Source organism: Burkholderia sp. 9777_1386, from assembly GCF_015712265.1.
Taxonomy (GTDB): domain Bacteria; phylum Pseudomonadota; class Gammaproteobacteria; order Burkholderiales; family Burkholderiaceae; genus Burkholderia; species Burkholderia cenocepacia.
Window position 1 is genome coordinate 1 of the sequence record NZ_JACCQB010000048.1, and the last position, 49,160, is coordinate 49,160.

46 protein-coding genes are annotated in these 49,160 nt (G+C 67.7%); 28 read left to right on the plus strand and 18 right to left on the minus strand.

The window, feature by feature from the left end; genetic code table 11:
* Positions 1-237: 237 nt before the first annotated feature.
* The gene (locus H0X91_RS27330; protein WP_006492970.1) at positions 238-1,245 is read left to right on the plus strand and encodes a hypothetical protein; all 1,008 of its coding nucleotides are present in this window, start codon (positions 238-240) and stop codon (positions 1,243-1,245) included.
* Between the two features lie 199 nt (positions 1,246-1,444).
* Here H0X91_RS27330 and H0X91_RS27335 read toward each other — a convergent pair whose 3' ends face one another.
* Positions 1,445-2,461 (minus strand): 1-aminocyclopropane-1-carboxylate deaminase, encoded by a 1,017-nt coding sequence (locus H0X91_RS27335; RefSeq protein ID WP_006485468.1) that lies wholly within the window; start codon positions 2,459-2,461, stop codon positions 1,445-1,447.
* 195 nt (positions 2,462-2,656) lie between these two features.
* On the opposite strand from H0X91_RS27335, the gene H0X91_RS27340 reads away from it, so the two are divergent.
* The 6 genes from H0X91_RS27340 to H0X91_RS27365 all read left to right on the plus strand — a co-directional run bounded on the left by H0X91_RS27340 (position 2,657) and on the right by H0X91_RS27365 (position 9,854).
* Complete coding sequence (locus tag H0X91_RS27340) at positions 2,657-3,157, plus strand: Lrp/AsnC family transcriptional regulator (RefSeq protein WP_058902658.1); 501 nt, start codon at positions 2,657-2,659, stop codon at positions 3,155-3,157.
* A 146-nt stretch (positions 3,158-3,303) separates the two neighbouring features.
* On the plus strand, positions 3,304-5,025 hold the full coding sequence (poxB, locus tag H0X91_RS27345) for a ubiquinone-dependent pyruvate dehydrogenase (protein WP_034178655.1): 1,722 nt from the start codon (positions 3,304-3,306) through the stop codon (positions 5,023-5,025).
* Positions 5,026-5,492: 467 nt separating this feature from the next.
* Positions 5,493-6,083 carry a class I SAM-dependent methyltransferase gene (locus H0X91_RS27350; RefSeq protein ID WP_034202873.1) on the plus strand — a complete coding sequence of 197 codons (591 nt, stop codon included), beginning with the start codon at positions 5,493-5,495 and terminating at the stop codon, positions 6,081-6,083.
* A gap of 153 nt (positions 6,084-6,236) precedes the next feature.
* Complete coding sequence (locus tag H0X91_RS27355) at positions 6,237-7,670, plus strand: alkaline phosphatase (RefSeq protein WP_058902659.1); 1,434 nt, start codon at positions 6,237-6,239, stop codon at positions 7,668-7,670.
* 32 nt (positions 7,671-7,702) lie between these two features.
* Entirely contained in the window at positions 7,703-9,094 is a 1,392-nt protein-coding gene (locus tag H0X91_RS27360; protein WP_006485488.1) for an alkaline phosphatase, read from the plus strand.
* A 16-nt stretch (positions 9,095-9,110) separates the two neighbouring features.
* The gene (locus tag H0X91_RS27365; RefSeq protein ID WP_062910111.1) at positions 9,111-9,854 is read left to right on the plus strand and encodes a hypothetical protein; all 744 of its coding nucleotides are present in this window, start codon (positions 9,111-9,113) and stop codon (positions 9,852-9,854) included.
* A 105-nt stretch (positions 9,855-9,959) separates the two neighbouring features.
* On the opposite strand, the gene H0X91_RS27370 is transcribed toward H0X91_RS27365, so the two are convergent.
* Together H0X91_RS27370 and blaOXA are read right to left on the minus strand one after the other, a co-directional pair.
* Positions 9,960-11,099, minus strand: coding sequence for an acyltransferase family protein (locus tag H0X91_RS27370; RefSeq protein WP_062910110.1), 1,140 nt, complete (start codon positions 11,097-11,099; stop codon positions 9,960-9,962).
* Positions 11,096-11,902 (minus strand): OXA-1043 family class D beta-lactamase, encoded by an 807-nt coding sequence (gene blaOXA / locus H0X91_RS27375; RefSeq protein ID WP_062910109.1) that lies wholly within the window; start codon positions 11,900-11,902, stop codon positions 11,096-11,098. Before blaOXA ends, H0X91_RS27370 begins: the two co-directional genes overlap by 4 nt.
* 327 nt (positions 11,903-12,229) lie before the next feature.
* On the opposite strand from blaOXA, the gene H0X91_RS27380 reads away from it, so the two are divergent.
* Positions 12,230-12,580 carry a hypothetical protein gene (locus H0X91_RS27380; protein ID WP_006495846.1) on the plus strand — a complete coding sequence of 117 codons (351 nt, stop codon included), beginning with the start codon at positions 12,230-12,232 and terminating at the stop codon, positions 12,578-12,580.
* A gap of 128 nt (positions 12,581-12,708) precedes the next feature.
* On the plus strand, positions 12,709-13,275 hold the full coding sequence (locus tag H0X91_RS27385) for a hypothetical protein (protein ID WP_006492966.1): 567 nt from the start codon (positions 12,709-12,711) through the stop codon (positions 13,273-13,275).
* Positions 13,276-13,302: 27 nt separating this feature from the next.
* Here H0X91_RS27385 and H0X91_RS27390 read toward each other — a convergent pair whose 3' ends face one another.
* A complete protein-coding gene (locus H0X91_RS27390; protein WP_006485479.1) occupies positions 13,303-14,178 on the minus strand; it encodes a LysR family transcriptional regulator in 876 nt (291 codons plus the stop codon).
* 161 nt (positions 14,179-14,339) lie between these two features.
* Here H0X91_RS27390 and H0X91_RS27395 point away from each other — a divergent pair, with 161 nt between their 5' ends.
* Entirely contained in the window at positions 14,340-15,659 is a 1,320-nt protein-coding gene (locus H0X91_RS27395) for a DUF3422 family protein (RefSeq protein ID WP_196433522.1), read from the plus strand.
* Positions 15,660-15,698: 39 nt separating this feature from the next.
* Entirely contained in the window at positions 15,699-15,899 is a 201-nt protein-coding gene (locus tag H0X91_RS27400) for a hypothetical protein (protein ID WP_058902663.1), read from the plus strand.
* A gap of 106 nt (positions 15,900-16,005) precedes the next feature.
* Here H0X91_RS27400 and cynR read toward each other — a convergent pair whose 3' ends face one another.
* Complete coding sequence (gene cynR, locus H0X91_RS27405) at positions 16,006-16,935, minus strand: transcriptional regulator CynR (RefSeq protein ID WP_006495842.1); 930 nt, start codon at positions 16,933-16,935, stop codon at positions 16,006-16,008.
* 113 nt (positions 16,936-17,048) lie between these two features.
* On the opposite strand from cynR, the gene H0X91_RS27410 reads away from it, so the two are divergent.
* From H0X91_RS27410 to H0X91_RS27425, 4 genes are all read left to right on the plus strand, one after another.
* Entirely contained in the window at positions 17,049-17,708 is a 660-nt protein-coding gene (locus H0X91_RS27410) for a carbonic anhydrase (RefSeq protein WP_006485475.1), read from the plus strand.
* A gap of 30 nt (positions 17,709-17,738) precedes the next feature.
* A complete protein-coding gene (gene cynS, locus H0X91_RS27415) occupies positions 17,739-18,209 on the plus strand; it encodes a cyanase (RefSeq protein WP_006495841.1) in 471 nt (156 codons plus the stop codon).
* 97 nt (positions 18,210-18,306) lie between these two features.
* Positions 18,307-18,774 (plus strand): nucleoside deaminase, encoded by a 468-nt coding sequence (locus H0X91_RS27420; RefSeq protein WP_006485478.1) that lies wholly within the window; start codon positions 18,307-18,309, stop codon positions 18,772-18,774.
* A 163-nt stretch (positions 18,775-18,937) separates the two neighbouring features.
* Positions 18,938-19,372 (plus strand): GNAT family N-acetyltransferase, encoded by a 435-nt coding sequence (locus tag H0X91_RS27425; RefSeq protein WP_006485489.1) that lies wholly within the window; start codon positions 18,938-18,940, stop codon positions 19,370-19,372.
* Between the two features lie 61 nt (positions 19,373-19,433).
* Here H0X91_RS27425 and H0X91_RS27430 read toward each other — a convergent pair whose 3' ends face one another.
* Positions 19,434-20,330 (minus strand): LysR family transcriptional regulator, encoded by an 897-nt coding sequence (locus tag H0X91_RS27430; protein WP_006485476.1) that lies wholly within the window; start codon positions 20,328-20,330, stop codon positions 19,434-19,436.
* Between the two features lie 138 nt (positions 20,331-20,468).
* On the opposite strand from H0X91_RS27430, the gene tam reads away from it, so the two are divergent.
* A complete protein-coding gene (gene tam, locus H0X91_RS27435; protein ID WP_006495838.1) occupies positions 20,469-21,254 on the plus strand; it encodes a trans-aconitate 2-methyltransferase in 786 nt (261 codons plus the stop codon).
* A 30-nt stretch (positions 21,255-21,284) separates the two neighbouring features.
* Here the strand turns inward: tam and H0X91_RS27440 are convergent, their stop codons facing one another.
* On the minus strand, positions 21,285-21,875 hold the full coding sequence (locus tag H0X91_RS27440) for a GNAT family N-acetyltransferase (protein ID WP_196433523.1): 591 nt from the start codon (positions 21,873-21,875) through the stop codon (positions 21,285-21,287).
* 745 nt (positions 21,876-22,620) lie between these two features.
* On the opposite strand from H0X91_RS27440, the gene H0X91_RS27445 reads away from it, so the two are divergent.
* Entirely contained in the window at positions 22,621-23,784 is a 1,164-nt protein-coding gene (locus H0X91_RS27445; protein WP_062910107.1) for a porin, read from the plus strand.
* A gap of 69 nt (positions 23,785-23,853) precedes the next feature.
* Here the strand turns inward: H0X91_RS27445 and H0X91_RS27450 are convergent, their stop codons facing one another.
* From H0X91_RS27450 to H0X91_RS27465, 4 genes are all read right to left on the minus strand, one after another.
* Positions 23,854-26,301, minus strand: coding sequence for a phosphocholine-specific phospholipase C (locus H0X91_RS27450; protein WP_062910106.1), 2,448 nt, complete (start codon positions 26,299-26,301; stop codon positions 23,854-23,856).
* Between the two features lie 41 nt (positions 26,302-26,342).
* A complete protein-coding gene (locus tag H0X91_RS35045) occupies positions 26,343-26,480 on the minus strand; it encodes a hypothetical protein (protein WP_230391024.1) in 138 nt (45 codons plus the stop codon).
* Positions 26,481-26,648: 168 nt separating this feature from the next.
* Positions 26,649-27,326, minus strand: a complete 678-nt coding sequence (locus H0X91_RS27460; protein ID WP_196433524.1) for an HAD family hydrolase — start codon at positions 27,324-27,326, stop codon at positions 26,649-26,651.
* Between the two features lie 23 nt (positions 27,327-27,349).
* Positions 27,350-28,294, minus strand: coding sequence for a choline ABC transporter substrate-binding protein (locus tag H0X91_RS27465; RefSeq protein WP_052106028.1), 945 nt, complete (start codon positions 28,292-28,294; stop codon positions 27,350-27,352).
* Between the two features lie 264 nt (positions 28,295-28,558).
* Here H0X91_RS27465 and H0X91_RS27470 point away from each other — a divergent pair, with 264 nt between their 5' ends.
* The 3 genes from H0X91_RS27470 (at position 28,559) to H0X91_RS27480 (ending at position 30,535) form a co-directional block, all read left to right on the plus strand.
* A complete protein-coding gene (locus H0X91_RS27470) occupies positions 28,559-29,239 on the plus strand; it encodes an MgtC/SapB family protein (RefSeq protein ID WP_058902668.1) in 681 nt (226 codons plus the stop codon).
* A gap of 44 nt (positions 29,240-29,283) precedes the next feature.
* The gene (locus H0X91_RS27475) at positions 29,284-30,051 is read left to right on the plus strand and encodes a DeoR/GlpR family DNA-binding transcription regulator (RefSeq protein ID WP_006482225.1); all 768 of its coding nucleotides are present in this window, start codon (positions 29,284-29,286) and stop codon (positions 30,049-30,051) included.
* 160 nt (positions 30,052-30,211) lie between these two features.
* Positions 30,212-30,535, plus strand: a complete 324-nt coding sequence (locus tag H0X91_RS27480; protein WP_006495828.1) for a winged helix-turn-helix domain-containing protein — start codon at positions 30,212-30,214, stop codon at positions 30,533-30,535.
* 30 nt (positions 30,536-30,565) lie between these two features.
* Here the strand turns inward: H0X91_RS27480 and H0X91_RS27485 are convergent, their stop codons facing one another.
* The 5 genes from H0X91_RS27485 to H0X91_RS27505 form a co-directional block, all read right to left on the minus strand.
* Entirely contained in the window at positions 30,566-31,915 is a 1,350-nt protein-coding gene (locus H0X91_RS27485; RefSeq protein WP_062910104.1) for a DUF2325 domain-containing protein, read from the minus strand.
* 119 nt (positions 31,916-32,034) lie between these two features.
* Entirely contained in the window at positions 32,035-32,583 is a 549-nt protein-coding gene (locus H0X91_RS27490) for a hypothetical protein (protein ID WP_196433526.1), read from the minus strand.
* 119 nt (positions 32,584-32,702) lie between these two features.
* Positions 32,703-34,184, minus strand: a complete 1,482-nt coding sequence (locus tag H0X91_RS27495; RefSeq protein ID WP_062911380.1) for an aldehyde dehydrogenase family protein — start codon at positions 34,182-34,184, stop codon at positions 32,703-32,705.
* A gap of 22 nt (positions 34,185-34,206) precedes the next feature.
* A complete protein-coding gene (speB, locus tag H0X91_RS27500) occupies positions 34,207-35,157 on the minus strand; it encodes an agmatinase (protein ID WP_006495824.1) in 951 nt (316 codons plus the stop codon).
* 154 nt (positions 35,158-35,311) lie between these two features.
* The gene (locus H0X91_RS27505; protein WP_034202856.1) at positions 35,312-36,196 is read right to left on the minus strand and encodes a helix-turn-helix transcriptional regulator; all 885 of its coding nucleotides are present in this window, start codon (positions 36,194-36,196) and stop codon (positions 35,312-35,314) included.
* 205 nt (positions 36,197-36,401) lie between these two features.
* Between H0X91_RS27505 and H0X91_RS27510 the strand changes: the two genes are divergently transcribed.
* The 4 genes from H0X91_RS27510 to H0X91_RS27525 all read left to right on the plus strand — a co-directional run bounded on the left by H0X91_RS27510 (position 36,402) and on the right by H0X91_RS27525 (position 40,614).
* Positions 36,402-36,746 carry a cupin domain-containing protein gene (locus tag H0X91_RS27510; protein WP_006484551.1) on the plus strand — a complete coding sequence of 115 codons (345 nt, stop codon included), beginning with the start codon at positions 36,402-36,404 and terminating at the stop codon, positions 36,744-36,746.
* Between the two features lie 85 nt (positions 36,747-36,831).
* Entirely contained in the window at positions 36,832-38,292 is a 1,461-nt protein-coding gene (locus H0X91_RS27515; protein WP_062910102.1) for an NAD(P)/FAD-dependent oxidoreductase, read from the plus strand.
* An 87-nt stretch (positions 38,293-38,379) separates the two neighbouring features.
* Positions 38,380-39,570, plus strand: coding sequence for an MFS transporter (locus tag H0X91_RS27520; protein ID WP_059722277.1), 1,191 nt, complete (start codon positions 38,380-38,382; stop codon positions 39,568-39,570).
* A gap of 123 nt (positions 39,571-39,693) precedes the next feature.
* On the plus strand, positions 39,694-40,614 hold the full coding sequence (locus H0X91_RS27525) for a LysR family transcriptional regulator (protein WP_012493096.1): 921 nt from the start codon (positions 39,694-39,696) through the stop codon (positions 40,612-40,614).
* A gap of 15 nt (positions 40,615-40,629) precedes the next feature.
* Here H0X91_RS27525 and H0X91_RS27530 read toward each other — a convergent pair whose 3' ends face one another.
* Positions 40,630-41,460 (minus strand): helix-turn-helix transcriptional regulator, encoded by an 831-nt coding sequence (locus H0X91_RS27530; RefSeq protein ID WP_062910100.1) that lies wholly within the window; start codon positions 41,458-41,460, stop codon positions 40,630-40,632.
* Positions 41,461-41,700: 240 nt separating this feature from the next.
* Between H0X91_RS27530 and H0X91_RS27535 the strand changes: the two genes are divergently transcribed.
* The 4 genes from H0X91_RS27535 (at position 41,701) to H0X91_RS27550 (ending at position 47,573) form a co-directional block, all read left to right on the plus strand.
* Positions 41,701-43,425, plus strand: a complete 1,725-nt coding sequence (locus H0X91_RS27535) for an amidohydrolase (RefSeq protein WP_058902674.1) — start codon at positions 41,701-41,703, stop codon at positions 43,423-43,425.
* 172 nt (positions 43,426-43,597) lie between these two features.
* Entirely contained in the window at positions 43,598-44,713 is a 1,116-nt protein-coding gene (locus H0X91_RS27540; protein ID WP_012493097.1) for a polyamine ABC transporter substrate-binding protein, read from the plus strand.
* A gap of 88 nt (positions 44,714-44,801) precedes the next feature.
* Positions 44,802-46,400, plus strand: coding sequence for a DUF3138 family protein (locus H0X91_RS27545; protein ID WP_077056676.1), 1,599 nt, complete (start codon positions 44,802-44,804; stop codon positions 46,398-46,400).
* A gap of 96 nt (positions 46,401-46,496) precedes the next feature.
* Positions 46,497-47,573, plus strand: a complete 1,077-nt coding sequence (locus tag H0X91_RS27550) for a C45 family autoproteolytic acyltransferase/hydolase (RefSeq protein ID WP_058903569.1) — start codon at positions 46,497-46,499, stop codon at positions 47,571-47,573.
* A 64-nt stretch (positions 47,574-47,637) separates the two neighbouring features.
* On the opposite strand, the gene H0X91_RS27555 is transcribed toward H0X91_RS27550, so the two are convergent.
* On the minus strand, positions 47,638-49,029 hold the full coding sequence (locus H0X91_RS27555; RefSeq protein ID WP_196433525.1) for an MFS transporter: 1,392 nt from the start codon (positions 49,027-49,029) through the stop codon (positions 47,638-47,640).
* Between the last annotated feature and the right edge of the window lie 131 nt (positions 49,030-49,160).

Here is a 49,160-nt window from a genome sequence, read left to right on the forward strand (position 1 = left end):
CGCGTTCATCGATGCGTACAACAAGATGGTCGTCGCGCTGCGCAGCTACAAGGCGCAGGACGTCAAGGGCGGGCTGGGCCGCGGTGGCCAGCTGCAGGTCAACTGACGTCGCCGGGCCGGCGAGGGCCGCCGGCCGATTGCCTTGATTCCTGGTGTCCGATTCGTGAGGGTCGGTGCGTGCGGCACGATGCGCGCGTACCGGCTGCGTTCGTCCTGTTCGTTCGGAGGGTGATCCCGATGAAAGCCGTTGCACTGATTGCATTGACCTGTCTGGCGCTGACCGCTTGCGGCGGTGGCGACGACAATTCCTCGCCCGCGGCGTCCGGCGGGTCGGGCACGACCAACAACGGCGGCAGCGGCGGCACGGGCGGCACGGGTTCCGGCGGCAGCGGCGGTTCGGGTGGCTCGGGCGGCGTCACGCTGACGTGGCGCTACGAGGCGCAGCCTGTCGCGGCCGACAAGGCGAGCTTCCTGACGCTGATCAACAACGAAGGCGCGAAGGGCTATCGCTATCTGGGTGACTACTTCTACACTGCGGGCAATGGCGGAACGCAGTCGATCTTCGTGAACGATGGCACCGCGCAGACCTACACATACCAGTTGCAGACGGCACCGGCCGACATGACGTCCTTCGTTAATGCGGCCAACGCGCAGGGGGCGAGCGGCTACCGCTACGAAGGGCCGCTCACGTACGGCGATCTCTATCGCAAGGATGGCGGTTCATCCGCCACCTACACGTACACGACGACTAGCCTGCCGGCCGATGCCAACGCGTTCCTCACGCAGGCGAACGGCCAGGGCCAGTCGGGCTACTGGTTGCTCGGCCCGCTGATGGTGGGCGCCGTGCAGGCGAACGTGTACATGAAGAATAACGCGTCGAACGCGACCTATACGTACGACGCGCTGGCGCCGACGTCGACCGTCAACGACTTCATTGCACAGGCCAACAGCGAAGGGGCGAAGGGTTATCGCGCGAAGGGCGGCATGGCATTCGGTACCGCGATCTCGTGGATCTACGTGAAGGACCAGACGCAGTCGCCGACCTTCACGTACCAGTCGGCCGCGATCCAGTCGACCGGCGCGAGCTTCGTGCAGCAGGCCAACACGTTCGGCGCGCAAGGAGGCGCCTATCTGAGCGATCTGGCTCTGGGCACCCCCACGCCGGTGATGGCATCGTTCTATTTCACGCCGAAGAACTGCACGGGCTTCCTGTGCACGACGCTAAATCCGCTCACGCAGAATTAGGCGGGCGCGTTGCCCGCTGCTGCATTGCGCGAGTCGTTGCAACTAGCACGATCCGAGTACGTCGAATCGAGTGCCTCAGGTGCGCCACGTGATATGCGGCTGCATCTTTCGCCGCCGGCTTGCCGGCGGCATTTCAATTTATACGTGTGTCGGTTTGGGTACCGGGGCCGTTAAGTGCGAACTGTCTCGAAAAGCGACGTCACCCGTTGCGAAAAATCCCGTTATACGCACTCAACGCCGGCGCCCCGCCGAGATGCGCGTACAACACCTTCGACCCCGGCTCGAATTCCCCGAGCCGCACCTTGTCGATCATCCCGTGCATCGATTTTCCTTCATAAACGGGATCCGTCAGCATGCCTTCCAACCGCGCGCACAGCCGAATTGCTTCCAGCGTGCCGTCACTCGGTAGCCCATATTCCGGGCCGCCGTAACGCGTGTCGAGCACGACATCCCGTTCGACGATATCGCGGCCGAGCCCGACTAGCTCGGCCGTATGCCGTGCGATGCGCGTGATCTGTTCGCGCGTCTGTTCCGGCTTCGCCGAAGCATCGATGCCGATCACGCGGTCCGCGCGCCCGTCGGCCGCGAAGCCGACGACCATCCCTGCCTGCGTGCTGCCCGTCACCGAGCAGACGACGACGTAGTCGAACCTGAAGCCGAGCTCGGCTTCCTGCGCGCGCACTTCTTCGGCGAAGCCGACGAACCCGAGGCCGCCGAGGGGATGCTCGGAACAGCCGGCCGGAATCGGATACGGCTTGCCGCCCGCCTGTCGCACGCTCTCCATCGCTTCTTCCCAACTACGGCGAATGCCGATGTCGAAGCCGTCGGCTACGAGCCGCACGTCGGCGCCCATCATCCGCGACAACTGGATGTTGCCGACCCGGTCGTACACCGGATCTTCATAGTTGACCCAGTGCTCCTGCACGAGCACGCACTTCATCCCGAGATGCGCGGCGACGGCCGCGACCTGGCGCGTCTGGTTCGACTGCACGCCGCCGATCGACACGAGCGTATCCGCGCCTTGAGCGAGCGCGTCGGGAACGAGATATTCGAGCTTGCGCGTCTTGTTGCCGCCGAACGCGAGACCGCTGTTGCAGTCCTCACGCTTCGCATACAGCTCGACCTTGCCGCCGAGATGCGCGCTCAGGCGCTTGAGCGGCTGGATGGGCGTCGGGCCGAACGTCAGCGGATAACGGGGGAAGCGTTGCAGATTCATCGGCGGGGCTCCGGAACAGGGGACGAGGCGGAAATCGGATCGTTCGGGCGCGGCCGGCAGGCCGTGGTCCGATGACGAAAATGATAGGCAGAAGCACGGGAAATGAGCTTGCGAAATCAATTGCGGCAGCCTACGTTATCGACGATATGAGCGGAAGATAAACAATTTCAATTCGTCTAAAACGAGGTTTGCGCAATGAAATTAGATCGAAGCAGTGCATCGCCGGCCGACGCCGCACCGGCGCTCGACCGGATCGACCGCGCGATCCTGCGGCAATTGCAGCAGGACGCGTCGATCTCGAACGTGAGCCTCGCGGCGAAAGTGAAGCTGAGCGCGCCGGCGTGCCTAAGGCGCGTCGAGCGGCTGAAGGAAATGGGGCTGATTCGCGGCATCGTCGCGTTGCTCGAGCCGAAGCCGCTCGGCGCCGGGATGCTGGTCGTGATCGGCTTCGTGCTCGATCGCTCGACGCCGGAAACGTTCGCCGCGTTCGAGAAGGCCGCGCAGAAGGTGTCGGGGTGCGTCGAGTGCCATGTCGTGACCGGCGAGTTCGACTATTTCATGCTCGTGCGCACGCGCGACAACGACAGCTTCAATCGGCTGCACGCGGAACAACTGCTGTACCTGCCGGGCGTACGGCAGGTGCGTTCGTTCATGGTGCTCAAGGAGATCCTGTCGACCCATGCGTTGCCGCTGTAGCGCGGCGGGACGGCCGGTTTCGCGTCGGTCGGCCGCGCGGAACGAATCGCGATTGCACCGTTCATACGTCAGTTCGCGTCCTTGACTATCATGCGCCGATGCAGGGCAGTGGCTGCATGTCGCGACAACCCAACTGTGAGGGCATCATGGCAAGACAGACGATGGCGGAATACCTGGCGAAGACGCTCGCGGCAGCGGGCGTCGAGCGCATCTGGGGCGTGACGGGCGACAGCCTGAACGGCCTGTCGTTCAGCCTGAGCCAGCTCGGCTCGATCCGCTGGATGCACACGCGGCACGAGGAAAGCGCGGCGTTCGCGGCCGGCGCCGACGCCGCGTCGACCGGGCGGCTCGCGGTGTGCGCGGGCAGTTGCGGCCCAGGCAACCTGCACCTGATCAACGGGCTGTACGACTGCCACCGCAATCACCAGCCGGTGCTCGCGATCGCCGCGCACATCCCGTCCACCGAGATCGGTCTCGGCTATTTCCAGGAAACCCATCCGCAGGAGCTGTTCCGCGAATGCAGCCACTTCGCCGAGCTCGTGACGAACGCGTCGCAGTTCCCGCGCGTGCTGGCGCGCGCGATGCGCACCGCGATCGACGAGCGCGGCGTGGCGGTGATCGTGCTGCCGGGCGACATCGCGCTCGGCGACGGCCCGGACGAAGCGCCCGCGTGGAGCGACGCGGCGCCGCCGGCGATCCTGCCGGCCGATGCCGACCTCGACCGGCTCGCGGCGCTGCTCAACGGGTCGGACGCGGTCACGCTGCTGTGCGGCAGCGGCACGCAGGGCGCGCACGACGAGGTGGTCGCGCTGGCCGACACGCTCGGCGCGCCGGTCGTGCATGCGCTGCGCGGCAAGCAGTTCGTCGAATGGGACAACCCGTTCGACGTCGGGATGACGGGGCTGATCGGTTTCAGTTCCGGCTATCACGCGATGGAATCGTGCGACACGTTGCTGATGCTCGGCACGGATTTCCCGTACAGGCCGTTCTATCCGGCCCACGCGAAGATCGCGCAGATCGACTGGAAGGGCTCGCAGCTCGGCCATCGCGCGCCGCTCGCGCTCGGGCTGGTGGGCACCGTGAAGGAAACGATCGCGGCGCTGCTGCCGCGGCTCACGCGCAAGACGCAGCGGCGCTTCCTCGAGAATGCGCTGAAGCACTACGCGGCCGCGCGCAAGGGGCTCGACGATCTCGCGGTGGCCGAGCCGCCGGGCCGCGCGATCCATCCGCAGTACCTGACGAAGATCATCGACGAAGTCGCGGCCGACGATGCGATCTTCACGGCCGACGTCGGCACGCCGACGCTTTGGGCGGCGCGCTACCTGACGATGAACGGCAAGCGGCAACTGCACGGCTCGTTCAACCATGGGTCGATGGCGAATGCGATGCCGCAGGCGCTCGGCGCGCAAGGTGCGCATCCGGGGCGGCAGGTCGTGTCGCTGTCGGGCGACGGCGGGCTGTCGATGCTGCTCGGCGATCTGCTGAGCGCGCGCCAGCTCAAGCTGCCGATCAAGATCGTCGTGTACAACAACAGCCTGCTCGGCTTCGTGTCGATGGAGCTGAAGGCGGCCGGCTATCTCGACACGAACGTCGACCTGAGCCCGACCGACTTCGCGGCGATCGCAAAGGGCGCCGGCATCTTCAGCGTGCGCGTCGAGCATTCGGAGAACGTCGAACACGCATTGCGCACCGCGTTCGAGCATGACGGGCCGGCGGTGGTCGACGTCGTCACGTCGAAGTACGAGCTCGCGATGCCGCCGAAGATCGAGCTCGCGCATGCGAAGGGCTTCAGCCTGTTCATGCTGCGTGCGATTCTCAGCGGGCGCGGCGACGAGATCGTCGAACTGGCGAGAACCAACTTGCGGTGACGGTGTATCGCGCGTCGTGCGGCGAGCGTGACGCGCGGTTCGCAGGCGGGGCTGTACCGCTCACTTGCGCACGGTTTCGATGAACGGCGGGAACAACGATATGGCGGCCGAAGTGCTGACCCCATTTCGGCCGCCGTACCCATGAGGACCGCACTCGCGCCGCGATCGACACGGCGCTGCGGCAGGCCCGGTTGGTCGACGCGCGTTATCCCGCGCAGTCGCGGCAGCGCATCGATGATGGCTCGGCAATCGACGGCCGATCCGGCACGAATTGGTCAGGAGAATCAGGGTCAATCTTCACGTCGTCTTAAGTTTGCGTTTCCTAGAATCGATTGATCGTCGCGTGTCCCGCGGCGGACCGATTCGCCCAGGAGGATGCGCATGAACCTTGCCCGTGTCGCCGTAGCCCTGTCCCGCGCAGTCGTCGGCCTGTCGCCGCCGCGCGCGCATGCGCCGGAGGCCCGCCTATGACGTGGCCCAACGCGTGGCGTGTCTCGGCACTGTTCGTGCGCGAGTGGGTCGGCCGGCCGGCCGCGGTCGGCGCGTTGTGCCCGAGTTCGCGGCATCTGGCGCGCGAGATGGCCGACGCGGTGCCGGATGGCGACGGGCTGGTCGTCGAACTCGGCGGCGGCACCGGCGCGATCACCGCGGCGCTGCTGGAACGCGGCGTCGCGCCCCGGCGTCTCGTCGTCGTCGAACGCTCGCCGGCGTTCGTGCAGCATCTGCGACGGCGCTTTCCCGGTATCTCGATCGTGTCGGGCGACGCACGGCAGCTCGAGCGGTTGCTGCCGCCGGGCGCGACGGTCGACGCGATCGTGTCGTGCCTGCCGCTGCGCACGCTGCCCCGTGAAGCCGTGGCGGCGATCGTCGGTCAATGCCATCGCGTGCTGTCGGCCGACGGCGTGATGATTCAATTCACCTACGACCTGCGCCCGCCAGGCCGTCATCCGCTCGGCGACTCGGCATTCGTTGCCAGCGGCAGCCGGATCGTCTGGGCCAATCTTCCACCTGCACGAATCGTCACCGTGCGCTGCGCCGCCGCCGCATACGCCGGCTGAGCCCGGTCGCGCGGGGCGCCCGGACGCGGCGCCTCGTTCCATCCTTTCATCAGCCATACCGATCCTTCCAGTTTCCATTCATCTTGCCGTCACATCGGCTTCCTACCATCGCCTTTCATTTCGAAAGCATCAACGGCGGGGGAGATCGGCAACATGAATCGAATCAAAATGGCGGCGCTGCTGTGTGCCGGCGCCTTTGCGCTGGCCGGATGCGGCAGCGACGACGGCCCGACCAGCTCGACACCCGCCCCGGTGAAGACGGCGGCGCGCAACGTGATCTTTTTCCTCGGCGACGGGATGGGGATGACGACGCTGACGGCGGCACGCATCTACGGCGTCGGTGAAGACGGCGCGCTGACGATCGATACGTTGCCGGAATCCGCGTTCGTGAAGACCTATTCGAACGATGCGCAGGTGACGGACAGCGCGCCGTCGATGTCGGCGTACATGACCGGGGTCAAGACCAACAACGAAGTGATCTCGATGTCGCCCGACACGAAGGCGATCGAGCCGAGCGCGGGCCTCACCGGCAACTGCGGCGCGAACAACGGCAAGTCGGTGTCGACGCTGCTCGAAATCGCGAAGGCGAACGGGATGGCGACCGGCGTCGTGACGACCACGCGCGTCACGCACGCGACGCCCGCCGCGACGTATGCGCACGTGTGCCACCGCGATGCCGAGAACGACATCGCCGCGCAGCTCGTGCCGGGCGGCGCGGGCTACAACGGCGCGCTGGGCGACGGCGTCGACGTCGTGCTCGGCGGCGGCGCGCAATTCTTCGTGCCGAAGGACGGCGGCGGCAAGCGCACCGATGGCCGCAACCTGGTCAACGAACTGAAGGCGAAAGGCTACGCGTTCGCGCAGAACCGCGACGACCTGCTGGCCGCCGATGCGACGAAGCGCGGCAAGCTGGTCGGCCTGTTCGCGTCGAGCCACATGAGCTACGACCTCGATCGCGGCGCGACCAGGGAGCCGAGCCTCGCCGACATGGCCACGCGCGCGCTCGACGTGCTGCAGGCCAACCCGAACGGCTATTTCCTGATGGTCGAGGGCGGCCGGATCGATCACGCGCTGCACGACACCAATGCGAAGCGCGCGCTGCAGGACACGATCGCGTTCGACAACGCGATCAAGGCGACGCTCGACAAGGTCCGCAAGACCGATCCCGACCTGACGAACACGCTGATCGTCGTCACGGCCGATCACGATCACACGCTGGTGCTGAACGGCTATGCGGCGCGCACCGGCAAGACGGAAGCGGGCAAGCCCGGCGTGCTGGGCGTGCTGCGCAGCTACCAGACGGGCGCGATCGCGAAGGACGCGGACGGCGCGCCGTACACGATCATCGGCTTCGGCAACGGCGAGAACCGCGTGCAGGGCAGCCGCGCGGGCACCGCGCTGACCGATGCGGTGACGGGCGCCGACGACTATCGCCAGGAGGCGGTCGTGCGAATGGACAAGGGCAGCGAGACGCACGGTGGCACCGATGTGTTCCTCGGTGCGATCGGTCGCGGCGCGGATGCGTTCCACGGCGTGATCGAGAACAACAGGGTCTTCGAGCTGGTGCGCAACGCGGTGCAGCTTTGAGCGCCGACAACACGGGTACAGGGGAATACAGGATGTCGACCATCAAGTGCATCGCGGCGGCGCTGGCCGTCGCGGGTTTCGCGTGCGGCGCGGCGCAGGCCGCCGGCCAGGCGAAGAACGTGATCTTCTTTCTCGGCGACGGCATGGGGCCGACGACCGTGACCGCGAGCCGGATCTACAAGGTCGGCGAATCGGGGCAACTGACGATGGAGAAGCTGGCCCGCACCGCGCGCGTCAAGACCTTCTCGAACGACGCGCAGACGACCGACAGCGCGCCGTCGATGGCCGCGTACATGACCGGCGTGAAGATGAACAACGAAGTGCTGTCGATGTCGTCCGACACGCGCGCGGTCGCGCCGGGCAGCGACGTCAACGGCAACAAGACCGTCAACCATTGCGCACCGGGCAACGGCCAGCCGGTCGCGACGCTGCTGGAACTGGCGAAGGCGCGCGGCAAGGCGGTCGGCGCGATCACGACCACCGAGCTCACGCATGCGACGCCGGCCGCGACCTATTCGCACATCTGCCATCGCGATGCGCAGTACGACATCGCCGCGCAGGCCGCGCCCGGCGGCGCGGGCTACAACGCGGCGCTCGGCGACGGCGTCGACGTGCTGATGGGCGGCGGCCGCAACCACTGGACGCCGTTCGATCCGGTGTCGAACAAGCGCGGCCGTGCCGACGGGCGCAACCTGCTCGACGAGATGAAGGCGAAGGGCTACACGGTCGTCGCGACCCGGGATCAGCTCGCGCAGGCCGGCAACGGCAAGCTGGTCGGTCTCTTCAGCTCGACCAGTCATCTCGAGTACGAACTCGATCGCGTCGCGGGCAAGGGCGAAGGGCCGACGCAGCCGAGCCTGGCCGACATGACGTCGAAGGCGATCGACGTGCTGTCGAAGAATTCGAACGGCTATTTCCTGATGGTCGAAGGCGGCCGGATCGATCACGCGCTGCACGGCACCAACGCGAAGCGCGCGCTCGAAGACACGGCGGCGTTCGACGAAGCGATCCGCGTCGCGCTGTCGAAGGTCGACCTGGCGAATACGCTGATCGTCGTGACGGCCGACCACGACCACACGATGACGATCAACGGCTATTCGAAGCGCGGCAACCCGATTCTCGACATCAGCCGCAACTATCGCGACGGTCAGCCGAGCAAGGATGCCGACGGCAATACCTACACGACGCTGGTGTTCGGCAACGGCGCCAACCGGCCGAACGTGCGCGCGTCGGTCGATTCGGCCACCGCGATGAACGAAGCGTACCTGCAGGAAGTCGGCGTGCGGATGGGCAGCGCGGGATCGGAGACGCACGGCGGCGGCGACGTGATGCTGTTCGCCGACGGCGCGGACGCGAAGGCGTTCAAGGGCACGATCGACAACACGAAGGTGTTCGGTCTCGTGCGCTCGGCGTTCGGCTTCTGAGCCGGGTGACGTCACGATGAAACGTCAGCTTCTCTGCGTGCTCGCTTGCGGGTGGGTGTCACTGCCCGCGGTGGCCGCCGCCGATCTCGATGCCGTGCTGCAGCACGAAAGCCGCACGGTCACGGCCGACGGCGTGACGCGCACGACGCTGTATCGTGAACGGATGGTGCGGCGCGACGGCCACGTGTGGGTCGAGCGCGTGCTGCCCGCGGCGGCGGCCGGTGGCGAGCATGGCGACGATCACGGTCATGACCACGATCACGATGCGGGCCGCCGCGCCGGGGTAAAACCGGCCGCGGCCCACGCCGGCCACAAGCATTTCAACTTCCAGGTCGCCGCGCGGCACGTCACGTACGACGGCAAGTCGGCCCGCATCGAGTACGTGGACGTGGCGAACCGGACGGTCGTCAGCGTGCCGCCGGCCGAGTACGAAACCACGGGCTTCGACGGCTCGTGGGACAACGCGTACTACGTGACGCCGCCGTCGCAGTTGAAGCGGCTCGCGGTCGCCAAGCGTGGCGACGCGCCCGGCACCGTCTGGTACGAGCAGGCCGTGGACACGCCCGGCGCGCGCGGCGCGAACCGGATTCTGTGGAGCGAGCGGTTGCAGGCGCCGCTGTCGGTCGAATACCGCAGCGCGGACGGCCGCGTGACGCGCAAGCTGACGTTGACGCCGGCGCCGGCCGCGCGGCGGGACACGTTGCCGTGGCAGACGCTCGCCGGCTATTCGCGCAAGGAATACGCGGACTATCTCGATTGAGCGACGCGGCGCAAGCGGCGCTTGCGGTCGGGCCGGCCGGTATCGTGCAGGCGATACCGCGTGGCCCTGGCCGCTCCCGCCTTGTTCGCCGCGACGTGCGGGAAGCTACACGCGCGCGCTGTCCGTCACTGGCGCCGCGGGCCGCGACGCGGCACGCTTGATGAAGCGGTCGAGCGGCGTCGCATAGCCGCGCGCGATGACCGCACTCACGCCGGCCGACAGCGCCAGATATGCGACGAGCAGCACCAGCTTGCCGTCGCCATGCGTGGCAGACGGCGGCCAGAACGTGCGCAGCGCGCCGAGCACGATCAGGTGGAACAGATACAGCTCGTAACTGAGCCGGCCGCTCCAGCGCAGCGGCGCGAGCAGGCGACCGCGAGCGGGGGCGCGTTCCGCATGGGCGCCGATCAGCAGCACGGCCGTGCCGAGCGCCATCGCGGACACGCCGAGCACATGGCTTTCGGCGATCGGCCACGCGAGATAGAGCGCGGTCATCAGTGCCGCGACAAGCCACTGCACGGGCGCGGCTGCAAGCTTGCGCCATTGCGCGCGTTCGGCGAGCAGCGCGGTGCAGCAGCCGATCGCGATGCCGTCGAAGCACGCGAAGTACGCATAGAGGAACCCGCCTTCGTCACCCGGATGCGTGTAGCGGTACACGGGACCGATCGCGGCGATCAGCAGCCAGAACGCGAGCAACCGCGTGTCGCGACGCAGTGCGATGCACAGCAGCGGAAACGTCAGGTAGAACACCTCTTCGACCGACAGCGACCACAGCACGCCGAGCGCGTAGTTGACCCATCCGTACGCGCCGATCAGCACGTTCATCCAGAACGTGAGCGACGCCAGATTCACGAGCCAGTACGACACGGCGATGCCCTGCGGCGCGTGGTTCGCGAAGATCGGCACGCCGGCCGCCGCGAGGCCGTTGACGAGCGCGAGCAGCAGAAGCAGGCACGGGACGATCCGCGCGATGCGCGACACGTAGAACGCGCGCACGTCGAGCGCGCCGAGGCTACCCCAGCGGCGGCGCGCGTTCGACGTGATCAGGTAGCCCGAGATCGCGAAGAACATCGTCACGCCGTAGTTGCCGTTGCGCACGATCGCATGGATCGTGTCCCAGCCGGGCACGCGCGCGAGCGCGGTGTCGCGCAGCGAATACGCGATGTTGAAGTGATGCAGCAGCACGAGCAGGATCGAGATGCCGCGCAGCAGGTCGATGCGGGCGTTGCGGGGCGCGGCGCTCATTGCGGCCGGGCCGGTTCGGCGAGCGTCGGCAGCGCCGCGAGGAACGTGTCGCGCGCGCGCAGGCCGGCATTCGGCGTCTGCCGCGCGTCGTCCTGGATCAGGTTCGCGAACACCAGCGTGCGCGCACCCTGCGTCGCCCAGCCGACGAACCAGCCGTATGCGTGTGCGGCGTCGTACTGGATACCGGGCGAGCCGGTGCCGGTCTTGCCGTGTACCGTCCAGCCGCCCGGTTGCGCGTCGATCAGCGTGATGCGCGCGATCATGTCGTACGCGTGCGCGCTGACGGGCAGCGTCCGTTGCGCGATCCTGCGCATGAACGCGACCTGTTCGAGCGGCGAGATGCGTAGCGACGCATTGACCCACGCGCCCATCACGCCGGGCCGTTCGCCCTCGTTGCTGGTGACGTCGGCGTTGCCGTAGCCGAACGCGCTCGTGTACTGCTGGAAGCGCGCTTGCCCCAGCGCCTGCGTGACCTGCTGCGAATACCAGAAGATCGACAGCTTCATCCAGCGTGCCGGGTCGGTCGGCTCGCGCCACGGCGCACCGCCCCAGTCGGGGTAGCCGGCATGGAAATCGAGCGTGGGCGTGTGCGCGTCCTTCAGCACGCCGGCGTCGAAGCCCATCAGGCCGATTGCGACCTTGAACGTCGATGCCGGCGTCACGCGGGTCGTGCAATCGCCCCGCTGCACGAGCACCTTGCCGGTGGCGGCGTCGGCGACGACCGTGCAGACGGGATGGGCGCCGGAAGATGCGGCGGCCAGGAGGCCGGCGAAGGCGAACAGCGCAGGGCGCCAGGGCTTCAAGTGCAACTCCTTGGAAAGGTGCGGACGGTGCGCGGGGCGGGCGGGAAGCGGCAGGCCGTGCGCGATCGAAGCCGGCCGCCGGCATCGGTGACATCGATCGAGGCCGTCGGGACGGCTCATAGTGTATCGGCGGATCGCCGGCTGTCGACCTGTCATGGTTGACGGGCACGCGCGACGGCCGAGCGGCCGTATCACGTCGTCAAGACGGGCCAGCGCCCGGCCGGCATGCCGTTTTTTGCACGGGCACACCGTTTTTTTGCACGGCGTTTATACGGTCCCTTCTAAGCTGGGGACGTGTTGACAGCCGGGACGGCTTCCGTCCGCGCCATGACCTTCATTCATCCCTTTCCCGCGTTCGATGTCGCCGGCCGCCGGTTGCGCGCCGGCCCATCCGGCGACGTCGTACCGTTCCCGCCGCCGCGCCCGCGCCTGCAACTGCCGGTCACGCTGACGGCCGGCTCCGCCGCGGCCGCGCACGCCCGGCTTGCCGCATTGCTGCATTCCCCGCTCGGCGTGTACGTCGTCAGCGCCCGCGCGGTGCGCAACGTGATCCACGTGCATTTCGACATCGCCGCGGAAGATCTGGATTTCACGCTGCACGCGCTGATCGCGCAGCAAGTCGATGCGGTAATCGGGCCGATCGCGCGCCGGTTGCGGCTCCCGGCCGACGCACGCTGAGCCGGGAACGGCGATTGCTTGGCTAATCCGCCGCCGATTCGCCGGCCGCGGTGCTGTTCGCCGGCTGGCGATGGTGGACGTTTGTGCGCTGCGTCGAACGCGGCGCGACCCCTGAACAGGGAGGGCCCATGTACCTTACGGAAGAAGTGCGTGTTGCGCGCCCGGCTGCCCGTCGCGCGCATACCGCGGCGTTGCCGTCGGGCAGGCAGCTTGCCCGGCAGTTGACGGTGACGGTTCGCGCGGCGGACGTGCTGTTGCGCCAGGCGATTCGCGTGCCCGATCGCCATCAGTGGTCGGTCGACGCCGAACGCGTCGACGCGGCCGGCGGGCCGCTCGCCGCGTGGGATTCCCACGTGACGTTCCGCATCGTCAAGGCATTCGCACCGGCGTTCGATGCGGACGCGTGTGCGGCCGACCCCGATCAAGCGGCGGTCGAGATTCGATTGTTTCTTCCCGAACAGGCTTACGTCGCCGAGCGGCGTATCGGCATCTTCGGCCGCCGGCACGGCCAGCGGTTCAGCGCGACGCTGTCGGTCACGGCCGGCTCGCAGTGGGGCGGCCGGCGCAGCGAGCACGTTCCGCCTGCCGGGCGGCACGTGCACGGCGACACGCTGGAAGCGCTCGTCGATACGGTGGCCGGCATCGTCAACGCGGCGTTGCGCGCGGCCGGGCATGGCGCGACCGGCCATCGCTGACCTTGCTGCGAGCCGGCGCCGGCGGGCTCACGCGTCGCCGGTCTGCCCGGTCTGCCGCTGCAGGTCTTCCATCAATTGTTCCGCGAGGAAGTCGCACGGCGGCCGTTTCGACTTGGTGCTGCGCGCGAGGATCAGCTCGAGCGGCGGCAGGTCGGGCAGCCCGTGCGAGCGGCCGAGCATCGACAGTTGCGCGGGAATGGCGCAGCGCGCGAGCGGCGCGACCGCGAGGCCGGCCTCGACCATGCTGAGCAGCCCGAGCAGGCTCGGGCTTTCATACGACGTGCGATAGGGGACTTTCGCGCGTTCGAGGCTGCGGATCGCGTTCTCGCGCGCGACGCTGCCCGGCATGAACACCGCGATCGGCAGCGGCCGTTCCTCCCAGACGCGCGGCCCGTTCGTCATCGCGGCCCACGCCATCGGCTCGTGGCGGATGAAATCGCCCGACAGCCCCTTGATGCGCGTGCCGCACACGAGATCGACGGTGCCCTCCTTGATCAGCGGCGCGAGCGCGCTGCTCGGCAGCCCCATCACCTGGATCTCGACCTTCGGGTAGGTTGCGGAGAATTTCTTCAGCACCGACGGCAGCAGCGACGACGCATAGTCGTCCGGCACGCCGATCACGACCTTGCCGGTCACTTCCGGCCGCACCACGGCCGCCCATGCCTCGTCGCGCAGCGCCAGCATTCGTCTGGCGAATCCCAGCAGCACCTCGCCCTCGCGCGTCAGCACGATGCTGCGCGGCTTGCGCACGAACAGCGGCCGGCCGATCGCGTCTTCGAGGCTCTTGATCTGCATGCTCACGGCCGACTGCGAGCGGTTCACGGCCTCGGCCGCGCGGGTCATGTTGCCGGTTTCCGCGACGGCGACGACGGTGGCCAGCACGTCGTGATCGAGCATCTTCATGGGTATCAGGAAAACTGAACGTAACGATCAGCATTATGCGTTTTTATTGTTGCTGTGTGTCTGCCATAGTGCGATCACGCTGGTGTTTCGCCCCAGGGCGGCGCGGCGTTCAGGCCGGTTGATCCGGCGTGCAGCACCGAACAAGGAAGCGTGGTGTATCGATGATCGACCATCCGTTGCGCGCCGCACTGGCCGCGGAATTGCATGCCCGGCCGTTCCTGCGGCTCGCCGAAGCCGTGTCGCTCACGCATTACGCGATCTATGCGGACGGCCAGCCCGACATCCACGAAACGCTGCTGCATGCGCTGTGCCGCGACACGGGGATCGACGCGCCGCACGAAGGCGCGACGCACCATGCGGTGCAGTCGCCGTGCGGCTGGTACCTGAAGTGGGAACGCCACACCGAATTCTCGACCTTCACGTTCCTCGCGCCGCGTCGCGACACCGGTTATTTCGACGATCGCGCGATCGCCGGCATTCCGGCCGCGTGGTTCGCGCGGCTGGCCGGCATCCGCTTCGTCGCGGTGCGGATGGAACTGCTGTCGGGCGACGCCGCGCGGCGCGTGTGCGGCGACCTGCGGCGCTGGATCGACGGGCCCGCGCTCGTCGGCAGCCACGTGCTCGGCGGCGGCAAGGTGTTCTGCGACTGGCACGTGCGCGACGACGGCTTCATGCGCTTTCTCGTCGTCGACGAGGATTTCCGCGAGGAGCAGGGCGGCCGGCTGTTGCAGCGTCTGTACGAAATCGAGACGTACCGGATGATGGCGCTGCTTGCGCTGCCCGTCGCGCGCCGGATGAGCCGCGAGCTCGACGAGATCCATGCGGCGCTGCATGCACTGATGCAGCGGATGGACGCGAGCGGCGCCGACGGCGACGACGCGGCGTTGCTCGTCAAGCTCACGCATCTCGCGGTGCGGGTCGAATCGTTGTCGGGATCGGGGGCGCGCTTCAGCGCGTCGCGCGCGTACGAAAAGCTCGTGCTCGCGCGTATTCAGGAGTTGCGCGAGGAGCGTATCGAAGGCATGCCGACGCTCGCCGAATTCATGGAGCGGCGCTTCGCGCCGGCGATGGAAACCTGCCGCAGCGTATGGGCGCGCCACGAACAGATCGCCGCGCGAATCGCGCGGGCGGTCGACCTGCTGCGCACCCGCGTGAATCTCGCGCAGGAAAAGGACGTCACGCGGCTCCTGGCCGGCATGGAGCGCACCGCGCGCAACCAGCTTCATTTGCAGCACGCGGTCGAAGGGCTGTCGGTGGCCGCCATTTCGTACTACGTGCTGTCGCTCGCGACCGCGGCGTTCAAGGCGCTGCACGTGATGAACCTGCCGGTCGATCCCGAACTGGCGGAAGGGCTGTTGATCGCGCCGGTCGTATTCGCGGTGATCCACATCACGCGGCGCACGCGCGCCCAGCTGGCGCGGTCCGAGGCGGCGCACGACGGCGCGCCTGTGCAGGCGGTCGCGTTGAAGCAGGCCAGCTAGACCATCAACGACATATCAAAGCAAAGCAAAGGAATGGAGATGACTTTCATGCAAACGCAATCCGACTGCCTCAGCGGCATCGATGCCTTCGATCAACCGGTTCGGGACGAAGCCGGCGCGCCGGAAGCGGGGCGCGTCACTTCGTATCAGGCCGTGCTGCAGGAGCCGACGACGTCGCTCGTCGGCGGCGCGATCGACCGGCCGGAGGTCGCGGCGGTGGCGATCCTCGGGTACAACTGACGCGCGTTCCCTGCGCGTCGGATCAACGTCACGCGGGCGTTTCGGTCGAGTGAAACGCCGGACGTCCGCGCGGGACGGCGTTGCCTGCCGTCGCGCATGACGGCATTCAGCCGGACGCCTTGTTGCGCGTCGCACGCGCGCTGCCTTCCCGCCTCGATCTTTCCGCCCCGTGCGCGAGCGCCAGCTCGACGAACGCACGCGCGGCCGCACTCCGATACGCGCCCCGGCGCTGCAACAGCACGGCCGTGCGCCGCAGCACCGCCGGATCGAGCGCGACGGCGACGAGATCGTCGTGCTCGACGGCGATCGTCGCCGGCAACAGCGTCGCAAGCGTCGTGCGGCGCACGATCTCGATCACCGCACCGAGCGAATTCGCTTCCATCAGCACGCGCGGCTGCACGTCGTGCGCGCGGAAATAACGGTCGATCTGCGTGCGCGTCGCGAATTCCGCGGTGAGCAGCACGAGCGGTGCGTCGTGCAGCGCGCGCAACCCGGCCTTGCGTTTGCCGCCGAGCGCGTGCCCGCGGTTCACGACGAGTGCGAGCGTTTCGACCAGCAGCGTTTGCGCGTCGATATCCGCCGTCTGCACGTCCTCGAAGGCGATGCCGACATCGAGCTCGTCGTCGACGAGCAGCGCCTCGATCCGCTCCTGCGACATCTCGCGCACCGACAGCGACACGTCCGGATAGCGGCCGTGAAACGCCTCGACGAGCGGCCCGACGAGATAGCTCGTGAAGGTCGGCGTGACCGCGAGGCGCAGCGAGCCGCGGCTCAGATCCTGCACGTCGTGAATCGCACGCCGGCCTTCCGCGAGATCGTGCAGCGCCTGCCGCGCATAGCGGAAATACACGTCGCCGGCATCGGTCAGCCGCGTGACGCGTCCGGTGCGGTCGAACAGTTGCGCGCCGAGCGTGTCCTCGAGCTGGCGGATCTGCTGCGACAGCGCGGGCTGCGACACGTGCAGCGCGGCGGCCGCGCGCGTGAAGCTGCGATGTTCGGCGACGGCCAGGAAGTAGTGGATGTGACGCAGCAGCATGGCGGTTCCCATAAGTCGTGCTTATCCGGTGGATCATAAATCAGTCTTTTACGTTATCGGAAGTCGGGCGTAACCTGCCCTTCATCGATTCCACCCGCACCGGAGAACACGCGATGAAGGACATCATCGAAGGCTTCCTGAAGTTCCAGCGCGACGCCTACCCGGCGCGCGCCGCGCTGTTTCGCGATCTCGCGCGCAGCCAGAACCCGCGGGCGCTGTTCATCTCGTGCTCGGACAGCCGGCTCGTGCCCGAACTCGTCACGCAGCGCGAGCCGGGCGACCTGTTCGTGATCCGCAACGCGGGCAACATCGTGCCGTCGTACGGCCCGGAGCCGGGCGGCGTGTCGGCGTCGGTCGAATATGCGGTCGCCGCGCTGCGCGTGACCGACGTCGTGATCTGCGGGCATTCCGATTGCGGCGCGATGACCGCGATCGCGACCTGCCAGTGCATGGATCACATGCCGGCCGTCGGCCACTGGCTGCGCTATGCCGATTCGGCGCGGGTCGTGAACGAGGCGCGCACGCACCGCAGCGAGCGCGAGCGGATCGACTCGATGGTGCGCGAGAACGTCGTCGCGCAACTGGCCAACCTGAAGACGCACCCCGCCGTGCGGCTCGCGCTCGAAGAAGGGCGTCTCGCGCTGCACGGCTGGGTCTACGACATCGAATCGGGCTGCATCGACGCCTACGACGGCGCGACCGGCCGGTTCGTGTCCCTCGCGGACCATCCCGGCGTCCGCGCTACCCCCGCGACGCTACCCGTCGCGGCCTGAATCGCTCCCACTCCACTACGAGGCATTACCATGATCCAGTCCCAGCACAGTCAGACGGCGCGCCACGCGCTGGCGGAAACCGTCGTCCTCGCGAAAGCGCGCAAGAACCTGTCGTTCGCGCAGCTCACCGAGGGCACGGGCCTGAGCGAAGCGTTCGTCACGGCCGCGCTGCTCGGCCAGCATGCGTTGCCGGCCGACGCGGCGCGCATCGTCGCCGACAAGCTCGGCCTCGACGACGACGCGGTGCTGCTACTGCAGACGATCCCGCTGCGCGGCAGCATCGACGATCGCGTGCCGACCGACCCGACCATCTACCGTTTCTACGAAATGTTGCAGGTGTACGGCACGACGCTGAAGGCGCTCGTTCACGAGAAGTTCGGCGACGGCATCATCAGCGCGATCAATTTCCGGCTCGACGTGAAGAAGGTCGACGATCCCGAAGGCGGCTCGCGTGCGGTGATCACGCTCGACGGCAAGTACTTGCCGACCAAGCCGTTCTGACGCCGGTGCGGCGCCGCCACGCGGTGCCGCGCGGTGCCACCCGACGTGCGCCGGCCGGCGCACGTTCCCGCCATGCCGTTTCAACGAGGACGCAACCATGGATTTTGTGAAACGCACGATCGATCTCGCGATGAAGAACGTGGAAGAGGGCGGCCGCCCGTTCGCGACGGTGATCGTCCGCGACGGCGAGATCGTCGCGGAGAGCCCGAACCTCGTCGCGCAGACCAGCGACCCGACCGCGCACGCGGAGATCCTCGCGGTGCGCGACGCGTGCCGCACGCTCGGCACCGAGCACCTGACCGACTGCGAGATCTACATCCTCGCGAGCCCGTGTCCGATGTGCCTCGGCTCGCTGTACTACTGCAGCCCGAAACGCGTGATCTACATCACGACGCGCGAGGATTACGCGCCGTTCTATCGGGATGACCGCAAGTATTTCGAGCTCGATACGTTCTATGCCGAATATGCGAAACCGATCGAGGAACGCCGGCTGCCGATGGTGCAGCGAAAGCATGACGGCGCGATCGACGTGTACCGGCGCTGGAAGGAGCTGAACGCGAAGTGACGTGCTTCATCGCGGACGCGATACCGGCGTGGCGGGCGTGATCGTCGCGGCCCGACGGCGGCGTACGCGATGGCGTGAACGCGTGACGACGCGCTATAGTCGTGCGACGTCCGCCGCGGCTGCCGCACACCCGGCGATCCATTCACGCACGTGTTCGCCTCCGATGACACCGCATCCCGACGTTATCCTTCAACTGACCGACACCGGGCAACCGGCCGCCCGAGACTTCATCAGCCGCAAGCTCGGCGAATTCAACCATGCGATGACGGGGCGCGCCGATGCAGCCGCGCTCGACGTCTACGTAACCGATTCCGCGACCGGCGAGGTATTGGGCGGTCTCACCGGCCGGACGTCGCTCGGCCTGTTCTTCATCGACCTGTTCTATTTGCCCGAATCGCTGCGCGGCGGCGGCTTCGGCAGCCGGCTGTTGCGCGAGGCCGAAGCGGAGGCGAAGCGGCGCGGTTGCGCGCGTGCGGTGCTGTACACGATCTCGTTCCAGGCGCCCGACTTCTACCGGAAGCACGGTTACGAGACGTTCGGCGAAGTGCCGTGCGAGCCGGCAGGCGCGGCGCGCGTGTTTATGGTCAAGGTGCTTTGAGCGGCAACCGGTCGTTGCCTGACATCCCGTGACACGCGGGTCGTACCGCACCGCTCGCGGATCACCGCCCGGGCGCTGCCCGCTCGACGATCATGTCGTACAGCGCCCGCGCCGCGGGCGACAGTTGCGCGCTCCGGCGGGTGACGAGCACGAGCGTGCGCGACACCGACGGTTCGACGAGCTCGATCGTACGGATCATCGGATACGCGTTCTTCTGGATCGCGAGCTTCGGCACGACGGCCGCGCCGAGCCCTTCCGCGACGAGCCCGAGCGCCGTCGAGCTGCGCTGCACCTCGTAGAACGAATGCAGCGACACGCCGCTCGTCTTCAGCGCGCCTTCGAGCAGCCCGCGATTGCCGCTCACTTCGCCGGCGAAGATCAGTGGATGCGGCTGCAGCGCCGCCCAGCGGATGCGCCGCCGCTTCGCGAGCGGGTGATCGTCGCGGCACACGAGCACATAAGGATCATGTGTGAGCGGCACGCTGACGAGTTCCGGGTGCTGGTCGCCGGCGATGCTGATGCCGAATTCCGCTTCGCGCCGCAGCACGGCCTGCAGCACCGACGCCGACGCATGATCGAGAATCTTCACGCGATCGTGCGGCCGATGCCCGGAGAACGCGCGCAGGATGCGCGGCAGGTACTGCACGCCGACCGTCGGCACGCATGCGATCGTGACGTCGCCGCGCTGGCTCAGGCCGGTCTCGCGGATTTCGGTCAACGCGTCGGACAGCTCGTTCAGCAGCCGGCGGGCCTGCGGCAGGAAACGCCGGCCGATCTCGGTCAGCGTGGTGCGGCGCGTCGTGCGCTCGACCAGTGCGACGCCGAGATACGATTCGAGCTTGCGCAGCCGCTGCGTGATCGCCGTTTGCGTGACGTGCAGCGTATCGGCTGCCTGCCTGAAGCTGCCGCCGTCGGCGATCGCGACGAAAGCCTGGACACCGAGCGTATCGATCTTCATCAGAATTTTGAATCAATCACGATATTAAATTCATTTTACTGAAGGTCGGCGGCAGTCGCAGAATGCGCTGAATCGATGGCCCGTTGCATCGCCGTGCGCGATGCAACGCGGCCGCTCATGCCGACCAGGAGATCCATCGTGACGACCCCGCTCGATCAATACGCGACCCAGTACGTGCAGTTCGAGGACGAACGGACGCGGCCGGTGCGCGACCTGCTGGCCGCCGTGCCGAAGACGCCGATCCATACCGCGATCGATATCGGCTGCGGGCCGGGCAATTCGACGGAAGCGCTGATCGCGCGCGCACCGGACGCGACGATCCACGGGATCGACGCGTCGGCGGACATGATCGCGGCTGCGCGCAAGCGCCTGCCGGCACTGCGTTTCGACCTTGCCGATGTCGCCGCCTGGGACGATCCGGGCGGCTATGACCTGATCCTGTCGAATGCGGTGCTGCAATGGGTGCCGGCGCACGACACGCTGTTCCCGATGCTCGTCGGCCGCCTCGCGCCGGGCGGCCATCTCGCGGTGCAGATGCCCGACAACCTCGATGAACCGGCGCACCGGCTGATGCGCGAAGTCGCCGCGGACGGGCCGTGGGCCGACAAGCTGAAAGGGGCGGCGCGCACCGAGCGGTTCGACGCACGCTACTATCATGCGCTGCTCGCGCCGCTGTGTTCGCGCGTGGACGTATGGCGCACGACCTATTACCACCCGCTGCGCGGCGGCGCGGATGCGGTCGTCGAATGGTTCAAGGGCAGCGCGCTGCGGCCGTTCCTCGCGGCGCTCGACGCGCCCGAACAGCGCGCGTTCGTCGCACGCTATCGCGATGCGCTGGCCGGGCCGGACGGCTATCCGGCGCAGGACGACGGCACGGTGCTGTTGCCGTTTCCGCGCCTGTTCATCGTGGCGACGCGGAAGTAGCGCGGTATCGACGCGACGGCCGGCCGTGCCTCAGCGCACCGCCGGCACCGATGCCGGGTCGACCGTGCGGCTTCGCGCGGTCTGCCCGTCGCGCAGGTCCTTGTACCAGAACAACGCGACTTCCCCGGCGTTCTCGCCATCGGCGTACAGGAAGCGGTCGTGGCCGCCGAGCGCGAAGCCCGCGCGTGCATAGGTCGAGCAGGCCGCGACGTTGTTCGCCTGCGTTTCGAGCCGCATGAAGGCGAACCCGTGGCCGCGCGCCCACGCTTCGGCGGCTGCCAGCAGGAACTGCCCGATTCCCTGGCGCCGGTACTGGCGGTCGACGGCCAGCTCCGCGATCTCGGCCATGCCGTTCCAGCTTTCCTCGATCGCGACGAAGCCGGCGAGCCGTTCGCCGGCCGTCGCGCGAAACAGCGCCGTGCGGCCCGACGCGCCGCTCGCCCAGCCGGCCGGATCGAAGCCGTAGTCCTTGCGTCGCACCGGCAGCGCGCGAAGATCGAGCAAGTCCTGATACGGCGCGTTCAATTCCCACGCGATGTCGAACGAGAAATCGCATCCGTCCAGTTCGTCGGCGGCAAGCGCGAGCGCCGGTTCGATGCTGATGTGTTCGGCTCGGTCCATATGTCGGTGTCCTGTCTTCGCGGGATGGCGTGGTGTAGTCCGTGATGCGATCGTCGTCACCATGACGGGCGGCGAATCGCATTCTCGTCGTTGCGTGGTTTTTTGCACCTGCACAATTCGTCGCGCGTGGAGCCGGCACAGACCGGCTGCGTGCGCGACGGTCGAATGCATGCGGCCGACGGATCGGGCGACACCGCATACGTTTGCGGCATTCGCGCGCGGGCCGCGGCGCTCGTTCGACCGCCTGATTATGCGGGAATTCGGCGCCGGCCAGCTGCGTCGCGATGCGATGACGCCTGACGTGCATCGCGGCTTCGCGCCGGGCTCGTCGCCGCTTGCCTGTGGATGAATGACGACAGGAACCCGAATAATTGTTTACCGTTCGGTGACAACTCGTTATATTCCGAAAAATATATCGAAGGTCGTGATGCCGTCAGGCGTCACGCCGTCCATCTGCTCCACGACAGCCGGAAGCGCGTCTGACCTGCATCGCCGGAGCAATGCGCCGGCACGCATGCGCCACCGATGCGCACGCGTGCCGACGCCGCAACACGAGCGGCCGCCCTGCGGCATGCCGCTTCCGCAAGCCCACACCGGCATCGAAACGGAACATCGTGCACGCGCATGAGGCACGCCCGCGTCTGCCGGTGCGGGCTGGCGTTCGTCCGTCGTACGGTTTCTCGTCAACACGCCGCGCGTCCTGCCGCGACGCAGGCGCGCGCGTCCACAACAAAAAGGAAGCAACATGAAGAAGACCATCGTGGCCGCGGCCGCACTCGGGATGTTCGGCACGGCCGCGCACGCGCAAAGCAGCGTCACGCTCTACGGGTTGATCGATGCGGGCATCACGTATTCGAACAAGGTCGCGACGACGGGCGGGCACGGCAAGCTCGTCAAGTACGGCGATGGCGTCGCGTCGGGCAGCCGCTGGGGCATCCGCGGGAGCGAGGATCTCGGCGGCGGGCTGAAGGCGCTGTTCGTGCTGGAAAACGGCTTCAGCAGCGGCGACGGCTCGATCGGCCAGGGCGGGGCGCTGTTCGGCCGGCAGGCGTTCGTCGGGCTGTCGAAGAACGGCATCGGTTCGCTGACGTTCGGCCGTCAATACTCGTTCTCGACCGACTATATCGGCGCGAACTACACGATGGGCAGCCAGACGCCGGCCGGCAACTACGCGTATCACATCAACGATCTCGACCAGCTGACGTCGAGCCGCATCAACAACGCGGTGAAGTTCCAGAGCGCGAACTTCGCGGGCGTCACGTTCGGCGCGATGTACGGGTTCTCGAACTCGACGCAGTTCGCGGGCACGCCCACCACGACCGGCACGAACGGCGCGCAGGGTGCGTCGAGCGCGTACAGCTTCGGTGCGAACTACGCGCAAGGGCCGTTCGGCATCGGCGCCGCGTACACGAACATCCGCTTCCCGAACGGCGCGACGCCGGCGTTCGGCGTGAGCATCGCGAACATCAACACGTTCGGGTTGCGCGACCTCGAGACGGTCGGCGTCGGCGCGCGTTATGCGATCGCGGCGGGCCTCGTGTGGGCGAACTGGACGCATACGAAGTTCACGCCGCTGTCGGGCGAATCGTCGAAGCTGAACCACTACGAAATCGGCGGCCGCTATGCGTTCTCGCCGGCGTTGAGCGGCGGTCTCGGCTATACGTTCTCGAAGCTCGACGGCCGCTACGACGGCATGTGGCACCAGGTCAACGCCGCGGTCGACTACGCGCTGTCGAAGCGTACCGACGTGTACGTGAGCGCGGCGTACCAGAAGGCGTCGGGCAGCAACACGATCAACGGCCGGGTCGTGCCGGTACAGGCTGAAATCGGCTCGTCGCCGTCGTTCGTCGGCAGCGCGGGCGCGAACACGCAGTTCGTCACGCGGATCGGCCTGCGTCACAAGTTCTGATCGACGCGTAGCCCGGGCAACCCGCCCGGCGGCGCGCATCGTGTTTGCGCGCCGCCGGGACGGGCGACGTCAGATAGTGATCGCGACGGGGCCGGCGAGCGGCGTGTAGCCGTCGTCGAACAGGAACCACGCATCGTATTGGCCCGATGCGAGCGCGCTGTTCGCAGTCGACGAGAACAGCAGCGAGCCGGTGCTCTTGGGCAGGTACGCCCACGACTTGTAGCCGCCCTTGGTCGGCTGCGCGCCGCGCGGATAGATGCCGACCCAGTTCTTCGGGCTGTGGCGCCACGGCGGCACGACGTAGTCGAATCGCAGCGTGCCATACGACGCGCCCTGCGACGACAGTGCCGCGACGAACTTGCCGTTCGTATTGCCGATCGCCGAATCCGTCAGCAACGTGCCCGATTGCGCCTGGACGCAGCCGGCGATGCGGCGCAGGAAGCCAGGGTCGTTCGCATCGCGGATGCTCGCGTCGTACCAGCCGGCGTCGCCGTACCACGTGACGGTCCGCGTCGCGCCGGCCGGCACGCTGACCGACTGCGCGCTGTTCATTCCGTACGCGTTGTCGACGAGCTGGAACGTCGTCGCGCTGGCGCCGGCGGCATTGTCCAGCGTGATTAGCACGTTGCCGTTCTGCACGTCGTAGCAGAGGCTGACTTCGGCCGTCGAACCCGCGCTCCCTGCTGCGCCGATGTTGCCGCGCAACGTCTGCAGGAAGCCGTTCGGGCCGTAGATCGAGTAGTCGTAGCCGCCGCCCGAATTCAGCGCGAGTGCGTCCGTGACGCACGTGCCCGTGCCGGCGCCGATCGTGTAGTGTCGCGGTATCGTGCTCGTGCCGTCGACCCACGCCTGCAGATGCACGGTGGCCGCGCCGGTATTCGTCATCGTCAGCCCGAGCGTCTTGCCCGCGCGGTTGACCTTGCCCTGGACGAAGAACTCGTACGGCAGCCGGCACGCGGGAGTGCGGCCGGCCGTTTGTGCCGGCACCGCGGTGGTGGTGGCAGGGGGAATCAGGACCGTCGAGCCGTTCGGGTCCATGTTGCTGGTCGCGGCCGGGATCGCGGGAATCGTCTGGTCCGGATTCGCGAAATCGAATGCCGAAGTGAGATCGCCGCACACGGCACGCCGCCACGGTGTGATGTTGGTTTCCTGCAGCCCGAAGCGCGCTTCGAGGAAGCGGATCACCGACGTATGGTCGAACACCTGAGAGTTGACCTTGCCGCCTTTCGACCACGGCGAGATCACGAACATCGGCACGCGCGGGCCGAGCCCGATCGGCGTGTCGCCGCTCGCCGAGCCGTCCGATGCGGCGCCGCCGCTCGCGACGAATTCAGCGGCGGTCGAGACCGTCGAGCGGCCGGTGCCGGCGGCGGCGCTCGCCGGAACGGCCGGCGGCACGTGATCGAACAGGCCGTCGTTCTCGTCGTACATCACGAGCAGCACGGTGCTGGCCCACACGGCCGGATTCGACGTCAGCGCATCGAGCACGTTGCTCACGTACCATTCGCCGCCGCTCGCGGCCCACGACGGATGCTCGCAATAGGCGTAAGGCGCGGCGATCCACGACACCTGCGGCAGCGTGCCGTTCGCGACGTCGGCCCGCAGCTGGCTGAAGAGATTCGTGTCGTATTCCTTGCCGCCGCCGGTCGGATCGATCTGCGTGCCGTTGAGCGCCGGCGCGAGCGGATCGTTGGCGCCGAGGTTCTGGTACTGCCGGAAGTTCAGGATGACGTTGTCGCCGTAGTTGCCGTTCCACCAGAGATCGCGCTTCGAGCCGTTGTATTCGCCGTAGCCGTGACCGGCATCGAGCCCGTTGCCCTTGTCCTGGTAGAACTTCCACGTGACGCCGGCCGTGTTCAGGCGTTCCGGCATCGTGGTCCAGCCGGTGCCGGTCATCGTGTTGTTCGTGTAGGGCGAATAGCCGGCGACGTTGCCGCAGCAGCCGGTCCACAGATACAGGCGGTTCGGGTCCGTCGGGCCGAGCATCGAGCAGTGGTACGCGTCGCACACGGTGAAGGCGCTCGCCAGCGCGTGATAGAACGGGATGTCGTTCTGCGTGAAGTAGTACATCGTGCCGCTGGTTTTGGCGCCGACCCAGTTGTCGTAGCGGCCGTTGTTCCATGCGCTGTGCGTGCCATTCCAGCTGTGATCGAGATCGCCATAGTACGTGTCGCCGTTCGCGACGCCGGAAACGGGCGGCGACGGGTTGAACGGAAACACGTAGGACAACGGCGCCGGCTGGCGCCACACCGGGTAGCCGCTGGAAATCACGACCGGCCGCGGATCGCCGAAGCCGCGTGCGCCGCGCAGCGTGCCGAGATAGTGGTCGAACGACCGGTTTTCCTGCATCAGGATGACGACGTGCTTGACGTCCTGCAGGGTGCCGGTGACGCTCGCCGCCGGAATCGACTGCGCGCGCAGGATGCTTTCGGGCAGCATGCCGGTCACCGCGGTGGCGCCAGCGAGTTTCAGCGCGTCGGCAAGGAACCGACGTCGTGTCGTGGGTGTGTTTTGCATGATCGCTCTCTGTCGTGGGTGACGGATGGGGCGTGCGTCGGTCAGTGGCACACGGTCGCGCAATGCACGACCGGCGCGGACGTCGATGCCGGCGCCGATGCCCGCGCGGCGGCGATGTTGCCGGCCGGGCTCGAGTCGCCGTCGCCGCAACCGGCCAGCGTGCACAGGAGCGCGATCATGAAAACGCCGCGCCAGTGCGGAATACGGCTTGCCGCAGGGCGAGGCGGGACGGTTCGTGGATGACCCTGATCGAGTCGGATTCCTGAATGATTGGAATGAATGATGCGTATTCCGTATTTCATTTCCCCTCCAGACATGAAAATGGACAGCAGAGCATATCGCCCGAATCAGAACAACTTCATGACAGGCCAGCCGCGCGTGCCGGCCACCCCGGAAAGCTTCGCGTCGGGATTGGTCGCGACCGGATGCGTGACGTAGTCGAGCAGCGGCACGTCGTTGATCGAATCGCTGTAGAAGTAGGTCCGTTCGAAATCGGAAGCCGCGTAGCCGAGCGAGGCCAGCCACGCGGCCGTGCGCACGATCTTGCCTTCGCGGAAACTCGGCACGCCGATGCTGCGCCCGGTGAACCGCCCGGCCGGCGTGCCGTCGTCGGTGTCGAGCTCGATGCCGAGCAGATGCTCGATCCCGAACTCGGCCGCGATCGGTCGCGTGACGAAGACGTTGGTGGCCGTCACGATACAGCAGAGGTCGCCGTTCTCGCGATGCCGGTCGACCAGCGCGCGCGCCTGCGGCGTGATGGCCGGCCGGATCACTTCGTCCATGAACTGTGCATGCCAGCGTTCGAGCTGCTCGCGCGGGTAGCGCGCAAGCGGCGCGAGCGTCACGGCGAGATACGCGTCCATGTCGAGCGTGCCGGCCGCATAGTGGCCGTAGTACTCGTCGATCAGCGCCGTGTGCGCGTCGTCCTCCTGCCCGACCCGCGTGATGAAGCGGCTCCAGGCCTGGTCGCTGTCGAGCGGCAGCAGCGTGTGATCGAGGTCGAACAGCGCGAGATTCTTGTGCATGAGTGGTTCCTTGTATCGCGTCGTCACGCGCCGATGAGTTTGTCGATCGCGTCCTTCGCGTTCTTCCCGTCGATGGTCGTGACGCCGTCGAGCCACTTCGACAGCACGCCGGGGTTCTTCTTCGCCCATTCCTTCGCGACCGCGATCGGGTCGGCGTGATTCATGATCGGCGCCATCAGCTGGTTCTCCTCGTCGGTCGTGAATGTCAGGTTGGTCAGCAGCCGGCCGACGTTCGGGCAGCGTTCGAGATAGCCGGGCGAGACCAGCGTATAGACCTTCGCGGAGCCGTAGTTCGGGCCGAACACGGTGTCGCCGCCGTCGAGATACGCGATCTTGTATTGGAGGTTCATCGGATGCGGCTCCCACGCGAGGAACACGATCATCCGGTGCTCCTGCACCGCGCGCGTCACCTGCACGAGCATCCCGGCTTCGCTCGATTCGACCAGCTTGAAGCCGCCCAGCCCGAACTCGTTCTTGTCGATCATTCGCTGGATCAGCGCGTTGCCGTTGTTGCCGGCGCCGATCCCGTAGATCTTGCCGTCGAGCTGGTCGCGAAACCGGGCGATGTCGGCAAAGCGCTTGAGGCCCTTGTCCGACGCGTATTGCGGCACGGCCAGCGTGTAGCGCGCGCCGACCAGGTTCGGCTGCGGCAGCAGGTGAACGGCGCCGGCGTCGACGAACGGTTTCACCGTCGGCGTCATGCTCGGATCCCAGTAGCCGAGGAAGGCATCGATCTGCGCCTTCTTCACGCCGGCCAGCACGATCGGCGGCGACGCGATCGTCTTGGTGGCCTCGTAGCCGAGCCCGTCCAGCAGCATCATCGCGACGCCGGTGGTGGCCGCGATGTCGCTCCAGCCGACGTCGCCGAGCGTCACCTTCCTGCACACGTCGCCTTCCGAAGCGTGAGCGGGGGCCGTTGCCAGCGCCGTCAGCAACGTTGCAGCCAGCATCCATGCCTTCTTCATCATGTCGGTCTCCTAAGCAGTGTTCCGGATCGTGTTACCTGATTGGTCTGACGATTGATCGTGTGGATCGGATGAAACAAACAAACTTGGGTCTGGCTTTGTCGTTTTGCGTACCGTATATTAGAACGCACAAAATCGCAAGATCGCACAAAAATACAAATCGTCGGGTGGCCCGTGCGACGTGGGCGGGACGAGGGCAGGGAAAGTCGGGGCGGCCCGTACGGGTTGCGCGTCATCGAGTGGAACCGCAGGACAAGGAGACTTCGCATGATCAGTCAGCTGGAAATCATTGCCCGCCTGTTGCTGGCGGCCTTGCTCGGCAGCCTCGTCGGCATCGAGCGCGAACGGCTGTCGTGGGCGGCCGGGTTGCGCACGCACATGCTGGTGGCCGTGGGGGCCGCGCTCGTGATGGTCGTGTCGGCGTTCGGTTTCGCCGATATCCAGAACGCGAAGAACGTGTCGCTGGATCCGTCGCGCGTCGCCGCGCAGGTCGTGTCGGGCATCGGCTTTCTGGGCGCGGGGTCGATCATGCTGCGCGGCGAGATCATCCGCGGGCTGACGACCGCCGCGAGCCTGTGGGTCGTCGCGGCGGTCGGGCTCGCCGTGGGCGGCGGGATGTACGTGGCCGCGATCGCCGCGACCGCGATCGTGCTGGCGATCCTGGCCGGGCTGAAGCCGATCGAGAAGCGCTTCTTCGCGACGCGGCAGCGCTGGGGCGTGCGCATTCTCGCGAGCCGCGGCGCGGTGAAGCTCACGTCGCTGCAGGCGATGCCCGGCATCGACCAGGCACGGATCGTCCGGTTCATCATCGAGCAGGACGACGCGACGCCCGACGACGATCGCATCCATGTGGTGTTTTCGAAGATGACGAGCAGCGAGTTCCAGGTGGCGCGTCAATCCCTGCAGACCCTCGCCGGCATCAAAAAGTTGGAGGAAAGCGCTGGGTAGACGGTCATTCGAATAATATTGACGAACATTTCCGAGGACATTTCATGTGGCAAGAAGAGCGATACCAGAGGATTCGGCTTCTGTTATCGAAGATGCAGCGCGTTTCCACCGACCGGATCATGGCCGAGCTGAACGTGTCGCGCGAAACCGTGCGCCGCGATCTGGTCGACCTCGAGGCGCTCGGTGAACTGAAGCGCGTGCACGGCGGCGCGGTGCAGGTCGGCGACGAAGCGCCGATCGCCGAGCGTGCGCAGACGCATGTGAAGGCGAAGCTGGCGATCGCCCGCGCGGCCGCCCGGCTGGTGTCGGGCTCGCAGACGCTGTTCATCGACGCGGGCACGACCACGACGCTGCTGGCCGAGGAACTGGCGAAGCTGTCGGGCCTCACGATCGTCACGAATTCGATCGACGTCGCGCTGAAGATGCGCTCGGGCGACCCGGCGCAGGCGAAGAACGAAACGATCCTGCTCGGCGGGATGATCGGCAGCCGCGCGGCGGCGACGGTCGGCGACGGCACGGTCGCCGAAATCTTCCGCTATCGTGCCGATCTCGCATTGCTGTCGCCGGTCGGCGTCGACCACGTGCGCGGCGCGACGAACTACGACCGGATGGAAACCGAAGTGGCGCGCGCGATGGTCAGCAACGCGGCGGAAGTCGCGATCCTCGCCGATTTCAGCAAGCTCGGCACGAACAGCCGGATCGGCTTCTGCGAACCGGCGCGGATCGGCACGCTGGTCACCGACCAGAAAGCGGAGTCGGTCGACAGCTACAAGAACATCCGGAAGGTCATCAAGAACATCGTGCTGTCCTAGGCGGCTGGCGGGCATCGTCGCGCGCGTGCCCGAGGGCCGAACCAGGCAGGTGGGCGGCCGGCATTCGCCGTGCCGGCCATCGTGTATGCTTGCCCGCATCGATCTAACGGCGGACAACATGAAGACTTCGGCACACCCCAAGCCTGAGGTGCGGTTCAGGATGCGTATCCAGCAGGCCGACACGATCGCGCTCGGCCCGGGCAAGGTCGCGCTGCTCGAAGCGGTGCGCGAGCACGGCTCGATTTCGGCGGCGGCGCGCAGCCTGAACATGTCGTACCGGCGTGCGTGGCTGCTGATGGACGAGCTGAACCGTTCGCTGAAATCGCCGGCGACGGTGTCCGAGCATGGCGGGCAGAGCGGCGGCGGCAGCGTGCTGACGCCGGTCGGCGAGGAAATCATCCGTCTTTATCGCGGGATCGAGGCGCGCGCGTACGCGGCTTGCGCGGACGAGATCGCTGCGCTCACGAAAATGGTGCGGCGCTGAAGGGTGCGTCGCGCCGACGTGCGCGCCGGCCTACCCGTGCCGCAGGCAGAAGCGTGACGACGTATCGCTCGCGGCGGCATTCGGCATAATGACGTCGCGCTCCTGCGCATCGAGCCGCCCGATCAATTCGACGAAGCTCGCCACGCTGGCGGTCCGCAGCGGGTAGTACGCGATGTGATGCCGCTCGCAGGTGCGCTTGAGCAGGTTCATCGAATCGTGGTCGATGCAGTCGACCGGAAACACGACCATCCGCGCGCCTGGCAGCGCCGCGGCCAGCAAGCCCTTGCGATCCTCGATGCCGCCGTCGTGCAGCGTCACTTCGCCGCCCGCCGTTTCGACGATCCGCCGGATCGCGCGGTTCGAGCCGGGCCGTCCGCCGACATAGACGACGCGCGTGCCCCGCAGTATCGACGGCGAATGCGCCGCGTGCTCGACCGGGTCGTCCGTCGACGCCTGCACCGCCTGTTCGAGCGCGCTTGCTTCGGCGCGCAGCGTCTTGACCATCGCCATCAGGTCGTCGAGCCGCGCGCGCATTGCACGGGCGCTTGCCTGTTCCGCGGCGATCCGCTGCTCGGCCGCCTCGCGGCGGCTCGTGTGCAGCGCGAGCCGCTCGTCGCGCGCCGCCAGCGCTTCGCGCAACGCGTGTACTTCGTCGCGCAGCACGCTTTCGGCCGCAAGCGGTGGCGCGTGCCGGTGTGCGTGGAGCGCATCCCGCTCCTGCAGCGCCACGTCGCGCTGCGTGCTCATTTCGTGCAGGCGTGCCTGCTGTCGTTCGAGCTTCGCGTGCAGTTCCGCGTTCTCCCGTTCGAGCGCGACCAGCCGCCGGATATCGGCGCGATTGGCCGCGCCGACCAGATGCGACAGCATGTGCACGTCGCCGAACGCGACCTGGCGCACGGCCATCGTCGCGCGCGGATGCGTCATCAGCGCCCAGTACGCCGGGGGAATGTCGCCGCTCGCGAGCGCGTCCTTCCAGCGCGCGACGAGTGCGTCCGCGTCCTTCGCGCCGTCGAATGCGCGGATCGCTCCGGCATAACGCTCGTCGAGCGCCTTGTGCAACGCCTTGGCGCCGGCCGTGCCGCCGATCGCGAGTTCGACGGCCGCGTGATGGATCTCCAGATCGGTCGCGCGCTGACGGTCGACATCGGCGAATTTCGGCACCAGCTTGCGCAGTTCGTGCGTGGTCAGGCACGTGCCGATGATCGAGCAGTGCAGGTTCGCGTCGAGTTCGGACAGACGCGCGCGGCGCGTCAGTTCGACCTGTTGCGCGCGGGACGGCGCGCAGCAGGCATCGATCCGCGTGCCGGCTGCCGCGGGCGAATGGCCGCCGGGCGACGAGAGGTCCGCCGTGCGGGCCAGGCGAAAGGGCGGAGCGTGCATGTTGACCTCGATCCGGCACGATCGGGCCGGAGACGGATGCGCGAAAGATGGCTCGAAATATACCACGGAATATAACGAGGCCGATGCCGGGGAAATACCGGGCAGCGGGGATCGAGCGGTCAGCAGAGCGCCGTTGAACGGTCGATCGACTGCGGCACGACGGCAGGCGCAGCGGGCGAAACGGGGGCCGATGCCGAGGCCGGCGCATGGCGCGCGATCACGGATTCGACGCACAACCCGACGAACAGCACGTCGACGCGTTCCAGCGCGATGACCGCGCGGCGCATCGCGGCCGGGTCGTTGCTGAACGCATCGGAAAACACGTCGTCGCGCCTGCGGTCGAGGCGGCGCGCGTGGCCGATCGCGCATTCGAGTTCGGAGAGCCGCGTGAAGCGGGCAGTGCGCGCTTCGTGTTCGAGCATCGACAGCAATTCTCGAAAGCTCATGGCCGACAGTGCGTCGTCCGGCATGGCTTCGGCGTGCGCGGCCGAGAACATCCGGATGAAACGTGCGACGCTGCCGCGCAGGCGGCGGAACGCATCGACGACATCGGTGACCTGCTGCGCCCGCGCGTCGCTCGACAGCGGCTTGAGCGCGCTGATCTTGTGCGCGAACGGCTGTTCCCGAGCGCTGTGCAGCGGGGTGCGATCCGTCGCCGTGCGGGTCATGATGGTGCTCCGGGTATGCAGGTCTCGATATATTCTACGGAATATATCGGATTCGCAAAAAAAGGCGATACCGTCGCCGCGCGACACGGTATCGCCCACGACCCGAACGGCCGCACCGGTCAGTCGATCGCGCGCATCGCGTGGCGCAGTTCCTGATAGCTGCGCAGCCCCGCGACGCCGAGTTCGCGCCCGATCCCGCTGAGCCCGAAGCCGCCCCAGCACACGTGCGGGTAAATCAGCTGCGGCGCATTGATCCACACGAGCCCCGCGCGCACGCGCCGCTGGAACCGCTGTGCGGCGGCCGCATCGCGCGTGACGACGGTCGCGACGAGCCCGTAGCGCGTATCGTTCGCGAGCGCGATCGCTTCGTCATCGGTGCGGAACGATTTCACGCACGCGACGGGGCCGAACACTTCGTCGGTCCATAGCGGGTTGTCCGCGGCCGGTTCGGCGATCACGACGGGCGCCATGAAGAAGCCGGCGCCGCCGGCGTCCGCGACGCGGCCGCTGAACGCGATGCGTGCGCCCGCATCGACGCCGTGTTCGAGCATCGCTGCGACTCGCGCGCGGTGCGCGGCCGAGATCAGCGGCCCCATCGCGACCTGGCCGGTGCCCGGCGGCGCGACGACGAGCGCGCGCACGGCCGTCTCGAACGCGGCCATGAAGCTGCGATAGAGGCTGTCGTGCACGAGGATGCGCGCGGTGGCCGAGCACATCTGGCCGGCGTTGGTGAACGCGCCCGCCACGGCGAGCGACACCGCGACATCGAGATCGGCATCGTCGCGCACGATCAGCGACGACTTACCGCCGAGCTCGAGCGTCACGCGCTTCATGTCGATGGCCGCGGCCTGCATCACCTTGCGGCCGGCCGCCGTGCTGCCCGTAAACGAAATCTTGTCGATCAGCGGATGCGCGGTCAGCGCCGCGCCGACCTCGGCGTCGCCGTTCACGACGTTGACGACGCCGGCCGGCACACCCGCTTCGATGACGATGTCGAGCAGCGCATGCTCGGTCGGCGACGTGAGCTCGGACGGCTTCAGCACGACCGCGCAGCCGGCCGCGAGCGCGGGCGCGAGCTTCCATGCGGTCGTGACCATCGGGAAATTCCACGGCATCACCAGCGCGGCGACGCCGACCGGATCGTGGAAGCGTTCGGCCGTGACGCCGTCGCTCGGCAACGCAACCGGTTCGGCCGCGAACAGCGCCGGGTCTTCGCACAGCTTCGCGTAGTACGCGAACGTCGCGACGACATCGCCGACATCCGCGTCGGCCTCGAACGGCGGCTTGCCGCTCACCTGCATCTGCAACGCGGCGAGACGCTCGCGCGCGGCGTCGACCCGCCCGGCGATCGCCGCGAGCACGCGGCCGCGCTCGGCGGGCGGCGTATCGCGCCAGCCGGCGAACGCGTCGCGCGCGGCGCGCACCGCGGCGTCGACGTGCGCGGGCGTCGCGAATTCCTGCCAGCCGATCGTATTGCCGGTCGATGCGTTGAAGACCGGCGCGCCGATCGTGTCGGAATGCGTGCGCACCGGCTGGCCGGCGATGCGCGCGGCGGGCAGCACGAACGGGTGCGTGGAACGGGAAAGTTCGGCGGTGGACATGACGGTCATCCTGTCGATCGGGTTAGCGGTAGGCGACGCCCGGCATCACGCAGAGCATTTCGAACGCGAGGTTCGCGCCGGTGAGCGCGGTGGTGCCGGCCGGATCGTACGGCGGCGATACTTCGACGAGGTCCGCGCCGACGATGTTCAGGCCCTTCATGCCTCGCACGATCTCCAGGCCCTGTTGCACGGTCAGGCCGCCGATTTCCGGCGTGCCGGTGCCCGGCGCGAACGACGGGTCGAGGCCGTCGATGTCGAAGCTCAGGTACACCGGCGTGTCGCCGACGCGTTCGCGCACCTGCGCCATCAGCGGCGCGAGCGACTTGTTCCAGCAGTCTTCCGCCTGCACGACGGTGAAACCCTGCTGCCGGCACCAGTCGAAATCGTCCGCGTGATAGCCGGTGCCGCGCAGGCCGATCTGCGTGACCTTGTCGCATTGCAGCAGGCCGTCTTCCACCGCGCGGCGGAACGGCGTGCCGTGCGCGATCTTCTCGCCGAACATCGTGTCGTTCACGTCCGCGTGCGCATCGACGTGCACGACCGCGACCTTGCCGTACTTCCGGTGCAATGCGCGTAGGATCGGCCACGCGATCGTGTGATCGCCGCCGAGCGTGATCGGCCGGCAGCCGTTCGCGACGATCGCGTCGTATGCCTCCTCGATGCGGCGCACCGAGTCCTTCAGGTCGTACGGGTTGGTCGCGACGTCGCCGATGTCGGCCACCTGCAGCGAATCGAACGGCGCGGCGCGCGTGGCCATGTTGTACGGGCGCAGCAGCACGGATTCGGTGCGGATCTGGCGCGGGCCGAAGCGCGCACCCGAGCGGTTCGACGTGCCGAGATCGAGCGGCACGCCGACGAAGCACGCGTCGAGGCCGTCGGTCGTCGTGGCCTGCGGCAGCCGCATCATCGTGGCGATGCCGCCAAAGCGCGGCATCTCGTTGCCGCCCATCGGTTGGTTCAGTTCGCGGGGCATGGGGCCGTCTCCTCTTTCTGGTGTCAAGCGATCGGCCGATGGTAGAGGAGAACGCACGCGCGAAGATCCTGAAGTCGCAACGTTTACATCGACCGGGCTCGATGCAAGTGGCGCCGCCGCATCGACGCGGCGCGACCGAACGCGGCGGGGCGGGTCAGCGCGGGATGGCCGGCGGTGCGTCGTCGTCGTGCGCTCCGGCGGCGGGAAGCGCGGCTGCCGCCGACCCCCATGCGGCGAGTTCGCGCTTGGTGCGCACGCCGAGCTTCGCGAAGGCACGCTTCACGTACGACTCGGCCGACGCGACGCGCACGCCCAGAATCGCGGCGGCTTCGGGCACGGTCTTGCCGGACAGCAGGTGCTTGCAGGTCTCGTATTCGCGTTTCGACAGCTTCACGTCGCCGGCCGCGAGCCGCGCGTCGAATTGCGCGAGCGGATGGACGTCGGGCGTCGGGTGCGCGATGCGCCGCGCGGCGGTGGTCGACGCATGCAGCTCGAGCAGCGGGAACAGCACGTCGCTGATGCTGCGGAAGCGGTTCATCTCGGCGAGCGTGAACGGCGGACGGTCGCGGCCGCGCTCCAGCGCGATCGAATGCTGCGAATAGCGCGTGCCGCGTGCGAGCACGCATTCGTGACCGATATGCACGTCGTCGTAGATCCGCTGGCGGAATTCGCCGGGCGGGATCGCCGCGATGTCGCGCACGACGAGCATCGTGCCGGTCTTGCCGCGCAGCCCCGCGAACAGCGGGTCGCTGTCGAGAAAGCGCTCGTAGTAGAGCGTCATCACGTCGGAGATTTCGGTGGCTTCGGTCCCGATGCCGCTGCTGCCGATCCATTCGCAGCGGTAGCCGGTGGGCATCGTGCCGTCGACGCGCGAGCGTTCGACGTGCGCGACGTCGAGCGGCACGACGTCGTTCAGCAGTTGCGTGAGGCGCGGCACGAAATGCGGCGTGCCGACCGTCTCGATCAGCTCGCCCAGCGCCTTGAACGACACGTTGAAATGGTCGTCGTCGCGGTGGAAGGGGTTCACGTTGAGCAGCATGCGGGTCCCTGGAACCGGCCCTTGAAGCGGCGCGATTGTAGCGATCCGCGCCCGAAAAGGTCATTAGGGGAATTACCGTACGGAGTCCTGCTGCCTCGCGTACCTCCGAAAACGCGGCTTGTCCCCCCCGAAGGGGGGCATACCGGGGCAGTGTAAATGAGTAACTTTGTCTCTGCTTTTTTCAATCGAGAGACGAAAGATTCAGATGACCAAACTGATCAAGGACATCCTGCCGCTGGGCGCAGGCGTGGGTGAATTCACGAAGCTCGACTTCGGGATGGACGAGAGCGACTGGCGCGCGGCCGAAGGCAAGAGCGGCAACTACATCGTCGGCTGGTGGGAGGGCAAGGCCGGCTCGGTGGAGTTTCCGGAAACGGCAGCCGACGAAGCGGTGTGGCTCGTCGAGGGCCGGATCGCGCTGACCGACGTCGAGGGCAATCGCAAGGAATTCACGCCGGGCCAGGGCTATCTGCTGCCGGCCGGTTTCGCGGGCCGCTGGGAGACGATCGAGGACGCGAAGAAGTTCTACGTGCTGCTCGAGCAGTCGTGATGTCGGAAACCGCCGCCGCGGCGTCGTCGTCCGTGTGACGCGAACCCGGCGGCGGTTTCGTTTTTCGCGTGTGATGGCTGGGATCATGGAAATGGAAGTCAACGAAGCAAAACGGACCGCGCCGGTCGACGCGCACGTGCTGCGCGGCGCGCCGGTCGCGCTGGGCGTCGAAGCGGCGCTCGCGAATACGAAACTGTTCCCGTACTGGCTCGACAACCCGGCCGCGCCGGCCGCCGAGCCGGCCCTCGTCGGCGACGTGACGGCCGACCTGCTGATCGTCGGCGGCGGCTTCACGGGGCTGTGGTCGGCCGTGCAGGCGAAAGAACAGATGCCGCACCTGAACGTGGTGCTGATCGAGGCCGGCAAGGTCGCGCACGGCGCATCGGGCCGCGCGGGCGGGATCATCTCGACGTCGGTGATGCACGGGCTGCCGAACGCGGTGCGCGTGTTCCCGAACGATATCGCGCAGCTCGAAGCGTTCGGACACCGCAACCTCGACGGTTTCGAGGAAACGCTGAAGCGTTACGACATCGATGCCGACATCGAGTGGAACGGCGAGATGACGGTCGCGGTCGATCCCGGACACCTCGTGCACTTGAAGGGCGACTACGACCTGCATCGCGAATACGGTCACGACGTCGTGCTGCTGAACCGCGACGAAACACTCGCGCAACTGAATTCGCCGCTGTTCGCGGGCGCGCTGTGGTCGCGCAACCGCAGCGGCATCGTGCATCCGGCGAAGCTCGCATGGGGGCTGAAGCGCGCGGCGCTGCAGCTCGGCGTGACGCTGTACGAGCACACGCCGCTCACGAGCGTGACCGACGAAGGCAGCACGGTGTTCGTGAAGACGCCGAAGGGCAGCGTGCGCGCGCCGCGCGTCGTGTTCGGCAGCGGCACCGCGAAGGTCGGGATTCCCGACATCAACCGGCGCGTGATGCAGGTGCGCGACCACGTGCTCGCGACCGAGCCGCTGACGGACGCGCAACTCGCGCGGATCGGCTGGAAGAATCGCCAGGGCGTGTACGACACGCGCACGCAGCTCAACTACTTCCGGCTGACGAAGAACAACAACATCATCTTCGGCGGCCTGGTCAGCTATCACTTCGACGGTGACCCGGAGCCGCATCAGGACGGCCGGCGCGAAACCTACTACCGGCTCGCGGAAGCGTTCTACCGCACGTTCCCGCAACTGAGCGACGTGCGCTTCTCGCACGCGTGGGGCGGCCCGATCGACTACTGCTCGCGCGGCTCGGTGTTCGCGAAGCGCTATCTCGGCGACAAGGCCGTGTTCGTCGCCGGCTATACGGGCTTCGGCGTCGCGGCGAGCCGGTTCGGCGCGTTCATGGGGCTGAACATCCTGTTCGACCGCGACAGCCCGGAGCGCAAGCTCGACATCGCGAACCAGAGCCCGAGCTACATCCCGCCGGAGCCGATGCGCTGGGTCGCCGCGAAGATCACGTTCCATGCGTTCGACGGCGCGGATGCCGAAGGCGGCTGGAAGCGTGCGTGGATCAGCGGCCTCAAGGCGATGGGCTTCCCGATGTAAGCGACACGGCGGCCCCGCGCGGGCCGCCGCCATGACACGCTCCCCCGAGGAGACGGTCCGCACGGCGGACACGGAGAGAGACACCCCATGAACGTTGTGAACCTGCAGGATGAAGCGCGGCAGGAAAGCGCGCTGTTCGTCGTCGTGATGCTGCTGCTCGGCATGCTCGGGCCGACGGTCTTTCTCGGTCTGCCCGCGATCGTCGGGCAGGTCGAGCGCCATTGGGGCTTCGGCGAAGCGGCGCTCGGGCTGTCGAGCTTCATCGAGGTGCTCGGCGAATCGACGGGCACGCTGCTCGTCGCGTTCGTGCTCGGCCGCCAGCCGGTGCGGCTCGTGCTCGCGGGCGCGGTGACGCTCGCGGCCGGCGCGAATCTCGGCACGCTCGCGACGCACGGGCTCGTCGCGTATTCGACGTTGCAGTTCGTCGCGGGCGTCGGGTCGGGCGGGCTGAACGGCATCGCGCTGCGCTACCTGTCGTATTCGCGCGCGCCGGAGCGCAATCTCGGGATCATGCTGATGGGGCAGGTGATGTGGAGCATGGTGCTGCTCGCCTATATCTTCCCGCTGCTGAGCGGCACGTGGGGCGCGTATGGGGTGTTCGGCTTCGTGGCCTGCGTGCTCGGCATGTTCGTGCTCGCGACGCCGCTGTTTCGCCGCGGCGAAACGATGGCCGCGCCGACGCCGGCCGGCGCCGTCGGCGGCATCGACCGCAAGGGCGCGATGCTCGTGCTGTGCGCGCAGCTCGCGCTGTACGGCGGCGTCGGCGTCGTGTGGACCTTCCTCGAGAAGATCGGTACCGATGCGGGCCTGAGCGGCCGGTCGGTCTCGCTCGTGCTCGGCGTCGCGAACGTCGCGAGCCTCGTGATCTGCGCGGCGATGCCGAAGCTCGGCGCCGGCGCGGGCCTGCGCCGCTGGACGCTGATGAATCTCGGCGGCTGCGCGGTCGCGGCGGTGCTGCTCGCGATGCCGGCGTCGGTCGCGACGTTCACGCTCGGCGCGATCGTGTTCATCGGCTGCTGGACCGGCGGCGCGCTGCTGATCTACGCGACGATTCCGCAGTACGACCTGATCGGCAAGTCGGCCGCGCTGTCGCCGGGCTGCGTCGCATTGGGCTATGGCGTCGGCTCGGTCGCGGGTGGCTCGCTGATCGAACGCGCGGGCACGCAGTCGGCGCTGTTCGCGGCGATCGTGCTGTGCGCGGTCGCGTTCCTCTGTTACGGGCGGCTGCGGCCGGCCGTGTTCGGCATGGCGCGCCCGCTCGCGGTGGCGCCCGAGTGACGGTTGCGACGCGCGCCGCTGCCGATGGCGGCGCGGGTCAGGTTCGGTTCATCGGCGAAGGCGGTCAGGCAGCGCACGATTCGCGCCATGCCGGCCGTGCGTACACGGGCAGCGGCTTCCAGCATGTTTTCGAATACCACCGATCTCGATCTCCGGCTCATCCGGGTCTTTCTGGCCGTCGTCGACGCACGCGGCATCACCGCCGCCGAGGCGTCGCTCGGCGTGCGGCAGTCGACCATCAGCACGCAGCTGTCGGCGCTCGAAGCGCGCGTCGGCTTCAAGCTGTGCGATCGCGGGCGCGGCGGCTTTCGCCTGACGTCGAAGGGCGAACGTTTCGCGGCCACCGCGCGCACGCTCGTCGCGGCGACGTCCGAATTCGTCGCGCGCGTGCGCGACATCGACCGCAAGCTGGTCGGCACGCTGTCGATCGGCTTGATCGGCCAGGCGCCGCTCGTCGAGAACGCGCGCGTGGCCGACGCGATCGGCGCGTTCCGCCAGCGCGACCAGGCCGTCACGTTCGCGATGAAGGTCGCGTCGCCGCAGGAGCTCGAGGAAAGCCTCGTCAACAACCAGCTCGATCTCGCGATCGGCTATTTCTGGCATCGCGTGCCGGGCCTGCTCTACACGCCGCTGTTCACCGAGCAGCAGGTGATCTACTGCGGGCGCGGGCATCCGCTGTTCCATGCGTCGCGGCCCGTGACGGCCGACGATCTGCAACTGCACGACTGGGTATGGCGCACCTATCCGGTGCCGGAGGAGCAGTATCCGCTGCCCGAGCGGCGCGTGACCGCGAGCGCGGACAGCATCGAGGCCGCGACGATCCTGATCCTGTCGGGCGGCCATCTCGGCTACCTGCCCGCGCATTACGCGGAGCCGTTCGAGCAGCGCGGGCTCGTGAAGGCGGTCGGCCGCGCGACGTTCAGCTTCGACGTGCCGCTGCATCTCGCGATGAAGCGCAGCACGAGCGACAAGCCGATCGTCGACGCGTTCTGCGAGGACCTGCTGCGAGCGTTCAACATCAAGGCGGCCGCGCTCGCCGCGTAGGTTCGCGCCCCGCGCTCAGCAGTCGACCAGCACCCAGTCGAACAGTTCGCGGCGCGTGCGCACGCCGAGCTTCGCGAACGCGCGCTTCACGTACGACTCGGCCGTCGACAGCTTCACGTCGAGCTGCTGCGCGGCCTCGGGCACCGAGCGCCCGCACAGCATCAGCCGGCAAATCTCATGCTCGCGGCGCGACAACTGGACGCGCTGCCGTTCGAGCCGCGCATCGAAGCTCGCCTGCGACGCGGCATTCACCGACACCGCCGCCACACGCCGCGCCGCACAGGTGCGCGCGTGCAGCTCGAACATCGGAAACAGCAGATCGACCATCTGCCGGAAGTGGAACAGCTCGTCCGTCGTGAACGCGGCCCGCTCGACCGTGCGCGCGAGGCCGAGCGCGTATTGCTGATGCGCATTGCCGTGCACGAGCAGGCATTCCTGAGCGATGCCCGGTTCGTCGAAGATGCGCCGGCGGAATTCGCCTTGCGCGATGCCGGCGACATGGCGCTGCACGAGCAGCGTCCCCGCCTTGCCGCGCAGCGGCGCGACCAGCGGGTCGGTCTGGCAGTAGTCCTGGTAATAGACGTCCATCACGCGCAGCGTATCGGCCGCGAAGCGCAGGCTGCCGCTGCCCAGCCATTCGACGACGAAGCCCGACGTGCTGGCCGGGTCCGCGCGCCAGCGTTCGAGATGCACGGCGTCGGCGTCGATGCTGTCGTTGACGAATTCAGTGACCGCGCCGACGAAATCCGGCGTGCCGACCGCGCGTAGCGTCGCGCCGAGCGTGTCGGGACGCACGCCGATCAGGTAGTGGCCGCGGGCGGCCGGGTCGGGCTGGAGAAGTCGCATGGTCGGGCGAGGCGGTCGGAGGGGACAGCGCGACGTTACGCGAACGCCGCGCACGCGTCAGCCGGGAATTCACCGGATCAACCGCGCGAATTTCGTGCGTTGTCCCCAAAACGACGACAAGACCGCGCGGCGGGCGGGCCGGAAATCGCAAAAGCCCCCGCGCCGGGGGGGCATACCGGCGCGAATCGTCTGCCTATAGTGAAAGCGCTTCGAAAACCTGACGACCAGAAAGGACAGGCCATGCAGATTCAACCGACGCCGGCCGCCGCGACGCCGGCGGATTTCGTTTTGACCCACGCGAGGGTTTACACCGTCGATCCGCACCGGCCGTGGGCGCAGGCCGTTGCCGTGCGCGACGGCCGGATCGTGCATGTCGGCGATACCGCGTCCGTGCGCGCGTACGTCGGCGCGAACACGAAAGTCGTCGATGCGGCCGGCCGGCTCGTGCTGCCGGGCTTCGTCGAATCGCACTGGCACTTCGAGACGACCGCGTTCGCGTTCCAGGCGTTCGTCAACTACGAGGATCCGCACCAGGTGCTCGCCGCGTTGCGCACCTACGTCGAATCGCATCCCGATGAGCCGGCGATCACCGGGATGGGCTGGGTGCAGGCGACGATCCCGCCGGCGATGCTGCGCAAGGAGACCCTCGACGCGGTGTGCGCGGATCGCCCCGTGTGCCTGCTGTCGACCGATTTCCATTCGATGTGGGTGAACTCGAAGGCGCTGGACATCGCCGGCATCGACGCGTCGACGCCACCCGTGCAGGAAGGCGCGAGCTGGTTCGAGAAGGACGCGGCGACGGGCGAGCCGACCGGGCTGATCGTCGACGGCGCCGCGTACTCGCTGCTGCTGCAGCGGATCAGCGCGGCCGGCCTGCTGCCGACCGGCATCGACCTGTATCTGAAATCGATTCCGCCGTGGCAGGAGAAGCTGTGCGCGGCCGGCGTGACGACCGTGTTCGACGCGGGCTTCTTCGATGCGAGCGGCGACCAGTCGCTGCTGTACGAGACGCTGCAGACGATGGAGCGCGCGGGCGACCTGAAGCTGCGCGTGGTCGGCAGCGTCGCGGTGATCGGCGAGATCGACGATCCGGTCGGCACGCTGGTCCGGTATCGCGAGCGGTACGATTCGCCGCTCGTGAAGGCGCGCGCGCTGAAGCTGTTTCTCGACGGCACCGAGGCGAACCACACCGCGTACCTGCTGGAACCGTATGCGGACCGCCCCGATACCTGCGGCGCGCCGACGATGCCGGCCGACACGTTCAATCGCTATCTGGTCGACGCCGATCGCGCGAACGCGAACGTGATGGTGCACTGCGTCGGCGACGCGGCCGTGCGGATGGCGCTCGACGGCTTCGACGCCGTCAACCGCACGAACCCGCCGCGCGATCGCCGTCATGTGATCACGCACGCGTTCCTCACGCATCCGGACGACATTCCGCGCTTTCGTCGCGCGGGCGTGATGGCGAACACGCAGTTGCAATGGGGCGTGGTCGACGCGTACACCGAGCAGTTGCGCGACCACTACGGCCACGAACGCTGGAGCAACATGTACACGTTCCGCACGTTCGTCGACGCAGGCGTGACGGTGTCGATCGGCATGGATGGCCTCGCGTGCCAGTGCCGCTGTCAGCACAAGCCGCTCGAACACATCGAGTCGGGCCATACGCGGCAGCTCGCGGGCGAGCCCGATGCGCCGGTGTTCCCGGACATCGCCGAACGCCTGAGCATTCCGCAGCTGATCGCCGCGTACACGATCCACGGTGCGTACCAGCTCGGCATGGAGCACGAGGTCGGCTCGCTGACGCCCGGCAAGCGCGCGGATCTCGTCGTGCTGGAGCGCGACCTGTTCGAGGTCGGGCAATACGACATCGGGCGCATCGACGTCGGGCTGACGATGATGGGCGGCCGCATCACGCACGTGGGCGACGATTTCGGCGCGCGGACGGGCCTGCAGGCGTCGTGAACGGCGGCGGGCCGGCGATGCGGCGACGGAAAAGTCGCTTCCGTTGCCGCCGATTGTGCGGCGTGTCCCCCTGTTGGCAGGGCAGACCGGCCAATTTCCTCTGGCTACATTTTTCCGGACCGAAGCACGCGCCGCTCATCGCGGGCGGATCATGACATCGACGGAGGAAAACATGGCAGGGGACTGGAAACATCGGGTGAAGAACGCATGCGCGGCGCTCGCGCTGGGTGGTTTCGCCGGGGCGGGCGTGCCCGTCGCGCAGGCGGCGGACGTCGTCAACGTGTACAACTGGGGCAATTCGATCGGCAAGGCGACGATCGCGAACTTCGAGAAGGCGACCGGCATCAAGGTCGTCTACCAGGAGTTCGATTCGAACGAGACGCTGCAGGCGAAGCTGCTGTCGGGTACGTCGGGCTACGACGTCGTCGTGCCGTCCGACATCTTCTGGGCGCGGCAGTTGCAGGCCGGCATCTACCGCAAGATCGACCGAAGCCAGGTGCCGAACTACGGGCTGCTCGATCCGGACATCATGAAGGTGCTGTCAAGGGATGATCCGGGCAACCAGTTCGGCATTCCGTGGACGTGGGGCACCGACGGGCTGGGAATGAACGTCGAGAAGGTGAAGGCCGCGCTCGGCGCCGACGCGCCGCTCGACAGCTGGTCGCTGCTGTTCGATCCGAAGTACGCGAAGAAGCTGAAGCGCTGCGGCGTGTCGGTGCTCGATTCGCCGGTCGATGCATTCGGGATGGCGTTCGTGTACCTGAAGAAGGATCCGAACACGACGAACCCGGCCGACTACCAGGCCGCGTACGAGTTGCTGAAGACGGTACGGCCGTACATCACGCAGTTCAATTCGAGCAGCTACATCAACGATCTCGCGGGCGGCGACATCTGCCTCGCGCTCGGCTGGTCGGGTGACGTGAATTCCGCGCGGATCGCGGCCGCCGCCGCGAAGAAACCGTATCGAATCAAGTACGTGATCCCGACCGAAGGCAGCGCGATGTGGTTCGACATGATGGCGATTCCGAAGGATGCGCCGCATCCGGACGCCGCGCTGAAGTTCGTCAACTTCGTGCTGTCGGAGCAGGAGAGCGCCAACCTGACCAACGACACGTCGTATCCGTCGGCCGTGCCGTCGTCGCGGCACCTCGTGCGCGCCGAGGTGACGAGCGATCCGGCCGTGTTCCCGCCCGCCGACGTGATCCGCCGGCTGAGCCTCAGCAAGCCGGTTCCGCCCGAGCTGATGCGGCTGCAGAACCGTCTGTGGACGAAGCTGAAGACCGAGTAAGCCGCCCCGCACACCCGCACCTCTTTCGCGCGCCCCGCCGTCGATCGCGGCGGGCGGGGGCGCGTGCGTCCCGACGACCACCGACACCATGAACATCAAACACATGACGGCGCTGTGCGCGCTCGCGTTCGACGCGACCGCGGCATTCGCCCACACACCGCACGCGACCGACGCGAGCCGGATGAAGGCATTGCAGGCGCAGGTCACCGCGCTGCAGCGGCAGGTGAACGCGCTGCGCGCGAGCATGCTGGCGGCGAAGCCGGCCGGCGCGGCAACGACCGCCACGACTGCCACGACTGCGACGACCGCCGCATCGGCCGGCGCGAAGATCGGCACGATCAACACGGCCGCGGCCGCCGCGCAGGCTGCCGAGTCGGCGCCCGCGTTCACGAACGACGACCTGCAGCAGATGCGCGAGCAGATTGCGAATGCGTCGCTGAAGGTCGATGCGTTGCAGGAGGCGGCGACGACCGGCCCGCTCGCGGGCTTGAGCATCACCGGCTACGTCGATCCCGTGTACCTGTTCAACCGCGCGCAGCGCACGTCCGGCTTCCAGTTCCTGAACCACGATCCGGGCGCGTACGACTACTTCAACAGCACGATCGGCGACGTCTACCTCGACATCAGGAAGACCTTCGGCGTCGGCCCGATGGCGCCGTCGGCGGAGATCGTGATCCAGCCGAACCGCGGCTTCGGCAACGTGTTCAGCAATGCGCACGGCGGCATCGGCAACAACATCGTCACGCAGGCGCAGGTCAACGTGCCGCTCGGCACGACGCGCACGTTCGAGATCGGGATGATGCCGAGCCTCGCCGGCTACGAGGTGCAGCCGTCCAACCAGATGCTCACGCTCACGCACGGATTGCTGTACGACTTCAGCGAGCCGGGCAACCTGGTCGGTATCGGGCTGAAGGGCTCCAACGCGGCGATGACGCGCTTCTGGCAGGTCGTGATCGGCAACGAGGTGCTGCGCACGGCCGGCGCGATCGCGAATGCGGCGAACAACACGACGAAGCCGAACTGGACGCCGACGATCACCGCGCGCTTCGACAACGCGACGTCGACGGCGTTCGACTTCGGCCTCTCCGGGATGCTCGGCCGGCAGTCGCTGTTCTCGCCGTGCGCGGCGGGCGGCTACGGCTACCAGTGCAACGGCTCGTCGCCGACCGGCCTCTACAAGTACGTGGAAGCCGACATGACCTATACGCACGACAAGACGCAGATCAACGCACAGGTCGATTACGGCGAGCTGCAGAAGGGCGCATGGAACGGCGGCACGGCGCGCTGGTACGGGATGTCGCTGCTCGGCCATACGAAGTGGACGACGTCGTGGCTCGGCCGCATGGGCGCGACGCTGCGCTTCGACTACCTGAACAACGCGTCGAACGGCGGCGGTGGCACGAACATCCAGTACGGGCTCGCGGGCGGCAACCCGTCGGTGAACGGGTCGAGCGGCTTCGGCATCGATCCGTCGTGCTTCCAGGGCTCGGCGACGAACGGCACCGAGTGCAAGGGCGCGCAACGCTATGCGATCACGGCCGACCTGTTGTTCTATCCGACGCAACAGATCACCGTGAAGGTCGAATACCGCCACGACGCGGCGAATCATCCGGTGTTCCTGAAGAGCAAGGGCACCTATGCGCGCAGCAACGACCTGGCCGGCATGCAGTTCATCTATTCGTTCTGACCGTTCCGACGGTCGGCGCGCGCCGGTTCGTTCGTGGAACGCATCACATGCCGGGCCGCGCGGGCCCGGCGCTCATTCGACACAGGAGGTTTGATCTTGAAGCTGCACACTTTCGCGACCGACATCACCGATCCGCGCGAGCGGGGCCGCCTGATCGGCGCGCGCTTCGCGCCGGCGATCCGCGAGACGGTCGCGCTGTATCTCGCGTTCTTCCCGAAGCTCGGCATCGATCCGCAGCGCGCGCGGGCGATCGGCGAGGCGAGCCTCGCGGCGCTCGACGCATGGTGTCCGCGCCTCGCCGCCGAGGTGGAGGCGACCGCCGACGGCGCCGACCTGCCGCGCTGGCAGCTCGCGTGCCTGAACGCGCGCACCGAGATTCTCGCGACCGCGCCCGCGTCGGCCGAAGGCGAGTGCTCGACGACCGTGTACGCGCCGGCCGGCCCGCATGCGCCGCGCACGCTGCAGACGTGGGACTGGCACGACAGTCTCGCGCCGCAGGGGCTGCTGATGCGGTTCACGACGCCGCAGGGCCGCACCGTCAAGCTGTTCACCGAATTCGGGATGCTCGCGAAGCTCGGCGTGAACGACGCGGGGCTCGGGCTGCACTTCAACATCCTGCATCATGCGAGCGACGACGATGGTGGCGGCGTGCCGGTGCACGCGATCGCGCGACGGCTGCTGGAGGATGCGACGACGGTGCAGGAGGCGATCGAGCTGGCGCGCAGCGCGCGCGTCAGCGCCTCGACGGTGCTGACCGCGTTCACGCGACACGATGCGAACCCGCGCGCGGCGAGCATCGAGCTGAGCCCGTCCGGCGTCGGCGTGGTCGTGCCGCGCCCGGACGGCTGGCTGCTGCATACGAACCACTTCCTCGATCACGCGTTGAGCGGCGGCGAATGCATGCCCGACAGCTCGACCACGCGCGAGCGCTTCGCGCACCTGAACGCGGTCGTGGCGGGGATGACGGACGCCGATGTGCGCGAACGCGCGGCGGCGATGTGCGGTGCGGCCGGCGACGCGGCCGTGGTGTGTTTCCACCCGGATCGGTCGATGCCCGACACCGAGCGCTGGGAAACGCTGCTGACCGTCGGCATCGATACCGACGCGTGCGCGCTCGACTACGTGGCCGGCAATCCGCACGACCTTGCGCGCGACGGGTTCATGCGGTTCTGACGCGACGCGCGGGCGAAGGTCGGCAGGGCGGCACGGCGGCACGCGTGGGCCGCCGTTGTGGCGCTCAGGCGTCGATGCGCTCGACCTTGCCGACGAGCAGCCCGTACGACAGGCTGCCCGCGAGCGCCATCGCGGCGATGTAGGTGATCGCGTGCGAGAAGTCCGCACCGTCGACCAGCAGCCCGATCACGATCGGCGTCGCGATCGCGGACAGGTTGCCGACCAGGTTGAACACGCCGCCCGTGAGGCCGAGCAGCCGTGCAGGCGCGAGCCCCGACACGAGCGACCACGTGATCGACGCGAAGCCGTTGCCGAAGAATGCGATCGTCATGAACGCGATTACCCAGCCGGTCGAGCTCACGTAGTTCGCGCCGATGATGCAGGTCGAGATCAGCAGCCCCGAGATGATCGGCAGCTTGCGCGCGAAGCCCTGCGATGCGCCGCGCCGCATCAGCCAGTCCGACAGCACGCCCGAGCACAGCACGCCGACGAACGCGGCGAGGAACGGCAGCGACGCGAGGAAGCCCGACTTGATGAAATCCATCCCGCGATACTTGACGAGGTAGGTCGGGAACCACGTGAGGAAGAACCACAGCGTCGAGTTCAGCGCGAACTGGCCGAGGTAGATGCCCCACAGCTTGCGCCGGCCGAGCACGACGCCGAGGTCGCGCCACGTCGACGGCGCGCGTTCGCTGCGCGCCGCGACGCGGTCCTCCAGATCGACGAGGCCGCCGCCGTCGCGGATCAGCGCGATTTCGGCCGCGTTGACGCCGCGCAACGCGCGCGGCTCGCGATATACCGCGTACCAGATCGCGGCCCACGCGATGCCGGCGAGGCCGGTCGCGACGAACACCATGTGCCAGCCGAGATGCACCTGCAGCCACGCGAGCACCGGCGTGAGGAACGCGAGGCCGACGAACTGGCCCGACGTGTAGCCGCCGATCGCGCTTGCGCGTTCGCGGGTCGGGAACCACGTCGTCACCACGCGGTTGTTGATCGGGTAGGCCGGCGCTTCGAGCGCGCCCACCGCGAGGCGCAGCACGATCAGCCCGACGAACGAACCGGCGAAGCCGAGCAGCAGCGTCGCGGCCGACCACAGTGCGAGCGCGCCCGCATACAGCACGCGCGGCGAGACCTTGTCGACGAGCCAGCCGCCCGGAATCTGCATCAGCGCATAGGTCCAGCCGAACGCGGAGAACACGAGGCCCGCGCGAACCGGATCGATGTTCAGTTCCTTGAACAGCTCGGGCGCCGCGATCGACAGGTTGCTGCGGTCGAGATAGTTGATCACGACGGTGACGAACAGCAGCGCGGGAATCAGCAGCCGCTTGCGGCTCGGCGGCGTGGACGAGGTCGCCGCCGCGGTCGCGCGGGCGGCGGAATCAGATGCGGCGCCGGTGCGCGCGGATGCCCGCTCCGGCGGGTTGGCATGGGTGCGTGACGCGGATTGGGCCACGGTCGTCTCCTTATATCTTCGATTTGCTTCAAACTTCAGTGGTGGCGCGCCGTTTGGCGCGCTGCTTTGCCGGTTGGCGGCTACGGCACAGCTTGTGTCTCCTGCGAGCCGTTAAGCTCGAATCACAGCTC

Coding starts and splice junctions, on each gene's coding strand:
- H0X91_RS27475 (WP_006482225.1), top strand. CDS start 29,284: ATGTGGCAAGAAGAGCGATACCAGAGGATTCGGCTTCTGTTATCGAAG.
- H0X91_RS27490 (WP_196433526.1), bottom strand. CDS start 32,583: ATGACCCGCACGGCGACGGATCGCACCCCGCTGCACAGCGCTCGGGAA.
- H0X91_RS27425 (WP_006485489.1), top strand. CDS start 18,938: ATGACACCGCATCCCGACGTTATCCTTCAACTGACCGACACCGGGCAA.
- H0X91_RS35045 (WP_230391024.1), bottom strand. CDS start 26,480: ATGATCGCGCTCCTGTGCACGCTGGCCGGTTGCGGCGACGGCGACTCG.
- H0X91_RS27470 (WP_058902668.1), top strand. CDS start 28,559: ATGATCAGTCAGCTGGAAATCATTGCCCGCCTGTTGCTGGCGGCCTTG.
- H0X91_RS27540 (WP_012493097.1), top strand. CDS start 43,598: ATGGCAGGGGACTGGAAACATCGGGTGAAGAACGCATGCGCGGCGCTC.
- H0X91_RS27515 (WP_062910102.1), top strand. CDS start 36,832: ATGGAAATGGAAGTCAACGAAGCAAAACGGACCGCGCCGGTCGACGCG.
- H0X91_RS27330 (WP_006492970.1), top strand. CDS start 238: ATGAAAGCCGTTGCACTGATTGCATTGACCTGTCTGGCGCTGACCGCT.
- H0X91_RS27450 (WP_062910106.1), bottom strand. CDS start 26,301: ATGCAAAACACACCCACGACACGACGTCGGTTCCTTGCCGACGCGCTG.
- H0X91_RS27410 (WP_006485475.1), top strand. CDS start 17,049: ATGAAGGACATCATCGAAGGCTTCCTGAAGTTCCAGCGCGACGCCTAC.
- H0X91_RS27530 (WP_062910100.1), bottom strand. CDS start 41,460: ATGCGACTTCTCCAGCCCGACCCGGCCGCCCGCGGCCACTACCTGATC.
- H0X91_RS27510 (WP_006484551.1), top strand. CDS start 36,402: ATGACCAAACTGATCAAGGACATCCTGCCGCTGGGCGCAGGCGTGGGT.
- H0X91_RS27370 (WP_062910110.1), bottom strand. CDS start 11,099: ATGAGCGCCGCGCCCCGCAACGCCCGCATCGACCTGCTGCGCGGCATC.
- cynR (WP_006495842.1), bottom strand. CDS start 16,935: ATGCTGCTGCGTCACATCCACTACTTCCTGGCCGTCGCCGAACATCGC.
- H0X91_RS27505 (WP_034202856.1), bottom strand. CDS start 36,196: ATGCTGCTCAACGTGAACCCCTTCCACCGCGACGACGACCATTTCAAC.
- cynS (WP_006495841.1), top strand. CDS start 17,739: ATGATCCAGTCCCAGCACAGTCAGACGGCGCGCCACGCGCTGGCGGAA.
- H0X91_RS27380 (WP_006495846.1), top strand. CDS start 12,230: ATGACCTTCATTCATCCCTTTCCCGCGTTCGATGTCGCCGGCCGCCGG.
- H0X91_RS27390 (WP_006485479.1), bottom strand. CDS start 14,178: ATGAAGATGCTCGATCACGACGTGCTGGCCACCGTCGTCGCCGTCGCG.
- poxB (WP_034178655.1), top strand. CDS start 3,304: ATGGCAAGACAGACGATGGCGGAATACCTGGCGAAGACGCTCGCGGCA.
- H0X91_RS27465 (WP_052106028.1), bottom strand. CDS start 28,294: ATGATGAAGAAGGCATGGATGCTGGCTGCAACGTTGCTGACGGCGCTG.
- speB (WP_006495824.1), bottom strand. CDS start 35,157: ATGCCCCGCGAACTGAACCAACCGATGGGCGGCAACGAGATGCCGCGC.
- H0X91_RS27485 (WP_062910104.1), bottom strand. CDS start 31,915: ATGCACGCTCCGCCCTTTCGCCTGGCCCGCACGGCGGACCTCTCGTCG.
- H0X91_RS27495 (WP_062911380.1), bottom strand. CDS start 34,184: ATGTCCACCGCCGAACTTTCCCGTTCCACGCACCCGTTCGTGCTGCCC.
- H0X91_RS27535 (WP_058902674.1), top strand. CDS start 41,701: ATGCAGATTCAACCGACGCCGGCCGCCGCGACGCCGGCGGATTTCGTT.
- H0X91_RS27350 (WP_034202873.1), top strand. CDS start 5,493: ATGACGTGGCCCAACGCGTGGCGTGTCTCGGCACTGTTCGTGCGCGAG.
- H0X91_RS27420 (WP_006485478.1), top strand. CDS start 18,307: ATGGATTTTGTGAAACGCACGATCGATCTCGCGATGAAGAACGTGGAA.
- H0X91_RS27525 (WP_012493096.1), top strand. CDS start 39,694: ATGTTTTCGAATACCACCGATCTCGATCTCCGGCTCATCCGGGTCTTT.
- H0X91_RS27445 (WP_062910107.1), top strand. CDS start 22,621: ATGAAGAAGACCATCGTGGCCGCGGCCGCACTCGGGATGTTCGGCACG.
- H0X91_RS27440 (WP_196433523.1), bottom strand. CDS start 21,875: ATGGACCGAGCCGAACACATCAGCATCGAACCGGCGCTCGCGCTTGCC.
- H0X91_RS27460 (WP_196433524.1), bottom strand. CDS start 27,326: ATGCACAAGAATCTCGCGCTGTTCGACCTCGATCACACGCTGCTGCCG.
- H0X91_RS27335 (WP_006485468.1), bottom strand. CDS start 2,461: ATGAATCTGCAACGCTTCCCCCGTTATCCGCTGACGTTCGGCCCGACG.
- H0X91_RS27520 (WP_059722277.1), top strand. CDS start 38,380: ATGAACGTTGTGAACCTGCAGGATGAAGCGCGGCAGGAAAGCGCGCTG.
- H0X91_RS27480 (WP_006495828.1), top strand. CDS start 30,212: ATGCGTATCCAGCAGGCCGACACGATCGCGCTCGGCCCGGGCAAGGTC.
- H0X91_RS27355 (WP_058902659.1), top strand. CDS start 6,237: ATGAATCGAATCAAAATGGCGGCGCTGCTGTGTGCCGGCGCCTTTGCG.
- H0X91_RS27360 (WP_006485488.1), top strand. CDS start 7,703: ATGTCGACCATCAAGTGCATCGCGGCGGCGCTGGCCGTCGCGGGTTTC.
- H0X91_RS27430 (WP_006485476.1), bottom strand. CDS start 20,330: ATGAAGATCGATACGCTCGGTGTCCAGGCTTTCGTCGCGATCGCCGAC.
- H0X91_RS27395 (WP_196433522.1), top strand. CDS start 14,340: ATGATCGACCATCCGTTGCGCGCCGCACTGGCCGCGGAATTGCATGCC.
- H0X91_RS27545 (WP_077056676.1), top strand. CDS start 44,802: ATGAACATCAAACACATGACGGCGCTGTGCGCGCTCGCGTTCGACGCG.
- H0X91_RS27340 (WP_058902658.1), top strand. CDS start 2,657: ATGAAATTAGATCGAAGCAGTGCATCGCCGGCCGACGCCGCACCGGCG.
- H0X91_RS27385 (WP_006492966.1), top strand. CDS start 12,709: ATGTACCTTACGGAAGAAGTGCGTGTTGCGCGCCCGGCTGCCCGTCGC.
- H0X91_RS27400 (WP_058902663.1), top strand. CDS start 15,699: ATGACTTTCATGCAAACGCAATCCGACTGCCTCAGCGGCATCGATGCC.
- H0X91_RS27365 (WP_062910111.1), top strand. CDS start 9,111: ATGAAACGTCAGCTTCTCTGCGTGCTCGCTTGCGGGTGGGTGTCACTG.